This window comes from Nostoc sp., from assembly GCF_036917635.1.
GTDB lineage: Bacteria > Cyanobacteriota > Cyanobacteriia > Cyanobacteriales > Nostocaceae > Nostoc.
The window spans coordinates 57672-112977 of record NZ_JBALCW010000040.1; the positions used below are offsets into that span (position 1 = coordinate 57672).

41 protein-coding genes and 3 pseudogenes are annotated in these 55306 nt (G+C 41.6%); 19 read left to right on the forward strand and 25 right to left on the reverse strand.

What is annotated here, in order from left to right; all coding sequences use genetic code 11:
* Positions 1–650: 650 nt before the first annotated feature.
* Positions 651–2372, forward strand: coding sequence for a fasciclin domain-containing protein (locus V7K32_RS11135; RefSeq protein WP_334993085.1), 1722 nt, complete (start codon positions 651–653; stop codon positions 2370–2372).
* Positions 2373–2474: 102 nt separating this feature from the next.
* Here the strand turns inward: V7K32_RS11135 and V7K32_RS11140 are convergent, their stop codons facing one another.
* From V7K32_RS11140 to V7K32_RS11155, 4 genes are all read right to left on the reverse strand, one after another.
* Positions 2475–3140 carry a class I SAM-dependent methyltransferase gene (locus V7K32_RS11140; RefSeq protein ID WP_334993087.1) on the reverse strand — a complete coding sequence of 222 codons (666 nt, stop codon included), beginning with the start codon at positions 3138–3140 and terminating at the stop codon, positions 2475–2477.
* A gap of 859 nt (positions 3141–3999) precedes the next feature.
* Positions 4000–4932: an alpha/beta fold hydrolase gene (locus V7K32_RS11145; RefSeq protein WP_334993089.1), complete on the reverse strand. Its 933-nt coding sequence runs from the start codon at positions 4930–4932 to the stop codon at positions 4000–4002.
* 19 nt (positions 4933–4951) lie between these two features.
* Positions 4952–5458: a DUF4112 domain-containing protein gene (locus V7K32_RS11150; protein WP_334993091.1), complete on the reverse strand. Its 507-nt coding sequence runs from the start codon at positions 5456–5458 to the stop codon at positions 4952–4954.
* Positions 5459–5557: 99 nt separating this feature from the next.
* On the reverse strand, positions 5558–6457 hold the full coding sequence (locus tag V7K32_RS11155; RefSeq protein WP_334993093.1) for a YihY/virulence factor BrkB family protein: 900 nt from the start codon (positions 6455–6457) through the stop codon (positions 5558–5560).
* Positions 6458–6638: 181 nt separating this feature from the next.
* Here V7K32_RS11155 and V7K32_RS11160 point away from each other — a divergent pair, with 181 nt between their 5' ends.
* A complete protein-coding gene (locus V7K32_RS11160; protein ID WP_334993159.1) occupies positions 6639–7103 on the forward strand; it encodes a hypothetical protein in 465 nt (154 codons plus the stop codon).
* 19 nt (positions 7104–7122) lie between these two features.
* Here V7K32_RS11160 and V7K32_RS11165 read toward each other — a convergent pair whose 3' ends face one another.
* The 4 genes from V7K32_RS11165 to V7K32_RS11180 form a co-directional block, all read right to left on the reverse strand.
* On the reverse strand, positions 7123–9597 hold the full coding sequence (locus V7K32_RS11165; protein ID WP_334993094.1) for a GGDEF domain-containing response regulator: 2475 nt from the start codon (positions 9595–9597) through the stop codon (positions 7123–7125).
* Positions 9598–9618: 21 nt separating this feature from the next.
* Complete coding sequence (locus V7K32_RS11170) at positions 9619–10842, reverse strand: sensor histidine kinase (RefSeq protein WP_334993095.1); 1224 nt, start codon at positions 10840–10842, stop codon at positions 9619–9621.
* A gap of 290 nt (positions 10843–11132) precedes the next feature.
* Entirely contained in the window at positions 11133–11561 is a 429-nt protein-coding gene (locus V7K32_RS11175; RefSeq protein WP_334878183.1) for a response regulator, read from the reverse strand.
* Between the two features lie 16 nt (positions 11562–11577).
* Positions 11578–13071: a sensor histidine kinase gene (locus V7K32_RS11180; protein WP_334993097.1), complete on the reverse strand. Its 1494-nt coding sequence runs from the start codon at positions 13069–13071 to the stop codon at positions 11578–11580.
* A 661-nt stretch (positions 13072–13732) separates the two neighbouring features.
* Here V7K32_RS11180 and V7K32_RS11185 point away from each other — a divergent pair.
* Both V7K32_RS11185 and V7K32_RS11190 read left to right on the forward strand, forming a co-directional pair.
* Positions 13733–14959: a tetratricopeptide repeat protein gene (locus V7K32_RS11185; protein WP_334993099.1), complete on the forward strand. Its 1227-nt coding sequence runs from the start codon at positions 13733–13735 to the stop codon at positions 14957–14959.
* Positions 14960–15329: 370 nt separating this feature from the next.
* Positions 15330–16109 carry a Uma2 family endonuclease gene (locus tag V7K32_RS11190; protein WP_334993101.1) on the forward strand — a complete coding sequence of 260 codons (780 nt, stop codon included), beginning with the start codon at positions 15330–15332 and terminating at the stop codon, positions 16107–16109.
* On the opposite strand, the pseudogene V7K32_RS11195 reads toward V7K32_RS11190, so the two are convergent.
* From V7K32_RS11195 to V7K32_RS11210, 4 genes and pseudogenes are all read right to left on the reverse strand, one after another.
* Positions 16106–16282, reverse strand: a pseudogene (locus V7K32_RS11195) (Uma2 family endonuclease); the annotation flags it as partial. The gene V7K32_RS11190 and the pseudogene V7K32_RS11195 overlap by 4 nt on opposite strands.
* Positions 16283–16341: 59 nt before the next feature.
* The gene (gene hpnI / locus V7K32_RS11200; protein ID WP_334993103.1) at positions 16342–17553 is read right to left on the reverse strand and encodes a bacteriohopanetetrol glucosamine biosynthesis glycosyltransferase HpnI; all 1212 of its coding nucleotides are present in this window, start codon (positions 17551–17553) and stop codon (positions 16342–16344) included.
* A 72-nt stretch (positions 17554–17625) separates the two neighbouring features.
* Positions 17626–18972, reverse strand: a complete 1347-nt coding sequence (locus tag V7K32_RS11205; RefSeq protein WP_334993105.1) for a hypothetical protein — start codon at positions 18970–18972, stop codon at positions 17626–17628.
* An 89-nt stretch (positions 18973–19061) separates the two neighbouring features.
* Positions 19062–19499, reverse strand: a complete 438-nt coding sequence (locus V7K32_RS11210; protein ID WP_334993107.1) for a hypothetical protein — start codon at positions 19497–19499, stop codon at positions 19062–19064.
* Between the two features lie 375 nt (positions 19500–19874).
* Here V7K32_RS11210 and V7K32_RS11215 point away from each other — a divergent pair, with 375 nt between their 5' ends.
* Positions 19875–20879, forward strand: coding sequence for a phospholipase D-like domain-containing protein (locus V7K32_RS11215; RefSeq protein ID WP_334993161.1), 1005 nt, complete (start codon positions 19875–19877; stop codon positions 20877–20879).
* A 174-nt stretch (positions 20880–21053) separates the two neighbouring features.
* The gene (locus V7K32_RS11220) at positions 21054–22544 is read left to right on the forward strand and encodes an inorganic phosphate transporter (RefSeq protein ID WP_334993109.1); all 1491 of its coding nucleotides are present in this window, start codon (positions 21054–21056) and stop codon (positions 22542–22544) included.
* A gap of 95 nt (positions 22545–22639) precedes the next feature.
* Here the strand turns inward: V7K32_RS11220 and hpnK are convergent, their stop codons facing one another.
* A complete protein-coding gene (gene hpnK / locus V7K32_RS11225) occupies positions 22640–23557 on the reverse strand; it encodes a hopanoid biosynthesis-associated protein HpnK (protein WP_334993111.1) in 918 nt (305 codons plus the stop codon).
* Between the two features lie 395 nt (positions 23558–23952).
* Positions 23953–25410 (reverse strand): hopanoid biosynthesis associated radical SAM protein HpnJ, encoded by a 1458-nt coding sequence (hpnJ, locus tag V7K32_RS11230; RefSeq protein ID WP_334993113.1) that lies wholly within the window; start codon positions 25408–25410, stop codon positions 23953–23955.
* 310 nt (positions 25411–25720) lie between these two features.
* On the opposite strand from hpnJ, the gene V7K32_RS11235 reads away from it, so the two are divergent.
* Together V7K32_RS11235 and modA are read left to right on the forward strand one after the other, a co-directional pair.
* The gene (locus V7K32_RS11235) at positions 25721–27340 is read left to right on the forward strand and encodes a cyclic peptide export ABC transporter (protein ID WP_334993115.1); all 1620 of its coding nucleotides are present in this window, start codon (positions 25721–25723) and stop codon (positions 27338–27340) included.
* Positions 27341–27763: 423 nt separating this feature from the next.
* Complete coding sequence (gene modA / locus V7K32_RS11240) at positions 27764–28558, forward strand: molybdate ABC transporter substrate-binding protein (protein ID WP_334993117.1); 795 nt, start codon at positions 27764–27766, stop codon at positions 28556–28558.
* 129 nt (positions 28559–28687) lie between these two features.
* On the opposite strand, the gene V7K32_RS11245 is transcribed toward modA, so the two are convergent.
* From V7K32_RS11245 to V7K32_RS11255, 3 genes are all read right to left on the reverse strand, one after another.
* Positions 28688–29245: a peroxiredoxin gene (locus V7K32_RS11245; RefSeq protein WP_334993119.1), complete on the reverse strand. Its 558-nt coding sequence runs from the start codon at positions 29243–29245 to the stop codon at positions 28688–28690.
* A 62-nt stretch (positions 29246–29307) separates the two neighbouring features.
* Complete coding sequence (gene sipA, locus V7K32_RS11250) at positions 29308–29544, reverse strand: regulatory protein SipA (RefSeq protein ID WP_334993121.1); 237 nt, start codon at positions 29542–29544, stop codon at positions 29308–29310.
* Between the two features lie 568 nt (positions 29545–30112).
* On the reverse strand, positions 30113–30637 hold the full coding sequence (locus V7K32_RS11255; protein ID WP_334993123.1) for a Spy/CpxP family protein refolding chaperone: 525 nt from the start codon (positions 30635–30637) through the stop codon (positions 30113–30115).
* A 537-nt stretch (positions 30638–31174) separates the two neighbouring features.
* Here V7K32_RS11255 and V7K32_RS11260 point away from each other — a divergent pair.
* The 6 genes from V7K32_RS11260 to V7K32_RS11285 all read left to right on the forward strand — a co-directional run bounded on the left by V7K32_RS11260 (position 31175) and on the right by V7K32_RS11285 (position 36371).
* Positions 31175–32440 (forward strand): sensor histidine kinase, encoded by a 1266-nt coding sequence (locus V7K32_RS11260; protein ID WP_334993125.1) that lies wholly within the window; start codon positions 31175–31177, stop codon positions 32438–32440.
* Entirely contained in the window at positions 32440–33102 is a 663-nt protein-coding gene (locus tag V7K32_RS11265) for a response regulator transcription factor (RefSeq protein ID WP_334993127.1), read from the forward strand. Before V7K32_RS11260 ends, V7K32_RS11265 begins: the two co-directional genes overlap by 1 nt.
* Before the next feature lie 484 nt (positions 33103–33586).
* Positions 33587–34051, forward strand: coding sequence for a hydrocarbon-binding protein (locus V7K32_RS11270; protein WP_334993129.1), 465 nt, complete (start codon positions 33587–33589; stop codon positions 34049–34051).
* Between the two features lie 101 nt (positions 34052–34152).
* A complete protein-coding gene (locus tag V7K32_RS11275; protein ID WP_334993131.1) occupies positions 34153–34524 on the forward strand; it encodes a roadblock/LC7 domain-containing protein in 372 nt (123 codons plus the stop codon).
* 173 nt (positions 34525–34697) lie between these two features.
* The gene (locus V7K32_RS11280; RefSeq protein ID WP_334993133.1) at positions 34698–35237 is read left to right on the forward strand and encodes a GTP-binding protein; all 540 of its coding nucleotides are present in this window, start codon (positions 34698–34700) and stop codon (positions 35235–35237) included.
* A 261-nt stretch (positions 35238–35498) separates the two neighbouring features.
* The gene (locus V7K32_RS11285; RefSeq protein ID WP_334993134.1) at positions 35499–36371 is read left to right on the forward strand and encodes a DUF4388 domain-containing protein; all 873 of its coding nucleotides are present in this window, start codon (positions 35499–35501) and stop codon (positions 36369–36371) included.
* 148 nt (positions 36372–36519) lie between these two features.
* Here V7K32_RS11285 and V7K32_RS11290 read toward each other — a convergent pair whose 3' ends face one another.
* Complete coding sequence (locus V7K32_RS11290; protein ID WP_334993163.1) at positions 36520–36951, reverse strand: nucleoside deaminase; 432 nt, start codon at positions 36949–36951, stop codon at positions 36520–36522.
* 88 nt (positions 36952–37039) lie between these two features.
* Between V7K32_RS11290 and V7K32_RS11295 the strand changes: the two genes are divergently transcribed.
* The 4 genes from V7K32_RS11295 to V7K32_RS11310 all read left to right on the forward strand — a co-directional run bounded on the left by V7K32_RS11295 (position 37040) and on the right by V7K32_RS11310 (position 42565).
* A complete protein-coding gene (locus V7K32_RS11295) occupies positions 37040–37837 on the forward strand; it encodes an ion transporter (RefSeq protein WP_334993135.1) in 798 nt (265 codons plus the stop codon).
* 109 nt (positions 37838–37946) lie between these two features.
* Entirely contained in the window at positions 37947–38783 is an 837-nt protein-coding gene (fghA, locus tag V7K32_RS11300) for an S-formylglutathione hydrolase (RefSeq protein WP_334993137.1), read from the forward strand.
* A gap of 331 nt (positions 38784–39114) precedes the next feature.
* Positions 39115–41565 carry a hypothetical protein gene (locus V7K32_RS11305; RefSeq protein ID WP_334993139.1) on the forward strand — a complete coding sequence of 817 codons (2451 nt, stop codon included), beginning with the start codon at positions 39115–39117 and terminating at the stop codon, positions 41563–41565.
* A 223-nt stretch (positions 41566–41788) separates the two neighbouring features.
* Positions 41789–42565, forward strand: coding sequence for a Uma2 family endonuclease (locus V7K32_RS11310; protein ID WP_334993141.1), 777 nt, complete (start codon positions 41789–41791; stop codon positions 42563–42565).
* Between the two features lie 130 nt (positions 42566–42695).
* Here V7K32_RS11310 and V7K32_RS11315 read toward each other — a convergent pair whose 3' ends face one another.
* From V7K32_RS11315 to V7K32_RS11345, 7 genes and pseudogenes are all read right to left on the reverse strand, one after another.
* Positions 42696–44303, reverse strand: a complete 1608-nt coding sequence (locus V7K32_RS11315) for a DUF1565 domain-containing protein (protein WP_334993143.1) — start codon at positions 44301–44303, stop codon at positions 42696–42698.
* A 291-nt stretch (positions 44304–44594) separates the two neighbouring features.
* Positions 44595–46976, reverse strand: coding sequence for a phosphoketolase family protein (locus tag V7K32_RS11320; protein WP_334993145.1), 2382 nt, complete (start codon positions 46974–46976; stop codon positions 44595–44597).
* Positions 46977–47259: 283 nt separating this feature from the next.
* Positions 47260–47700 carry a hypothetical protein gene (locus tag V7K32_RS11325; RefSeq protein ID WP_334993147.1) on the reverse strand — a complete coding sequence of 147 codons (441 nt, stop codon included), beginning with the start codon at positions 47698–47700 and terminating at the stop codon, positions 47260–47262.
* A 139-nt stretch (positions 47701–47839) separates the two neighbouring features.
* Entirely contained in the window at positions 47840–48406 is a 567-nt protein-coding gene (rimM, locus tag V7K32_RS11330; RefSeq protein WP_334993149.1) for a ribosome maturation factor RimM, read from the reverse strand.
* Between the two features lie 99 nt (positions 48407–48505).
* Positions 48506–49789, reverse strand: a complete 1284-nt coding sequence (locus tag V7K32_RS11335; protein WP_334993151.1) for a valine--pyruvate transaminase — start codon at positions 49787–49789, stop codon at positions 48506–48508.
* A gap of 147 nt (positions 49790–49936) precedes the next feature.
* Positions 49937–50317, reverse strand: a pseudogene (locus V7K32_RS11340) (IS1 family transposase); the annotation flags it as partial.
* A 203-nt stretch (positions 50318–50520) separates the two neighbouring features.
* A pseudogene (locus tag V7K32_RS11345) lies at positions 50521–51416 on the reverse strand (IS630 family transposase).
* 576 nt (positions 51417–51992) lie between these two features.
* Here V7K32_RS11345 and V7K32_RS11350 point away from each other — a divergent pair.
* A partial coding sequence (locus V7K32_RS11350) for an FG-GAP-like repeat-containing protein (protein WP_334993153.1) occupies positions 51993–55306 on the forward strand: 3314 nt, incomplete at its 3' end.

Sequence of the window (55306 nt, forward strand, 5' to 3'; positions counted from 1 at the left end):
CAAAGGTATAACTAAAACTTTTGGCATTGCAGAGAAAGCGGGACGATTTAGCGACTTCCAAAATTCCTCCCCAGCCTCCCCAGCCTCCAGAGGAGTTATCAGCAAGATTGTTACATATTAGACACCTTTCAAAAATCCCAGTTTATCCGTGGGTTCATTTTTATAAAATTAGATTTTGCAAAAAAATAATTACTAGCCAAAAATTTTGATTGCGATCGCTAATTTTCAATCTAATATTTAAAAATTTACCGTCACAGACAACTATCTAAAGAGTGAAAGTTCTTCCTCGAAATCCAGCCATTAGTTAGTTGTATAATTTTACTTAAAGATTAATAATCTAATACAGTATATCGCAAGGACAAATTTTATTTCTTAAATGTTGCGAAAGATCATGAGGCATGTTGCTTGACTGCATTAACCCTCTTCTGCAATTATAAAGAGACGGCTATTAAAAGCTAATTATACTAGTGCTTGGCTGCGATTTTATGATTTATAAAATCGCCTACTTGCATTTAAGCATCTTTATTTTTGCAAGATACCATATAGCACAATATCGTTGCTTATGTTTATTAGTGTTATATGGGGTTCTTCAAGAACCAAATAGGAATTTTGTACTATGTGTGGTGAACATTTAGATAGAGGATATTTCCATGTTTAGTTTCTTTCGTTGGCCATCAGCAAGGGTTTCTTTAGTAGTTTTGGGAATGACAGCTGCAACAATAACTCCTATCGTAATTTCTACCCCAGCTTTATCTCAAAATACTGTTCCATCTACGACACCATCGCCTGCAACACAATCACCTGACACACAATCACCTACAACACCATCGCCTACTTCAACAGTAAACTTGACTGATGTTTCGTCAGATTATTGGGCGCGTCCCTTCATTCAAGCCCTAGCTGACAATAACGTGATTGCTGGCTTTCCTGATGGCAGCTTTAGGCCAAATCAAGGCGTGACTCGTGCTGAGTTTGCCGCTTTAATTCAAAAAGCTTTCCCTAACCAAAATCGAGTTCGGCAATTAAGCGCAGGTGGATTTAAGGATGTTCCTGCTGGCTATTGGGGGGCTTCTGCAATTCAGAACGCCTACGAAACTGGATTTTTGGCAGGCTATCCTGGGAACGTGTTTAGACCAAATGAACAAATACCGAAGGTACAGGCGCTCGTTGCTGTAAGCAATGGTTTGGGTTTAACTGCTAGCAGCACTGGAACCAGTAGCGATCTTAGCACTTACTACACCGATGCCTCAGCTATCCCGAACTATGCTGTTGCTAGTGTGACGGCAGCAACACAATCTAATATTGTTGTTAATTATCCAGATTTAAAACAACTCAATCCGCAACAGCCCCTGACTCGTGCTGAAGCTGCGGCACTATTATATCAAGCTTTGGCTAAACAGGGAAGAGTGCAAGCCATTGCGAGCAATCTTCCAGCTAGTCAATATATTGTCGGTGGAACTAAAATCGGTACAGATATTGTTTCTCTTACTGCATCGAGTAGTTCTTTTACCACTCTGACTTCTTTATTAAGGACATCAGGTTTAGCAGATATTCTTCAACAGGCTGGCCCTTATACAGTATTCGCTCCCACCGATCAAGCATTTGCTGCTTTACCTGCTGCAACCTTACAGCAGTTACAGCAACCAGAAAACAGAGATGCCTTGATTAAGATTTTGTCATACCATGTCGTTCCAGGTGCAGTCACTTCTAGTCAGCTCTCGGCTGGAGACCTGAAAACCTCTGAACAAAGCCCTGTAAAAATTAAAATCGATCGCTCAAATAATCAACTCACGGTGAATAATGCCAGAGTTATCCAGGCGGACGTGAAAGCTAGCAATGGTGTTATCTATGCAATTAATCAAGTCCTCGTCCCGCCTGATATTAACATTAGTCAGTTAAATCAACCAGGAACAGGAACCACAAATGCTACAACACCTCAGGTAAAGCCAGGTAGAACTACTCTTGGTGGCCCTAGCTATATTGGAGTTGCTGGTAACATTGGTTTGAGTGGCAACGATACAGCTCTGAGCGACGGTAACTTTGCAGCGATCAGCAAAATTGGTCTGACACGCAATATATCAGTGCGACCATCGGTGATATTTGGAAATGATACACTATTTATGGTTCCGTTGACTTTGGATTTTTCTCCCCGCACAGCAGGTTCGGTGGGGGCAAGAACCTTTGCTATATCTCCTTATCTGGGTGCTGGTGTAGCAATTGAAGCTAATGCTAATACTGATATTGGATTACTGCTAACTGGTGGTGTAGACCTTCCTGTTGGTTCTCGATTTACGGTGACAGGTGCTGTAAATGCTGCTTTTCTGGATGACACTGATGTAGGGCTACTATTTGGAGTTGGCTACAACTTCTAAGTAAATAGAAGTAAAACATGCATTAAGGTAGCACATCTGTGCTACCTTAGTGGATTAAAAAAAATTGAAACAGCTATAATATTAGGCTTGCATCAAACTGTATTAAGGTCGCTTGATGGCTAAAGTAAGCCCATCAGCAATGGGGACAAGGGAGAGCGTTACCCGTTCGTCATGATATAACTTCTCGTTGAGCGCCCGGATAGCTTGGGTGCTTTCATCTTGATATTCCTGGTTAGCAACTTGTCCTGACCACAAAACATTATCAATAGCAATCAATCCACCTGAACGCAGTAATTGCAGCGATCGCTCATAATATGCATCATAATTTTGTTTATCAGCATCAATAAAGGCAAAATCAAATGTCTCGGCTTGCCCAGTTGCCAACAACTGATCTAAAGTTTCCAAGCCTGGTGCCAATCGGAGATCGATTTTATCGGCAACCCCGGCTTCTTGCCAATACCTGCGCGCGATCGCAGTAAATTCTTCACTCACATCAGCAGCAATAATCTTGCCATCAGCCGGTAGTGCTAAAGCTACAGAAAGTGAGCTATAACCCGTAAATACACCAACTTCCAGGGTTTTTTTTGCTCCAATTAGCTGCACCAAAAGTCTCATAAACTGCCCTTGTTCTGGTGAAATCTGCATTACACTTCGAGGATGGTTGGCGGTTTCTTGGCGTAACTTCAAAAGAATCTCCGGCTCCCGCAGCGAAACGGATAAAAGGTAATTATAGAGTTGAGGCTCGAGACCTATAGACTGTTTTGGCATAGTAGATGAGAGAATTGAAAGAATCTACAGTTATACTATCGCCCAAAAATCGTTTATCAGGAATACCCAGTGAGCAAAGAATTTACTAGTATCATTTTTGCTACTTATAAACGCCAATAAAAACAGATAACTGAAGACTTCAAATTATATCGAGTCCCAGAAGAATTAACTGAATTAATTAATATTTTGGTTGGTATACTAAGCAATTAAAGCTGGGTATAAAAATTCTAAAACTACTAAATCTCATAAAACCCTGATTGGATAGTGCTACCTGTTCCGTAATTTGGCTGCGAATGCCTTATTATGCCTTTTCCCGATTAGTCAAGCACCTGCTGCGAAAATATGGTTATCCAGCAGAAAAGCAAGAGAAGGCGATGTGCTGCAACAGGTGAGCAATTTGGAAATTTAAATACCTGCCAAAATGGCAACCTGATTCTAATTAACCAAGTTAAATTGTACAAAGATAAACGACTTCAAGGGTTTTGTTATCAGGGACTACCACGTAAAAATTATTTTCGTAAAACACTATCTACTAACTGATTTGCAAAAACAAAAAACTATCTCTACCAATTATTTGCAGAGTATTTTTATCAGCAAATAAATATTAATAATCAGGTTTGGCATTTGCTGCAACAGGAATATTAAATGCGTATGGGCGTTGTTGTTGAAGTACGCATTAACCCCCAAATAACGGGCAACGTCTGTATACATTCCTGTTCACTTCAGTGGCAAATGGCAGAGTGGGAGTTTGAAAGCTGACTGATATGCTTCCTCCCACTTTCTTTTTATTTCTCTATTGATAAATAAAGTTGCTCTCTCCGTAATTACGAATTATGAATTATGAATTATGAACTATGAATTATTGGTCAGTATCCCGTAAAAACTCAATAATCGCTGCATTCAACACTTCAAAAGCACCAGTTGAGGCATCATGATAGCAGTTAGACAAAATTTTTAATTTAGAATTGGGAATATGCTGATGCAATTTTTCACCATGACTAACAGGAAACCAACTATCTTTTTCACCCCACAAAACTAGTGTAGGACACTTAATTGCACTCAGGTTATTTTGAATTTTGGTAAGCATATTCGGCTTATTTTCTTGCCAATTCTCAATTTCTCGCGCTGCTATTTGTAACTCTTCGGCGACTTTTGCGACCGTACCAGGTAGCTCAATAAACGGGTAAGTTATCCAATAGACATCTTCCTGTGTCAAAATTGATGGATCAAATAATACTCTACGTCTTTCTATCGCCATAATTTCTCTAAATAGAGGTGCAAACAAATATGCCAGTCGTAAAGAATCAATTGTTTGTATTATTTCCAGGGGCGTTTGGGCAAGTAACCACATAGCCCAATGGGGTAGACGTTCGGCAAAAATAGGTACGTTTACGACTACAAGCCGCCCGATTAACTGCGGATTTTCTTGAGCAAGGGCAAGGGCAACCAATCCCCCCAGAGATTCAGCTACAATCACTGCGGGTTGATCGCATAATGCCTCAATAACTCTTTTAAACTCAATAACTTGATGACCGTTATCTTCTCTACGAGACAAGGGTTTTTCGGAAAAACCAAAACATTTGGCATCAAAACAAATTACCCGAAAATGTTTAGATAATGGTGCTATACTATGGCGCCAATTATAGCTCCAACTACCCATACCATGTAATAAAATTAGCGGTTTACCTCTACCTATTTCGCCATAAGCAATTTGTACAGGATACCCTTTAGCATCAGTAATAATTAGACTTTGCCGCCCTTTAGGAAAAGTAGCTTGCCACCAATCTTTCATTCGATTATCAATAAATAATTTAACCGCCAGTTAAGGCATTCCACAGCATTCTAACTAGTATCACTGGTAATGCTACTAAAACAATGGCAATCAGCAACAATCCTACCAAAACGCCAAAGATAAACCACCCGTCTGCACTCTTTTGCTGGCTAGGAAACTTTAAGTAATCTTCCAAGAGCTTGATATTATTAGTGTTAGCTCTCCAGGCAAAATCAAAAAAGTCTCCCAATACTGGGACAGCGCCTACTAAGCCATCAATGATCACATTCAGAACCATTTTGCCTAAAGTGGCTCTAGAGACACCCAACCGCGCTGCTTCTAGGATGATGTAGCTAGAAAACATGACTCCCAAAAAATCACCGCCAATAGGTATAAGTCCTAAAATTGGATCTAGACCAAAACCAATCTTCGTACCAGGAATGGTAATAACATTATCTAGCAGCCGACTTAACTGACGCAGGCGCTTCAAGGTGGGTGCTTTGGCATCAGGTTCAATCATCGAAAATCGAAAAGGAGAATCAGGCATGAAGGCGATCGCTAAGTTTGTCTTGAATCGTTAGACATTTTACTCCCCTACTGAACTTTTGCAAAAAAATTTTCAGGGATTTATAACGATATTTACAATTTAATATTTTTCACGAGATTCTGAACTGTGCTTTTGGCGCATATCTTCGCCGACAGTCACGTTCAACTGATCGCCGATTAACAGAACCGCAGCACTCATCGACAGCCAAAGCATTAAAACTATCACAGCCCCTACTGCGCCATAGACTTTATTATAATTGCCAAAATTCGCCACATAAAGCCGAAATAGAGCAGATAATATCGCCCAGAAAACAGCTGCTAATATTGCTCCAGGCATCATTGGCGTGCCTGAATTCCACTGGCTTGGGCCATAGCGATAGACAAAGCTAAAGGCGACAGCAACAATACTTAAAGCTAAAGGCCAGCGTAAAAGCTGCCAAAGATGCAATAAGAAAATCAAAGAACCATTTCCGTGCACTACCATTGCTAACAGTAGATCGCTAGTAAACACTAAGAAAGAAGCCAACACTAAAAGCAACATTGTCCCGACCGTTAACCCCAGAGAGATCAGCTTGGCTTTCCAAAAGGGACGGATGTTTTCTGAAGGAATTTGATGGATTTGGTCGAAGGCAGTCATCGCGGTACTCACCGCCCCAGAAGCAGTCCAAATGGCTAATACAAAGCTCAGAGAAAATAAACTACTGTTTTTGGAGTTAGTAATTTCTGTGGTGGCAAAATCACGAATCAAGTCGAGAGCTTGTTCTGGTAGGACTTGACTTAGTTGTGTCGCCAGTTGTTTAAAGGTAGCTTGTAAAGATTCTGCTAATAAGCCAATGGCTGTAACGATCGCAAGAATTGCTGGAAACAGCGATAACATAGCATTGAAAGCAATTTCGGAGGCGAGTCCAAAAAGTCGTCTTTCGATTGTCCTAGCAAAAGTTTTTTTGAGCGTGCGCCAATTGAGGTGGCGAAAAAAGCGTAAAAAACGAGGCTTTGGCATAATTTAGAGTTAAAACTGGTTAGCTTTATTAACTACTGTGCCAAATTTTCCGTAGCGATCGCATTTATCTTTTTACCGTAATAATACCAAGTGGGGAGTAGGGAGTAGGGGAGGCAGGGGACGCAGGGGAAGAAAACAAATGACAAATGACAAATGACAAATGACAAATGACAAATTATTTATGAATCAAGATTTAACACAACAGTGGTTGACAGAAATCCAGATGCTCAAAGAGCAGATGGCGGGACTTGAGAGCGATCGCGATGCTGCTTGGGAAAGCGCCCAAAAATGGCGTCAGCTTTACAACACAGAAGCAGAACAACGGCGCACGGATGCCCAATTGGCCCAACAGGCGATCGCATCTCTCAAGGCAGATTTGCATAAACTCTCTTGTCTTGAGATGGAGACACTGGCTGCTGAAACACCAGTAAGAGCGATCCAACAAGAAATAGAACAACTAATATCTGTAGAGGAATTGCAAGCTAAACTCATCGTCCTAATCAAAGAACGCGATCGCCTTTTGCAAGCTTTGAAAACTGAGCAGGATAACCACGCTCAAACCCGTAATAGCCTCACTACTGCCTTGGGTGACGCTATTGATAGCTTGACACGCGAACGAGCCGGAGCAGAAAAAGAGAGCCGCTAAATGCTTAGGTTTGGTAACTCTATTCTTGTCTGGGCCGAATGCCAGATGCAATTAATGTCTCTATCGACTTGTTATCCAGGGGTTGGGAGAACAAATATCCCTGTGCGTACTTGCATTTCATGGCTCTAAGTAGTGCCAGTTGCTCTACAGTTTCTACGCCCTCTGCGATTACATCTATATTTAGACTCTGGGCTAGGGTGATGATCGCTTGGACAATTTCCAAGTTTTCTCCGTTAGCACCAATCTTAGTAACAAAAGAACGATCAATCTTCAAGGCATTACTTGGAAAGCGGTGCAAGTAACTCAACGATGAATAGCCTATGCCAAAATCATCTAAGTGTAATTGGATATTCATCTGTTGCAGTTGCAAGAGCATAAAAGCTGCTGATTGAATATTTTCCATCAGTACGCTTTCGGTTATTTCCAGCTTTAAATTATTACCTTCCAGACCAGTCTCTTGCATAATTTGGGTAATTTTCTCAATTAGCCCCGGTTGTGAGAACTGTTTAGTAGAAAGATTTACACTGATTGTCAAAGGTGGGTCATTAGGAAATTGTATTTGCCAAGCCCGCATCTGGCGACAAGCTTCGCCCAGTACCCAATAACCAATAGGGATAATCAACCCAGTTTCTTCTGCTAGTGGAATAAAGTTGTTTGGCGGAACTAATCCCTGTTGTGGGTGCTGCCAGCGAACAAGAGCCTCAAAACCAATAATTTTGGAAGTTTCTAACAACACAATTGGCTGGTAGTAAACCTGAAACTCCTGGCGTTCAACTGCCCGCCGTAAATCCATCTCTAACTCTAATAGCTTCGTTACTTGCCTGTACATGCTTGAGTCAAATATCTCATGGCGTGCCTTACCTAACGTTTTAGCGCGATACATTGCAATGTCAGCATCGCGCAGGAGTTCCTCTGGTAGGTTGTAACTACCCCTATTTAGGGCGATGCCAATGCTGACGGTGGTAAATACCTCATATCCACTGAGGTGGAACGCAGATGTCAGAGCTTCGTGTATCCGCTCCACTACGCGAGTTACGTCATTGATGTTGTTGAGATCCTCAAGCAAAATTGTAAACTCATCTCCCCCTAGACGGGCAACTGTGTCTCCAGCACGCAGGCACTTCTCCAGTCTGCGAGCAAGGGCAGTTAGTAGTTGATCGCCAATTGTATGGCCGAGACTGTCGTTGACAACTTTGAAGCGATCTAGGTCTAGAAACAGAACAGCAAATGTATATTCCGCACGTCGTTTTGTCAGCATTAGCGACCGTTCTAGCCGTTCCATAAATAAAGCGCGGTTTGGCAGACCGGTCAGGACATCGTGAAAAGCTTCATAAATTAATTGCGCCTCTGCAAGTTTTAGAGCAGTTATGTTGCGAGAAATACTCAAAACAAAACATACTGAGCCGTCGCTAGCCAATTCAGGAACAAGACGGGTATGGTAATGTTTTGTTTCTTGAGCGATCGCTAAACTGCATTCAAACTCGGTTTCTTGCTTAGTTTGAAAAACTTGCACAAGCTTGCGATCGCATATCCGGCAAAATTCTTCTGGCAGATTTAACTCTACGTTTGTTTGGCCAATAAATGTTTTGGCTGATATTCCTGTAACCTTTTCAATAACTGGATTAACATAAACGTAGCGCAATTGAGTGTTAAATCTGGAAATAATATCAGGTGCATTTTCAACTAGTGCTTTGAATTCTTGCTGGCGACGTGCTAGTGCCTCCAATATCTGCTTACGCTCAGTGATATCCTGAAAAACGCAAACTGCACCCGTGATGTTACCGTTGTCATCTTTAATCGCTGCGACGCTATCATCAATTGGGATTTCTCTACCGTTTTTAGTAATAAGTATTGTCTGCTCTGGTAGACCGACAGGAACGCCAGACTGAAGAACTTGCCTGATCGGACTTTCAACCATTATCCGAATTTCTTCATGAGCTATATTAAATATTTCTGTTGCTTTTTTACCAAGCGCATCAGAATAATTCCAACCCGTCAGTTCCTCTGCCATCGGGTTCATAAAAGTTACAGTTCCAGATTCGTCACTAGTAATTACAGCATCTCCAATACTTTTAAGTACAGCAGTCAGCCATTGTTCGTTCTGTTTTAATTTTTTTTCCGTTCGATGTTTGGAAAGCGTAATTTCAATAGTGAACTTTAATTCCTTTTCTTTGAAAGGCTTGAGAATGTAGCCAAACGGTTCTGTATTTTTTGCTCGGTTCAATGTTGATTCATCTGCATTAGCAGTAAGATATATTACTGGAATTTTAAAATTATTATAAATTATCTGAGCAGCCTCCACACCGTCCATCTTTCCTTTGAGGTGAATATCCATTAGAACTAAATCTATAGAATTATCTGCTGCTTTTTTGATTGCTTCTTCTCCCGAATCGGCAAGCCCCAGAACAGTGTAACCAAATTTTCGTAGCCGACTTTGTATATCCATTGCTACGATCATTTCATCTTCAACAATTAATATATTTGCTGGATGCATGATTTCGTTAAACTTATAATTTTAGAGTTCTTTATTCGGGAATATAATTTTATACTCTACTCCGTTATAACTGATAAAATTGATATTGCCTTGTAGCTGATGTGTTAGACCTTTGACTAATCGCAAACCTAATGATTCTGTAGCTTTAAAGTCAAAATTTTCGGCAAAACCGATACCATTATCACTGATAGTAAGTCTCAAAAAATTTGCTTCTAGGGAGCAAATCTCAATACAAATTTGTCCCGGTTTTCTTTGGGGAAAGGCATGTTTTAAGGAATTTGAAATAAGTTCATTGATAATCAAGCCGCAAGGAATAGCTGCATCAATAGCTAGAAAAACCTCCTCAACGTTCATTTTTAAGGTAATATCGCTGGAATTAACGTTGTATGAATAAAATAAATTAGTTACTAAATCTTGGATATAGTCAGCAAAATTAATTTTTGCCAAGTCTTGAGATTGATATAGTTTTTCGTGGATCAAAGCCATTGATTCAATGCGGTTCTGGCAATCTTTAAATACCTCAAGGGCTTGATTGTCCTTGAGATACTCTGCTTGCAAGTTGAGCAGACTAGAAACAATCTGCAAATTATTTTTTACTCGGTGATGAATTTCTTTTAATAGCACCTCTTTTTCTTGAAGCGATGCTTTAATGTGCTCCTCTGCTTGTTTACGTTCCCGTCTCACCTGTGCCTCACGCAACTCGCGGGCAATAGCAGGGATAAGTCGTGCTAAATTGCCTTTAATGATGTAGTCATGGGCACCACCTTTCATAGCAGCTACTGCGGTATCTTCACCAATAGTGCCTGATACAATAATAAATGGCAAGTCAAGTCCACTTTCCTTAACTTGCTTCAATGCAGCAGGGGCGCTAAAGGCGGGCATGGAATAATCGCAGATGATGATATCCCATGTTTGCCGTGCGATCGCAGTTTTCATGGCTGTGGGTGTATCAATCCGTTCAAAGGTTACTTGATAGCCACCAAGTTGCAGTTCACGCAGCATCAACAAAGCGTCATCTTCTGAATCCTCAACAAGTAATACGCGCAGTGGTATACCCATGTAATTCGTAATTCGTAATTCGTAATTCGTAATTCGTAAATTTTGAAAGTCAGCTTTGTATCTAAGTAGGTAGGTAAGATAAAACCAAACTATGTAACGAAAAGTAAAATCTCTGTATTTGGCTCTTAGTTGTGCTGTCTTGCGCTTTAGCGCAACTACGAGCCAGTGATGATTATTTGCGCCCACTTACTTATAACCTGATTTTGGAGGATTGCTAAGGAGGCAGGAGGCTCAGTTGGAAACCACTTTTAAAAAGGTGGGATTGATCTTCGAGCCCCACTTGACGGTAGTTGCTTCAAGTGGGGAAACCGCAGGGGCGCACTGCCTCCTTTATGCCGGAAAACCCTTCCACCGCAATGGCTTCGCTTTGTATCTCGTAGTACTTGACCCTCGATACAATTCTTCTATTAAATTGGGCAATAACCCAGAACTAAAGTTTTCATTCATACTTCTTTCCCCCTGCCCCCTTTGGTAAGCTATACCCTTGGTGGTGATTCGTTTAAGACAAACCAGTACAACCCTAGTTGGCGCACTGCTTCGCTGAATTGGGAAAAGTTTACTGGTTTGCGAACATAGCTGTTAGCACCCAAGCTGTAACCATTGATTAAGTCTTGCTCCTCTTTGGACGAGGTGAGAATGACGACGGGAAGGATTCTTGTCCTGTCGTCGGTTCGCAGGTGTCGCAAAACTTCCAAACCATCCATTTTAGGCAACTTTAAATCTAGGAGGATGAGATTCGGCATAACGTTCATGTCGCGATCGGCGTACACACCTTTACCAAAGAGATAATCTAGGGCTTCTACCCCATCGCGTGCCACTACTACCTCGTTCATAATATTGTTTTTCTTGAGTGCGCGTAGGGTTAGCGCTTCATCGTCAGGATTATCTTCTACAAGTAAAATCATGTTGTATCTCCTATAGTTAAAGGGTGAAGTAAAATGTTGCGCCATGCTCTACTGCACTTTGGGCCCAGACACGGCCACCATGACGGTGAATAATTCGCTGCACAGTAGCTAGTCCGATGCCAGTACCTTCAAACTCAGTCATGGCGTGCAGGCGCTGAAAAGCACCGAAGAGTTTCTCAACATAAGCCATATCGAAGCCTGTGCCATCATCACGGACAAAATACATAAGGGTGTCATCTTGCTGCAAAAGCCCAAATTCTATGCGTGCTTTTGGATTTTTTCCTGTAAACTTCCACGCATTACCCAGCAGGTTTTCTAGCACGATCCCTAAAAGATGAGCATCACCATTAGCAAGCAATCCCGGTGTAATGACAAACTCTACTTGGCGTTCTGGTTGGGTTTTGTGCAACTCTGTAGCGATCGCCTCTACCAGTGCGCTCAAATCCACCTTTTCGTAACGCATCTCACTACGCGTCAGTCGTGACAGATTCAGTAAATCGTCGATCAATTGTGCCATTCGCTGGGTAGCTGCACGCACTCGCTGGAGGTAATTTTGACCTAGTGCGTCCAGGTTATCAGCATAATCTTCTAGTAGCGCTTGGCTAAAGCCGTCGATACTCCGCAAGGGGGCCCGCAGATCGTGAGACACTGAATAACTAAATGCTTCCATCTCTTTATTAGTGGCTTCGAGTTGTGCTGTGCGTTCTGCAACTCGCCCCTCAAGCTCGACGTTCAGGCGCAAAATCTCTGACTCTGCCCTTTTACGCTCATTAATTTCAGTTTGCAATTCTTCGTTAATGCTTCTGAGTTCGGCAGTGCGTTTGCTAACCTCTATTTCTAACTCATCACGAGCCTTTTGCAGAAAATTTTCCATCCGCTTGCGTTTTACAAGTTCCTGATTGGTAATTATCCCTGCTAAACCGACGATCAGAGAAGCTATAACGCTGCCAAAAAGAGTCAAGAAAGTTGTTTGATGAGCGCTGGCGTTCGCCTTTATTGACCGCTGTTTCAACAACTCATTCTCTTCGTTCTCCATACCTGTAGTCAGCATTCGGATATCCTGCATGATCTGCTTACCCTTATCTGTCTGAACTATTTGCAGCGCGGAGTCTAAATTTTTGCTTCTGGCGTTAATTGCCTGTTCCATCAAAACTAGTTTTTTGCCAACCAGGGGTTCAAGGCGATCGAGCCGCCGTTGTTGATTGGGGTTATCCGCAGTCAATTGGCGCAGAGCCTTAATTTTTTGACTAATCTCACCAGTTGCAGTGCGATAGGGTTCTAAATACTCTTCTTTGCCCGTGAGAAGATAGCCCCGTTGTCCAGTCTCTGCATCTTTGATCTGTGACATTACTTCTTTAGTCTTTTCCAGCACCTCGCGTGTATGTGTAACCCATTGAGCGTTTTCTTTATACTGAAGCAAACTAAGATACGAGACTACGCCAACACCAGTCATAATTGCGACTGCTATTACAAAACTGCCACTATTCTTTTTATAAATAGCCCATTTCATTTTTTACCTTCCTAGTTGAAAAAGTAGCTGCTGACTAAATTGGTAAAAACGGTGAGCCAGCTCTGTAGACGGGTAACAATTAGTGCAGGGTTAGCGACCTTAGAAAGCCCGTACCCCTGTTAGTGTCTTGTACCGCACAGAAGCAGAAAGGTTACTAGCAGCCCCAGTTCAAACGGCTATATCTTCGTTCCACCAAAGAAGACTCATGAAAAAATTCTAAATCAGTAATGCTAAAAGTTTTTCACGTTACTACTTATAGTATTAGTGCTAAATAATACTAATTTTCTTGACTTTTAGAGCTAATTTGATCTAATAGCTCTAATAAAGGATACCGATATTAATTAATTATTGGGAGCGTATATTTCCTGACTCATCGGAAGACAAATAATAAGTTTTATTGAATTATTCAGTATATCCCGCAGCCATTTTCAAGAGATTCTTGCTTGCATAAATTATCTAAATATGCTATTTAAATTCAGAAATTACACTTAAAAAACTTTGCTAATATTAGCTTTGTATAGCTTGATTTCCTAAATACATAGACTAAATAGAGACATGAAACAATGCCAGTGATGCTTCGGAATTGCTGGAATAAGGTAAAAATAATAGGGCATGGGGATAATTAACTCATGCAACTAACTCAAGGCAAGGTAAAGTACCCATGTTCAGGCGTTTAATTGTGATTGTTACTGCCGCTATCCTCTTTAGCAGTTCTTTGACGCTGGCACAGACTAAAAAGCCTAAACCACTGGATAAATTTCCTCCTAATCCCTTAGAAATTACCACACCCGATCCACTGCTACCACGTTTGCCCAAAGATAAACAGCCGTTAATCCAAGAACAGCAAAAGTTAGAACCAGCGCTGGATGCGTTAAATCAAGAAGCAGCAGCTAAACTGCAAGCAGGAGATCAGGTGGCGGCGTTTGAAGTTTGGAACCGGGAACTTCGTTTGCGGCGTTTTTTAGGTTCATTAGCAGAGGTGCAAGCACTATCACGAGTCGGGGCGATCGCTTGGAAGCAAAATAATGGGCAGGAAGTACAATATATTACGCTGCGATTGCAAGCAATTCAAAAGCAAGCACAATCTCAGAAAACAACTGCCCCAATTGATCTAGAATTGTGGCGATCGCTAGGTCAAGCTTATCAAAATGTGCGATCGCCTAAACTAGCTACCGAAGCTTACGACCAAGTTTTGCTAGTCGTGAGACAGCAAAAAGATACAACGGCACTCATAGAAACCCTCAAGACAATTGGAGAGGTGCATTTGAGTTGGTTTGATTATCCCAAAGCTGCGCCAATCTACGAAGAATTGTTGAGTTTAGCGACATCCCTTGGCGAACATCTAAACGAGGTAACATATCTGCGACAACTCGCTGAAATTTACGACCAAACAAACCAACCGCAGCAATCATTGAATGTGCTTAATAAACTAGTAGAAATATACGTTAGTGAAAATAATCTTACTGAAATACCAGAATTAAAGCTAGCGATCGCTTCAAATTACGAATCTCTAGCAAAGAAAGATCCTAACTTACTGCTAGAAGCTTTTAAAAATTATCAAGAAGCTTATACCACTGCTTGGCAATTAAAGGAATACGTTCGGGCTGGTGAAGCTTTGCAGAAGTTAATTGCGCTGTACCATTCTCAAGGACAAACAGACGAGGCTTTGCAGGCTAGCCAAATTCTTGTGGAGACACAAACCCAAGCCGCCAACTTTTACGGGCTGATGCAAGCTTATGACCAAATTGGGCAATTGTATCTAGAACGCAAAGAATTTCCTCAAGCACTAACAGCTTTTCAAAAAGGGTTAGAATTAGCCCAACAACTCAAATATCAGGAAGCATACTTTGCTGGGCAAATTGAAAAAGTCTCGAAAGCAAATTTGTAACCAATATTAATGCTATTCAATCCCAAAATTTTGGATTTTAAATTTTAAATTTTGGATTGAAAGATTCAAAATTTAAATCTGAGAGGAAAAATTATGATCAAATAAATTCCTCATACCGACGATCGCAGACTCGCTACCGATGCGCTATCATGCCTTCTACCTTTCTTGATACAATAGAAATTAGGACTTAGGCATCAAGTACCAAATGTAGGGGCAATTGATAAATTGCCCCTACAGTAAATCAGGGCTTTCACTGCCTTTAAAGCGTAAGTCCTAGAAATATAATCTTGTTTTCCCTCCTTGACTTGCCCCTAAATTTATGGGGATTATTAATTTTGAATTTTGACTTTTGAATTCGGAGCGAAGCGACGTGACTTCCCTATCGACATTAACTTTACCCGATCACACCGAGTTACCAGACTCAGATGGTACATTTGTGAAAAATCTTCAGGAGCATCCACAAAGCATCTTAATTACAGATTCAATTAAACCAGTTCTAGAACAACGCCATCCTGACGGTCAATATTGTATTGGACAAGATTCTGGTATCTACTGGCGATTGACAGAACCTCCTGAAAAAGGCGCGGAAGCACCCGATTGGTTTTATGTACCGAATGTACCACCAACTCTGAATGGTAAAATGCGGCGTTCTTATGTGCTGTGGAAAGAGTATGTTGCACCCTTAATTGTGATTGAATTTGTTTCTGGAGATGGTTCCCAAGAACGAGATAATACGCCACCATCTCAAGGTGAAAGTGGAAATGTTGGTAAATTTTGGGTTTATGAGCAGGCGATTCGAGTCCCTTATTATGGGATTTATGAAGTAGCAAAAGCTCAGATTGAGGTGTATCACCTAATCGATTTTACCTATCAACTGATGCAACCCAATGAACGGGGACATTACCCAATTGCTCCTTTAGGGGTAGAATTGGGAATCTGGCAGGGATTTTATCAGAATGCAGAGTTACCTTGGTTACGCTGGTGGGATGCACAAGGAAATTTATTGCTAACTGGTGAGGAACGGGCGGAAGTTGAACGACAAAGGGCTGAAAGTGAACGACAGAAGCGACTTTTAATTACAGATAAGTTGCGTACTCTTTCTGTTGAACAACTCAAAGATTTAGGAATTGACCCAGAAATGTTGGATTAAGAAATATTCTCGTCTAGTAATATTACATCTTCGTATATTTCTGCGATCGCACACCGAAAATCAACGCTAGCTAAATGCACTTCTTCTTTTTCATAAGGGTAAAGTACCCAATGTCCTACATCATTGCGACGGAAGCATTCGACACTCATTCCGTCTGGTAAAATTAGTACAAAAGTATTACTTTGCTGGTAAATTTGTACTATTTTTTCTCGTAAGTCTGATGCACGCATTTTTAGTGTACCTCATTTACCTGCAATCTGCTGTAACTTCTGTCTTGTGGTACTAGTAGCTTTCCATCTTTAGTTAGCTTCAGTTGTTGCCCCCGCCACTCTATATTGTTACCAATAAAGCCAAAACACCAAATAGCAAAGCTTAACAAGTCGCACCCAGGAACGAGCCAGAGAAATTTTTTGACTATTGGATCTTTCAAACTAATAGTACCAACGACCCAAGCCATCACCAATCTTGTTACCCAACAGATACATAATGCTACCCATCCCAGTATTGAACCATCGGTGGCAATCAGCAGCAGCAAGCTGTTGACGACACCATAGGTAAAAATTAGTCCTAGATAACCCCAAGGACGAGAAACTCTTTTACAACGCGCCCAACGAATCTGGCGTTTGATGGCCTGAGCTAAATTGTTGCTTATCTGTACGTGTTCAACTATGTAGTCGGAAAGCACAACCTTGTAACCTGCTTGCACAGGGAGATAGCCAAGTTGGAAATCATCTGCTAGATAATCAGCGATCGCTTCAAATCCACCGATCGCTTCTAGTACTTTTTTGGGGATGACAATGGTGGAACCAAAAGCATATTTTATCCCATTTTCCGGGATGTTGCTGACTAAAACCCCAGCATGAAACTCAGTAGTAGTACTAATAGCCTCTAATGTCGATATCCATCCTTGAGTTAAGGATCGATACATACAGGTAACTACACCCACACTTTTGTCTTGCAATGGCTGGATAACTTTTTGCAAATAGTCTGTTCCAACTCGGATGTCACTATCAGCAAGGACTAGAATTTCGTATTTAGCTTTGTCTGCGGCATTTGCCAAGTTGCTAACTTTCAGGTTTGTACCGATGACGCGATCGCTTACAATCAACAAAATATCCAAATCTGAAAAATTGTGGATAATTTTCTCTACAACCTCTATGCAAGGGTCTTGAGAATTTCGTACAGCAAAGATGATTTGATACTCTGGATAATCCTGCTGACAAAATGAGGCTAGGTTTTCATAACTATCACTATCAAGCCCACAAATAGGTTTCAGGATACTAACAGGTGGATGAAATTCTCGATCAATTGGCTGGGGAACACCAAAAAAAGTGATTGCTGCATAAATAGCACAGCAATAAAACAAAACAGATGCTATGCACAAAATTATAAAAAAATCAATAATAATTATGTGGAGATTTGTTAAAAAAGTAGATGCAAGCATGGTCGATGAATTACCAAATTAGATGAGCTTATCCTGATTGCTCTATGCCAGAACTGCCAAATTTTAGTCGAGCTAGATAATCTTTTTCTGACTGAGCTTCCTGATTTCTGTAATCACACCATCAACTCCATGATTGCCATAAATAATTAGCAACCGTTCGGCAGACAAGTAACTTAGCACAGGATTGCGAAATTGTAATATGTATTTTGTATCCATAGGATTGTACCCGAACTGGGGAGCGATCGCTCTCAATTGTTCTTGAACAATAGCAACAGCCGGAATTGATAAAACAAAATCTGCATCTGACAGGTTATGGAAGGCATACTCAGCCAGTAAGTTAGTTTGTGATGAATTTGCTTGTGGTGAGAAGTTGCCAAGTTGACGTACACTCGGTAGACGCAGATTGTTTTGCTTTGATATAAATAAATATCCTTGGGCTACTGGGTCAATTCCAGCCATAATCGCAGCAGTACGTAACCAGTTAACTACCTTGTACTCGTTACCGAGAGTCGGAGCTGAGTGGGCGCAAGCTTGAGTAATCACAAACTCAGGGGATAACTTTCGCTTCATCGCTTCAGCTATACTGATGATGTGATGACTACCAGTTTTAGAATCGCCCGACGCACCGTAATTGTCTGTTTTACCATTTCCACCGAAGTTTAATTCCTCGAACTCAGTGCCTGAAGCGTTCCACTGAAAGACGATTGACTTAGCCCAGTCATGCCAAATCGGTGCTGCAATTAATAGATCGTTACTGATATAAATATCTGAATCTACTTTACTTTTACTATCTGGATTGACAATTGGTAAACCATTACTGTTTGTTTGACCATATATTAGCCGATAGTTACTCGCAAAGCTCAAATTACTAATATTATTAAATGCTTCATGTATTGGTAGTCCTCCGGGATAAGCATGGTGACTGTTATTTCCACTTCCAGGTGCAGAGAAAAAAGACTGGGGAAGTTGGGGGCAGACACTACCATCATTGCTAACTGGTGGGAAAATTCCAGCTATTAGTCCACCTGGAAAGGTCATATAGTCCGCAGCATCTACCAAGCCGACTTTCAGCAATTGCTGTACAATCTCTTGCTTTTTGCGATCGCTTAACCCATATCTATGCATGATACAGGTTTTGGGATTATCAATTGCATCAAGTGTGGCTTTTCTCAGTTTGACATCTTTTATTTTCTCTGTCTGGTTTACCAAAAAATTTTTCGCTGATTGCACTAACGGGGATTTTTCAGCAAGCCTAATCGCTTCAGTATTACCCGCTCCCAATACCTGTTGGTTGGTGTTATTGCTCATGAGAGCATATCCTTTGGCTTTGCCTTGTCCCTCCTCTGCTCGTAAAGGTGTGATTAACAATAATAAGCTCAAGCATAAACTTACTAATAATAGAAGATGAGATGATTTCATGCAGATTATCAGCCTTTAGTTACAAAAGATTAATCCTCTATTGCAGTTGCCTCTAGAAAATTTACTTCCTAGACGCAACTGCAACTTATTTAGGTGTAAATTGGCCCGTGTGAATCTTGACTACGAATGGGAAATTCTACAAAACCCACTGGATGATGAGTAAAATGCAGTACAGACAAACCGGGATTATCCTCTGTCGCATAAGCTTGAGCAGCATCTATATATTCACCCTGCATCCGTGCTAGTTCTCCTGCGATAAATGGTACCGGATCTACTAACCCTTCATTATCTCCAAAGCGAATAGCCACAAAAATTTCATTGCTCACTTCTAGTCCTTCTGGAAAACCCTCAGTATGCTCTACCTGAATATTGCTTAAAATTAAATGCTGATGATTCGCACCATGATGATTTTCTGGAGCCGGAAACAATTTTTCAATCTCCCCAACTACTCGAATTAGCGGTGCGCCCAAAGAATGCTTGAAACGATGATGATTTAGAGATTTTGTTGCTTTGGTAAATTTGCTCATAATAGACTACTTTTCAGAGTTGAAAAATTTTACTAGACACTTTTCAGTCAATCATAAAGCAAGGCTTTCAAAAGTATACATAATATCAAATTTACAAATCTACTAATTTTTGCTTAAGGTTAGCTTAAACTGAGAATAAACAAATATTAATCTCTCGGCTTTTTATATAAAATTCAGATTTATTTAATATCTTTAATTAACTTATTTGTCAAACTATTTCGTCAATTTGGAGTACAGTAAAAGCAAATAACTCAAAATAACTGGCTTATGTCGAAAAAAGTGAGTTCAGCAATTAATCCGACTTTCTTAACAGATGTAAATCATGGTGGAAAGAAAGGGCAACCACTTCTGATTGCAGAATAATTAGCTGAGTTTATTGATGGAGCCAAGTCAAGTCTGCACATTGCAATCTATGATTTTCGTTTAACGGAATCAACCCTTGCAGATCCTGTAATTACAGCACTTAAGAACAAAGCCCAAGCGGGTGTCAAAGTAAGAATTGCTTTTGATCATGGAAAACCTGAAACTAAAACAGTCGATGCCTTTATCGCTAGTGGTAGCGATCCAGCACCAAAAGGAACCAAAGCATTCCTAGAAAGTGTATTTGAGGGAACCCAAGTTGAAATAAAGAGCATTGCTGGCTCAAAACTGATGCATAATAAATATGTCATCCGAGATGTGAATACCCCTCAAGCAACTCTTTGGACTGGTTCAGCCAATTTCACCGACGATGCTTGGACTTACCAAGATAACAATATATTGCAAATTTTTTCGCCGCAGCTTTGCTCATACTATGAAACTGATTTTCAGGAATTGTGGGTGAGTGGCAATATCAAGACTACTGGTGTTGCGGATACTGGTAAAGTTGATATTGGTTCAATTGAAGTTGATTTCGCCTTCTCGCCAGGGGAGGGTCAGACTATTGACCACATCATTTCTAGTTTGATTGGTTCAGCAAAAAAGCGAATCAAGATTGCTTCCATGATCATCACTTCTCATGCAATTCTAGCTGCCCTTGATGATGCCCTTAGACACGAACAGGTGAAAGATATAAGTGGAGTGTATGATGCAATACAAATGTCTCATGTGGTAAAACTTTGGCTCAAAGCTGAAGCAAGTGTGGGTATTGCTGAAACTTTTAAAGAGGTGTCATCCCATCTGGTTGGTAAGCACTCCCAGCCTTATAAACCAGACAGCAAGCACAATTTCATGCACAATAAAGTTGTGGTCTGTGACAACATTGTGGTGAGTGGCAGTTTTAACTTTTCTCGCAGTGCCACACAGAATGCTGAAAATATCGTTGTGTTACATGATGAGAGCTTGGCACAGCAGTATAGCGATTACATTGACCAACTGCGGGCGCACTATAGCAAAGCATAGTCGGTTGGAAAGGTTTCAGTAGCACTTATAACCAGATTGGGCAGCATCTTTGGTGCAAGCGATTGTACCTGGCTTGAACAAAGTTTAACCTCATTTTAAAGTTGACTTAAATTATAAAACTATGTTGTTTAGTATTAATGAATATTACATATTGCCCAACGTGGATAATATTATATGGAGTTGTTTGGAGAGTCCATAACAGTAAGTACTGTTTTCTTTCTAGTGTTGGCGGTGGGACTGGCGCTGTTTTTTGAAGCGATCAACGGTTTTCACGATACCGCTAACGCAGTTGCTACAGTCATCTACACTCACTCGTTAAAACCATCCTACGCTGTCGTCTGGTCGGGGGTTTGGAACCTGATTGGTGTAATGCTGTCAGCAGGGACAGTTGCTTTTGGCATCGTGGCGTTGTTGCCAGTTGAGTTGGTAATTAATGTTGGTTCGGGGCCTAGCTACGCGATGGTGTTTTCTCTTCTGATCTCAGCCATCATTTGGAACTTCGGAACCTGGTTTTTGGGATTACCAAATTCGAGTACGCACGCCTTGGTCGGAGCGATTATGGGAGTTGGTTTAGCGCATTCAGTAATCTCGTCAGGCCATAGTTTAAGCCAGGGCATCAACTGGGAGCAAGTCAAGCAAGTTTTCATCTCTCTGCTGATTTCGCCAATTATCGGATTCTGCGCCGCAGGATTGCTACTATTACTAGCCAAGGCGCTACTCAAAAAGCCACAGTTGTACCAGCCAGCAGATCAAAAGAAAGCACCGCCACCTTGGATCAGAGGTTTATTAATCCTAACCTGTACTAGCGTCAGCTTTGCTCATGGTTCAAATGACGGGCAAAAAGGAATGGGTCTTCTCGTGCTGATCTTGGTCGGCATCCTACCAGGTATATTTTCCCTAAACTTGAATACCGATGCCGCGACCATCGCTCAGTTAGCTGCTACATCAAGCTCTGTGATGCCAGTCATCGAACACCACGCGCCCAGAATTTCTTTAAGTAATCAAGATGCAACCAATGAACTGACAAACTTCCTTGGGGAGCAAGGCAAAGCTAGCGACAAAACCTTTGCAGCACTATCTAACAAGAGTCAGGAAATGGCAAATAGCCTGTCTGGAAAGACGAGTTTCAAAGCTTTTGCTAGTAACGATCGCCGCGTACTACGCAGCAATATGTATTTTATCTCATCAGCAATTGGAAAGCTGAATAAGCAGAACCAGTTGACTGATCCTCAAGAAAAGCAGGCGCTTGTGAACTACCAGAAACTGTTAGATGGACAGACCAAGTTCATTCCGAATTTTGTGAAAACAGCCGTCGCCCTGGCACTAGGTATTGGCACAATGGTTGGTTGGAAACGTGTCGTTGTAACAGTAGGTGAAAAGATTGGTAAACAGCACCTTTCCTATGGTCAGGGCGCTGCTGCTGAGATAGTGGCAGCCGTAACAATTGGTACTCTTGATCGCTTTGGGCTACCAGTTAGTACCACACACGTATTGTCGTCTGGTGTGGCAGGCACAATGGCGGCGAATGGTTCTGGTCTACAAGCGAATACGATCCGCAACATCATACTCGCGTGGGTGCTGACGCTGCCAGCTTGCACGCTGCTTGGTGCTGCGATTTTCTCTGCGGCTTTTTATCTCGTCCTGCATTCGGGCTTCGGCGTGTGATAGGTTAAGCGAATCTGCTCCCGAATCCCCATCACGCCCGTAAGCGCATCTCAAACCCTATTGACATAATGATTTGAGCAAAAAGCGATCGCACTTCAAAGGCGGGTACGTTGGGATAGAAAATGGTGATTGGTAATTTCAAAGCCGTTACTAAGGAGCGCTTCGCGTACCTTACCACTTAACAAGGCAGCAAGTTCTGCTTCACCTGTCCCTAGTTCTCCTTTTAAAGGATCGTCATGAATTGCGTTGACGTTCGCGTAGGGTCTCCAAGAGTTGCCCGCCTTCGGCATCGCTGGATGAGAGTAAATCTCCACTAAGTTTGCCTGGATTTGGGGTATCAACCCAAGTAAATATTCCTCTGTCATGCCTCCAGTTTGCAATAAGCCGTAAACTCTTTGGGTAAAGTTAATGCCTTGGGACTCTAGCAACTTTTCACCATAGCTGCGTAGTCTACCAAATACTCCTGACCAAACTAGCTTTGTCAGTAGATGACTGCGATTAACTCTTAAAGTCATTCGTAGTTCTTCACTGGGAAGACGAATTACTTTAATATCAAATTCTGGTGCCAAGTCAACTAAAATACGCAAGACTACCGGATGTATATGCAAATGTAAATGTCCATCAACGTGAGAAAGAGACAAACCAGTTGAACGATATTTTTCCAACTGGGCGCGAATTTCTTGACGCAGTTCTTGATGGGTTTCCTTAACAAATTGATAGCGCAACCCAGCAATAAATGGACTATTGGAAAAGTTACCTTGTTTGTCAACTAAATGAGGAATTTGCTCTGGCGGTAAGACAGAACGACCACATATCAACACAAGATGTAGACCAACAGCCAAATTTGGGTGGGCCTTTGCCAAAGTGACAGCCTCTTTTGCAGCATCAGCGCTCACCATCAGACTGGTACTAGTTAGCACTCCTTGTTTGTGTGCTTTGATAATTGCTTGATTAACTCCTTCAGAGAAACCAAAGTCATCACCATTGATGATGGCGAATCGCTTTGCTTGCATATATTTTATTTTTAAGGTTCCGATAATTGAGCTATTGAGTGAGATTGACGCTATCCCAATCCAAAATCTAAAATTCTAAGCTAATTGGCGGTAAAATTGCATAATCAGGGCGCTCATGTTGCCCACCCCACAAGATATTGAAAAATTTTTATATGCAAATTAGATGTGTTTGAGCTTATTAAACCAAATCTTAGTTGAGATCCGTAGTTTTCACCCTCTCCCTAAATCCCTCTCCCTCTCTCTGAGAGAGGGAGTTTGAAATTCTGGCTCCCCGAATCCCTCTCTCTGGGATTCGGGGTTGGGGGATGAGGGCAAATCCTTTTCATCATTGAAGAACTATAGGTTTCAAGATAGACGTGGTTGATGTCAATTGCTCCAAAATGAACAACCAAATACTAATTAACACCTACTGATTGGGCTTTAGCAGTTGCTTGGGTGCGACGATCTTTCAAATAAGAGAAAAATTCCCGCCCTTCACGCAGACGGCGTACTAACATGTGGGGATCGGTGAGCATTTCACCAACAATTGGGATAATCGCTCTCGGACGGAAGTAAAACTTACGATACATCTTCTCAACTGCATCCTCAATCTCAGCACTGGAGAGATTTGGATATTGCAGTGTGGACATTTGAATTCCTGAACTAGCAACTAAAGAATTGTTGCTAAACCAATTATTTTCTTGTGCTTGACGATAAAGTTCTGTTCCGGGATAGGGAGCTGCGATGGAAACCTGAATTGTATGGGGACTAATATCGCAAGCAAAGCGGACTGTTTCTTCGATTGTTTTTTGGGTTTCGTCGGGTAAACCAATGATAAATGTGCCGTGTACGGTAATGCCAAGTTTATGGCAATTTTCCATAAACTTCCGCGCTACTTCCAGCTTGATTCCTTTTTTTATCCCATCTAGAATTTGCTGATTGCCAGATTCAAATCCTACCAATAGTAGGCGTAAGCCATTATCGCGTAGTTGTTTGAGGGTGTCATAGTCTAGATTGGCCCGGGCGTTGCAACTCCAAGTTAGTTTGAGTCGTTGCATGTGTTCGCTAATTGCGATCGCTCGATGTTTGTCAATAGTGAAGGTGTCGTCATCAAACATATATTCTCGCACCTTGTCACCGAAAATCGCTTTAGCTTCTTCCATCTCGCGCCCAACTGCTTCTGGGCTTTTTGTGCGGTATAAGTGTCCACCAATTGTTTGCGGCCAAAGGCAGAAGGTACATTTTGCTGGACAGCCCCGCCCAGTGTAAAAGGAAATGTATGGATGCAGCAAGTAGCCAATAAAGTATTTGGTGATATCCAAATCACGGTGATAAATCGGCAATACACTGGGCATAGAATCCCAATCGTGAATCAAGGGGCGGTCTTGATTATGATGGATATTACCGTGGCGATCGCGGTAGCTTAAACCTGTGATTTCTTCCCAAGATTTGTTGCCTTCTGCTAGCTCTTTGCAGGTATAGTCGAATTCGTGACGACACACAAAGTCAATGATTGGGTTTTCAGCTAACGTCTGCTCTGGTAAGATTGCTACGTGCGCTCCAATTAAACCAATCTGGACATTCGGGTTTTGAGCTTTGATTGTTTCGGCACACTTCACATCATTAGGCAGCGAAGGCGTGCTGGTGTGCATGATAATTAATTCGTAATCTTGAGCAATTTCGATGACATCTTCTACTGTTTGCTCGTGTGGGGGTGCATCCACAAGCTTGCTACCAGGCACAAGGGCTGCGGGTTGCGCTAGCCATGTAGGATACCAGAAGGAAGTAATTTCGCGCTTGGCTTGGTATCTCGAACCTGCACCGCCATCAAACCCATCGAAGGAAGGAGGGCTGAGAAACAAAGTTTTTTTCACAGGTAGATTTTTTTTGGAGGTTTTAGCTAATACTTTTTTAGGATAAGACCTAAAGGGCAACAGATGCGATCGCAGTTCTAAATCATTGATTAAATTTTTTATTTCTCTTTTTTTACCGAAAAATATTTTTTAATCGAACCGCAGAGGCGCAGAGAACACGGAGAGAGTGCAAATAGATATTTTCACGAATAAGCTAGTGGTCTGTCAAGAACTGTAAGATAGAAAATTTACCCTAAAAGCGCCACCTCAATTGGTTTGCAAACAACTATCTTGAAAATAGGGCATAGGGCATGGGGCATAGGCATTTATCATGAATTTGATTTATTTTCTTTTGCGTTCTTCGTGGGCGATGGTAGCGATGGCGATCGCTACCGGATTCTTGAGTGGCGGTTGTAGTGCTGGCTTGATTGCCTTAATTAGCCATGCTGCAAGTAGCGGTAGTGCTTCGGGTCTGACATCAATAATTTGGGGTTTTGCGGGGCTGGCTATAGTTGCACTCATTACCAGCATCATTTCTCAAGTGATGCTGATTCGTCTTTCTCAAAATGCAGTCTTGCAATTACGGATGCGTTTAAGTCGCCAGATTCTCGCTTCGGAGTTAAGCCATTTGGAACGCTTAGGGAATCCTCGATTATTGGCAACTTTAACAGAAGATATTCAGGCGGTTGCTAATGCTGTTTATCAGATGCCCTTCATTTTTATTAATTTAGCGATCGTCCTAGGTTGCATAGCGTATATAACTTGGCTTTCTTGGTTAGTACTGCTGATGGTTTGTGGAATTTCAGTAGTAGCGATCGCTAGTTGTCAGTGGTTATTAAATAAAGGTGGGCAATTACTAGCCCTAGCTCGTGAAGATGAAGATCATCTATTTAAACATTTTCGCACCATTAGCGAAGGAGTCAAGGAACTCAAACTCAATTACAGGCGGCGTGAAGATTTTTTAGAAGAAAAACTGCAATCCACTGCTAACGAGTTTCGTCATCACAATGTTAATGGTTTAATCCTTTTTGCCATAACTTCAAGTTGGGGTCAACTTGTATTCTTTTTTGCCCTTGGTTTTGTACTATTCGCCCTACCTAATATACTTACCATCAATCCCGAAACTCTCTCTGGCTATATTTTGACCTTCACTTACTTGGTGTTACCAATGGATAACATCATCAGCAAACTTCCCTTATTAAGTAAAGCCAGTATTGCGCTGCAAAAAATAGAATCACTGGGTTTATCTCTAGCTAGTAAAACTGAAATATCTACCGTTCCACCTGCTATTAAATCTGACTGGCACACCTTAAAATTGGAAAATATTACCCATACTTACTATACAGAACAAGAAGACAATAGCTTTATCTTTGGCCCCATCGACCTAACATTGTATTCTCAAGAATTAGTCTTCATTGTCGGCGGTAATGGTAGCGGTAAATCTACATTAGCTAAACTAATTACTGGACTTTACATTCCTGATAACGGCAAAATTTGGTTTGATGACGAGTTAATTAGCGAACATAACCGAGAATGGTATCGCCAGCATTTTTCTGTCGTATTCTCAGACTTTTATTTATTTGAAGAACTTTTAGGATTAAAAAATTATGACTTGGATAGTCAAGCTACAAAATATTTAAAACAACTGCAATTAGACCATAAAGTTAAAGTTGAAAATGGGCAACTTTCCACCACAGCACTTTCGCAAGGACAACGTAAACGATTAGCTTTACTCACAGCTTACTTAGAAGATCGACCAATTTATCTATTTGATGAGTGGGCAGCCGATCAAGATCCAGTATTCAAAGAAATATTTTACACTCAGTTACTACCAGAATTGCGATCGCGGGGCAAAACAGTGCTGGTGATTAGCCACGACGATCGCTATTTTCATTTAGCAAACCGAATTATCAAACTTGACTATGGACAAATAGAGTACGACAAAAATTAAGCCTTGATTCTCCCTAACCCTCCTTAAAAAGGCTACGGTGTACACACAAGTCTTTGGTGACGCAATTTAATTTCTGGTTAAGTCTCATAGCCCCTGAGATACCTCAAGAAAGCTTTTGCTATACAAAACTTGTCCCTCTCCAAAGCATCGGAGAGGGATGTCCCATAGGACAGGGTGAGGTTTCGACTTGTGTGTACACTGTAGCCTTAAAAAAGAGAGAATTAGACCAATTTTGATAGTTTTTCCAGAATGAATAATGAATAGTGTGCGATCGCCAAATTTAAGGGACTTCCAAAAAACTGATGCAACAACCCTTATTCTTTTTTAGGCATTTTACCGATAAAGTTGGTTAAATATTGGTATTGCTGGTACGATTTTACCTAGCATCGATTTTCGGAAAAAAACCTATATTACACCTTTTCTATGAAAAGAAGACAAATTCTTGGCTTTCTGGGTATAGCAGTTGCAGGCTTGCTCCTGGCAATTGGTTTACCATTGGTTACTCCTTCTCCTGTAATAGCACAATCAAGCACCAACATAACCGTGTCCGCAGCCTCCAGCTTAAAGGATGCGTTGGAAGAAATTAAACCTTTGTACCAACAAAGTAAACCAAATATCAACATTAATTATAACTTTGGGGCTTCTGGTGCCTTGCAGCAACAAATTGAGCAAGGTGCGCCTGCGGATATCTTTATTTCTGCTGGCAAAAAGCAAGTGGATGCCTTAGAACAAAAAGGACTGTTGCTAACAGGTAGCCGTACTAATCTAGCAAATAACAGTCTAGTCTTGATTGTCGCCCAGGATGTTGTAGGTATCACGAGTTTCGCCAATTTAACAGATAGCAAGATTAAGAAAATTGCGATCGGTGAACCCAGGAGTGTACCCGCAGGGCAATATGGAGAGGAAGTTTTAAAGAATTTGAAACTTTACGATCAGCTTAAATCAAAATTTGTCTTTGGTAACAATGTGCGTCAAGTTTTGGCAGCAGTAGAAAGTGGTAATGCCCAAGCGGGCATAGTTTATGCCACTGATGCCAAAACTTCCAACAAGGTAAAAGTTGTAGTCACTGCTGAGGAAAAGCTTCACTCACCAATTGTCTATCCAGTAACAATAATTAAAGCCAGCAAAAATATTTCTGCTGCCAAACAATTTGTCCAGTTTTTATCTGGCAGTCAAGCTAAGACTGTACTCAGAAAATATGGCTTTATTGTTGCGTAAAGATGAATGCAAATAACAATGGCTTGAAAAACTTGTAGGCAAAGGGGCAGGGGAGACAAGGTGACAAGTTAACAATGTGAGAACTTGTCACCTTGTGTTTACCCCTGCCCGCTGCCTCTTGATTGAGGTTTAAGAAGCTGTAGACTGTAACCTTTCTAATCGTGCCAGCACTTCTGAACTATGAATGTTTGGATTGACTTTGACAAAAGTCTCGCGCAAAACGCCCTGAGGATCGATGATAAAACTGTGACGCATCGATAATAAGCCAAGCCACGAACCGTAAGCTTTACTCACTGAACCATCAGTGTCCGCCAACAGAGGAAATTTTAGTCCCTCTGAATCACAAAATTCGGCGTGAGAATCAATATCATCAGCACTTACGCCAATAATCTGGGCGTTTTTTTCGAGGTATTGGGGTAAATCTTGCTGAAAACGGCGAGCCTCTATAGTACAACCAGAAGTAAAGTCTTTGGGATAAAAGTAGAGGACTAGCCACTTACCGCGCAAGTCAGAGAGGGAAATCTTGCCATTACCTGTATTGGTTGGCAAAGTAAACTCTGGTGCGGGTTGATTAATTGCAGGAAGTTTACCACCAAGAGCATTAGCAGCAGGGGTAAAATTCAGCCAGCTGATGAGAGAAATACAGCTGGCCAATAATATGCTTAAAAAAGTGCGCCGGGAAATCATGGTGAAAACCAGAATTACAACTTTACACAAGTTTACAATTCTTGGTTGCTGCAAATCTCACTCTAAATGAGATTCGGTGGGGTATCTGTGCTTTCGATGTATTGGCTATCTAAGAGAAAGGCTCCCCTAGTAAAGCGAATACCCCAATATCCACCAGGTCTGCGGTCAATGACTATACCCTCTTCGCCAATGTGAATTACATCGGGCGGGCGCAGCATGGGCATGGGTTCAGCAGTTTTGACGTAGGGCGGTAGTGCCACAACCCGGACTTTACTACCAATTGCAAATTCTTTAGACATCTTAATCAAGCTAGCAGTTTTGAATTAACTCATAACTCATAACTAGCTTGAAAGTCTACTAATATAGCGTTTCCTGATCGGATGAGGTACATCATAGTCCCCTCCCCGCAAGCGGGGAGGGGGTTGGGGGTGGGGTTATTGTACCTCACTCAACTGAGAACCGCTATATCATGTCCGGCTAATTAGTTACAGTTAGGGACTTCCAAATAAAAAAATGTTCCAAAACTGACGCAAAAACTCTCTCTATTTCTTCTCTCTGCGTTCTCTGTGTCTGGAGTGGTTCGTTTATTGGAATAATTTATTTCGTGGAAGTCCCTTACCACATCTGTGCAAAAAAAATTGCAAAACCCTTTTTCGCCCAGCAAGAACAGCAAGAACTGCCCCCTTGCAGTCTTAATGATAAGTCTTTAAGCGAACACGATATAAATGGGGCATGGGGATAAATAGGGAAAGGGAAAGGGGAAAAATTTCATCCCCTTTCCGCATCTTCTGCAAGAAGTCTATTAATTTTTGACTATGGAAAACAATGTTTAGACATTAGTCAAGTTAGCTATTTTTTGAAAAATTATTATTGGGGATTACCTTGTTGAGGGCGCGAAGGAGCATTTTGACGGAATTGCTCTAATTTTTGGCGCTGTTCAGGGGTCAAGACTGCTTGAATCTGTTGTTTTTCAGACTCCCGAATTTGTTTTATTTCGTTTTTCTGTATCTCACTCAGATTTAAGTCAGCAAAATCACCTTTCGCGCGACCATGATGCTGTCCTGGTTGTCGTTGATTTTGACCTGTTTGCCCTTGAGCCTTACGCGCTTGCCACTCAGCCCGATGTGCTTGTTTCGCCGCCTCTAACTTGGTCTTTTGTTCTGGGGTCAAAACAGCCTCCATTTTGGTGCGGCTATCGCGGTGAATTGTCTGAATTTGGGTTTGTTGGGCATTTGTTAGACCCAATTCTTTCCAAGGGCCTCTTTCTTTCTGTGGAGTTTGTGCAAGTAACACGGGTGAAGGAGAGGCTGTTTGGGCATTAACAGCAAAGGAAGTTGCACTTAAAGTTAGAGCGATCGCTCCAGCGACTAATGATAATGCTTTGAGTTTCATTACTTATCTGGTGGGTTTTTCCTGGTTGGATGCCACTATCATAAGAATTTCTCTTTAATAATCACATGAGGATAAAGTCATGGTTTTACCCATGACTTTAGTCATGATTGAATTTTGACAAATATGATTGACAATAAATAGTTAAGTAGGTAGGCGTAATTAAATATAAGATAAAACCTCACCCTCAATCCCTCTCCTTAATAAAAAGAGAGAAGCCGGAGGCAGGATAATGTTTTATATTTAATTTGACCGACTTACTTAAGAGTTAGATGTTAGATGTTAGATGTTAGGAATAATAAAAACTTTAATTTTTATGAATTTATAAATCTTTGTTTAAATTGTTAGACAACGTTTTTACAACCTAATTTTTCTCTTAAATTTTCACTTAGCGAAACTTTTAAAAGGCGGATAATATCGCTTAAATATCCGAAACTCCAAACTCCTAACTCCTAACTCCTAACTCCTAACTCCTAACTCCTAACTCCTAACTCCTAACTCCTAACTCCTAACTCATTCAAAACTGGAGCCAAGCTGCTAATGAGTCGTCCAATTGAAATTAAGAAACATCCTTTTCCGTCTCTACTTTATCTGGAGTGGACATTATTGGCGATCACCGCATTGACAGCCGTTATACCACCTCCGTTAGGGCATTTTCGTCCTAAGCCTCCAGAACTATCAATTTGTGGTGCATTTCCAGACTTGTCAGTTTGTAGCATATTGCCAGAACTATCAATTTATAGTCTAATTATTTTTGCGGCAATGGGCTTAAGATTACCCAGGAATAATCCGACAACTAAGGTAATCTACACAGGGATTGAAATTTTATTAATTTTAATAATTGGACTTTTTGGGGAAAGATTTGCTCGCCTGTTCCCCTTTCTCTACATAATTTTAGTGACTCGCAGTTGTTTGATTTTTCAGTTAAATGGGCGTTTATTTGTTACAAGTTTGTCATTTTCCTTATTTTTAGTTACTACACAACTAAAATATCAGTTATTCAATTTTCCAGCATCGCCACAGGCACAAGAGCGATATCGATTTTTGATTTTGAATTCGTCGCTGGTATTTGGCTTAAGCTTGGTTTTTGTGTTGTTGATGATGAATGCAGTATTGTCTGAACGGCAAAGTCGAGAAAAGCTAGCGATCGCTAATGAAAAACTGCGCCAATATGCCATGCAAATTGAAAATCAAGCTACTTTAGAAGAACGCAACCGCATTGCTCGGGAAATTCATGATTCTTTAGGACATTCTCTAACTGCTTTAAATCTACAATTAGAAACCGCTTTAAAACTATGGCACTCTAACCCAGGTAAGGCTGAAACATTTCTAGCAACAGCAAAGGAATTAGGTTCAAAAGCCCTAAAAGATGTCCGCCAATCTGTTTCTACTATGCGTTTGAATCCCTTACAAGAACAATCTTTAGAACGGGCGATCGCAAGTCTTTCAGAAAACTTTTATCGCTCCAATGGCATTTTACCAATTTATCAAATCAACCTGCAATATCCTCTACCAGCTGAAATAAACACTGCTATTTACCGGATTACTCAAGAATCATTGACAAATATATCTAAATATGCTGTTGCCACAGAAGTTAAACTAGAACTGGCTACCACTAGAGGCAATTTGCGATTGATAATTCAAGATAATGGTAGAGGTTTTGATTTAGGGCAAAATACCACTGGTTTTGGGCTTCATAGTATGCGCGATCGCACTTTAGCACTTGGAGGTGAGTTTAATATTAATAGCGCTCCTGGTTCTGGTTGCAAAATTACAGTTAATATTCCCTTAACGAGGTTGACATAATGATTAAAGTACTGTTGGTAGATGACCAAGGTTTAATTCGTCAAGGATTAAGAGCGTTATTAGAATTAGAACCAGATTTAGAGATAGTGGGAGAAGCAGAAAACGGTGAACAGGCAATTAATTTAGTTGCTAAATTTCAGCCAGATGTAGTATTGCTAGATATCAGAATGCCCATTATGGATGGAGTTGCAGCCACGCGAGAAATTCAAAAACGCTTTGGCAAAACTAAAATTTTAGTACTGACGACTTTTGATGATGATGAATATGTATCAGCAGCCTTGCAAAATGGGGCAATGGGTTATTTATTGAAAGATACACCCTCAGAAGAATTAGCTGTTGCTATTCGTGCCGTTTATAAAGGATATACTCAATTAGGCCCAGGTATAGTTAAAAAGCTATTAACTCAGTTTTCTAATGGTACACCAACCCAGTCACCGCCTGTACCGTCTAGTTTAGCTGAACTCACTCCGAGAGAAAAAGAGGTTTTGCGGTTAATAGCTACAGGCGCTAGTAACCGAGAGATTGCTCAACAACTCTACATTTCTGAGGGGACGGTAAAAAATCATGTTACGAATATTTTAAACAGATTAAACTTGCGCGATCGCACTCAAGCTGCGATTTGGGCAAATACCTATTTATCCTATTTAAATGAGCCTAATTAAATAATCTTTATCGGAGTAAGAGAGATTAGAGCAAGTGAGAAGCTTGCTCTTAGGGGGTTAGATGAGGGGTTCAGTACCTACTCAAGCGAGAACCGCTAGAAGTAATTATCATGAAGTCAGCTATTTTGCCCTAAATCATAACTTTACTATTTTCCTCCCAAATATTGAGATTGCAACAATATAACTCCCGAAATATACTGAGTCACTATTTGTAAAAAGTAAAAATATCCGTAATCATGCGGTTTAGGATCAATATTTCTCTAAGCATAATCAAAGTAATAAAGAAACTGATTGATGAACAACCTATCTAACCAGTTGCACTAGTAGTCTGTCAAGTTAACTATGCAAACTAAATAAGTTTGTAGTAAGGACTTTAGTCCTTATGTTAATGACTCTTAGTGCTTACTAAGCAACAGGCTTACGTTAGTTGGATGTGCTACTAAAATTTAAGGATTGTTTCCCATACTCTACCTAACAAAAAGATATGCCAGAATTCCGAAAAGAACTAGGTGATTTTAATAGTGTTAAGTGTTTTAAAGCAGCGATTGTAGGGCTAGAAGAAGCATTAGGAGAAAAAGCTACAGCCATTGCCCTAACCTCCGCAGGTCGCGCACGGGGTAAAAAACTAGCCGAAGAATTGGGTTTGTCAGGAACGTCAATTCCTTTAGAGGATGCAGCACACAAATTGGGGCAAGCTTTGGGTAAAGAAGGTACGCGGTTGTGCATAATTGACAAAATTGTTACTCAAGACGATGTAATTAAAGTTTACACAACTGAAACCGTATGTTCTGCGGGTGAAGCGCCAAATTCAGAGCGTAAGTGTACATTTACTATGGGTGCGGTTTGGGGAGCTTTGGAGCAAGTAACCCACAAGCGCTTGAGAGGGGTACATACCGAATCAGTGCTTCGGGGTGGCACTCACGACGTATTTGAGTTTACTCCTTTGTAATAACAGATATATTAAGTCAATCAAACATGAGTTTTTGATTTGGGATTTGAGACAATCCCAAACTCAGATTTAGCTAAATTAAAACAACACAGAATACTTCAATGGCAATTAATACAGATAAACTTGGCAGTATCTTACAAAACTTTGTTACTGGTACGCTTGGTGTTCAGGGTGCAGCACTTGTTACTCCCGACGGTCTACCTTTGGCGGCTAGCTTACCTGGTGGAATGGACGACGAACGGGTATCAGCAATGTCGGCTTCCATGCTTTCTTTAGGCGAACGTATTGGTATTGAGCTATCTAGAGGTAGTGTTGACCGGATTTATGTTGAAGGTAACAAAGGCTTTGGTATTTTGACTAGCTGCGGCCAAGATGCAGTGTTACTCGTGTTAGCTAGTGAGACTGCTAAACAAGGATTACTGATGCTAGAAATCAAGCGTCTCCTCGCAGAACTAAAGCTGATTGTGATGTAATTGGTGGTTGGGTTAAATTCAACATCAAAGCTAACCAAATCAAAAGTTCCCTTGTAGACAAATACTTAGTCTTCCAGGGAGCTTTTAAATTAAGGCTTAAAAGCCATCAAAGTAATTTGGAATTTTGAGCTTGCTAGTCATTAATAATTATTTATTTACGGGCTAAATAAAACATGGAAAATATGTGCTTGATTGTCACAGGAACCGTAGGCGCTGGCAAGTCCACCTTTATTCGTTCTGTAAGTGAAATTGATGTGGTAGACACAGATACCCGTGCAACAGACGAAACAGCATTGCTTAAAGCAAGAACTACTGTCGCTCTTGACTTTGGTCGGCTGCAATTTAGCCCCGGCATGGCGGTGCAGCTATATGGGACACCTGGTCAATCTCGCTTCGATTTTATGTGGGATATTTTGATTCGCAAGGCTCACGCTTATATCTTGCTAGTAGCGGCACATCGCCCTGGAGAATTCCGCCAAGCACGTCAAATTCTCGCCTTTATGAACCAACGGGTACAGATTCCGATGATTATTGGTGTAACCCATACCGATTGCCCTGGAGCTTGGTCTGAGGAAGATGTATTACTCGCCCTTGGTTTCATGCCTGAGAGTAACCGACCCCCCATTGTCAAGGTAAACGCAACCCAAAGAGACTCTGTAGCTGAGGCAGTAATTGTTCTAGTACAGCATTTAATGCAAAGTTATGCAGCCTAATATATTTTTAAAATTCTGTATTTTATAGCAATCTTTTTCTTACTAAGTTTTAAGTGCTATAAATCCAATTATATTACGACTTAATAATCTTTAAAATCAATTGTAAAGTTGATCAAGTCAGTACTTTTCCCACTTTTCAAAAATAGAATCAAAAAAAATAGCAATGACACGGATTTAAACAGAATGGTAAAAATATTTAAATAGAGTTAGGTAACAATTAGTGTAGATTTACAAAAATCAACGAATTAAAGAAGGAATATTATGGCTATTACTGGTAATTTTGCCGATTTTTCTTTGCCAGAATTACTTCAATTTTTAGAGCAAGGACAAAAGACAGGACTACTTTATATTGGGTTTGTAGTTGGAGACACTAATAATAGTACAACGCAAGCCTACTACATCTGGCTGCAACAAGGTCGCGTGATTGCCGCAGCTGACCGCTTAGACCAAAAAGGTTTAATGTCAATGATTGCTCAACGTGGGTGGATAAGCGAGCGCGTTGTCTCTAGAGTAATTAAAGTTGATGCCTGCTCTATTAACACACCGATGGGGCTGTGTTTAAAGTCTCAAGGACTGCTGGAACCCGAACAACTGAAAATACTATTTAACACCCAGGTATTACGGCAAGTATGTGCTTTATTTCAAATTAAGGATGCTCTGTTTACATTTGATTCGACAGCAAATTTGCCTTTAGCAGAAATGACAGGTTTAAGTATGTCAGCGACTGAGGTTATACTCCTGGGATTGCGAGCCTTACGAGACTGGACAGCTTTGGCAGATAAGCTACCAGACTGCACTTCAGGTTTATCAAGTTTGGCGAAGAAACAGCCGCAGATACCTCTTAATGCTCAGGAATGGCAAGTATGGGAATTTGTTAACGGTCAGGTTTCTCTAGAAAACATTGCCAATCAGCTGAGAATATCCACAGAAACTGTGCAGCAAATTGCCTTCCGATTAATAGTGGTCGGTTTGGCAGAAGAACATTTTATGGTTGCTGCTCCCCCCGCGTGTACCTTGGAAGAGTACACTCACCCAATTGCCTCAGTAGAAACAGTACAGGAGCTTCCCCAAAAGCCAATTGTTAGTCAGTCTTTTCTCAAAAATTTAGTGGGTTTTCTGCGAGGTAAAAGCTAGTACCGCAAGGCAGAAGTCAGGCATTCACGCATTCAGGCATAAAACTGAAAAAGAATGTATAGACGTAGCACTGCTACGTCTATACGTTTATAGAATGGTTCTAATAACCTATATTTCATTTCGGTAGATGTCTACTAAATTAATATATTTAAGATAATTTAAATAACTCCAAACATTCATTTTTTAAAACATCCTTTGTTACTTTGATATTTCTAAATGATTTAGCGATGACTTCTTCGCAAGATATATTAATTTGTGATTGATTGACCAAAATTAAATCTTGAATTGAAGCACCATATACAATTTCTGCTACACCACTCCAAACACAAGCAGTTGCACACATCGGACAAGGTTCGCCAGTCGTATATATGCTATAACCTTCTAAAGAAGGATTTTTAAGTTTAGCTGTTAAACTACGAATAACGTTGATTTCCGCATGGGCTGATGGATCTTTGTCTCTACTCACAGTGTTATGAGCTACGGCAACGACTTCGTTATCTTTAACAATCACTGCACCATAAGGCGCATCTCCTTCTTTTGCTTCTGCCAAAGCTAAACGCATAAAATATTCTGGGTTCATATAAGCTGAGGTTAACATAAGGATAATGATTAATAATATCCTATTTCTAATGCTATAAGTGGGAATTAAGATGAGTTAATGGTCGAATATGTTACTGAGCAGACAAGAAACAGAATTCTACTTAAAAGACCTGGAAACACCATTAGGTAAAGCGATTAATTTAACACTTGCCGCTATGGTGCTAGTATCATCAGGAATTTTTGTGGCAGAAACTTATAATATTCCTGATTCTGTGCGGTTTCAATTACATTTAGTTGATAGTGCGATCGTCATCATCTTCGCGGTAGAATATTCACTCCGTCTGTGGAGTGCCGAAAACAAAATTAAGTATATTTTTAGCTTTTATTCGATTATTGACTTAATGGCGATTTTACCATTTTTTCTCGGAATGGTGGATATTAGCTTTATCCGCCTACTGCGATGGTTTCGGATTTTACGATTAATCAGATTTATCGATAGAAAATTTTTATTCGCCACTATCAGCACGGAAGATGGAATGATTTTTGCGCGAATATTATTTACATTATTTGCAATTGTTTTTATTTACTCTGGCTTAATTTATCAAGTCGAGCATCCGGTTAATCCTCAAAATTATGGTACTTTTTTAGATGCCTTTTATTTCTCTGTTGTCACAATGACAACTGTAGGTTTTGGCGATGTGATTCCAATTTCGGAATTAGGGCGCTTGCTAACAGTATTGATGATTTTTACAGGAATTGCGCTGATTCCTTGGCAAGTGGGAGATTTAATTAAGCGAGTTGTGAAAACTGCTAATCAGGTAGAAACAGTTTGTTCAGGTTGTGGTTTGGCTTTTCATGATGTAGATGCTGGGTTTTGTAAAAGGTGTGGGACTAAGTTACCTAGTCGTAGTACTCTGTCAAGCTAGTAATGAAAAGTTTGTAGTCAGCACAAAGCGCATAGCGTGTTAATTACCAGGTAGTTCAGGGTAAAATAATCTTTCTCTGGCGATCGCTCAAGGATTGAAAATACAACCAATGTCTAACCTCAACCTCCTTTTTGAATATAAAAGCTTTGGTGGCAAACTCGGCTTTTACAGCCATTTCTCCTCAAGCTGTAACGGTGAAATGCGCTTTGCTGTCTATCAACCACCACAAGCAACTCAAAAACCTGTACCGATTCTCTATTTTCTCTCTGGGTTAAGTTGCACAGCAGAGAATTTTATGGTAAAGGCGGGAGTGCAGCGCTTTGCATCTGAGTACGGTTTGATATTGGTTGCACCAGATACGAGTCCGCGTAATACTGGCATTGCAGGTGAGGATGATGACTGGGACTTTGGCACAGGTGCGGGTTTTTATGTTGATGCTACAGAAGAACCCTGGCGTAAAAACTACCAAATGTATAGTTATGTCGTCGAGGAATTACCTGCTTTAATTACCGCAAACTTCCCCACGCAACCTGAAAAACAAGGTATCTTCGGTCATTCGATGGGGGGACATGGGGCGCTTGTATGTGCGTTGAGAAATCCAGAACTTTACAAATCAGTATCAGCCTTTGCACCTATTACTGCACCTATGCGTTGTCCTTGGGGTCAAAAGGCTTTGGGTGGTTATCTTGGCAACAATCAAGAAAGTTGGCGTGATTATGATGCTAGTGAGTTAGTTAAAAAAGTAGGATATCACAGTTCGATTCTGATTGATCAAGGGACTGCTGATAAATTTTTAGCTGAACAATTAATGCCTGAAGTGTTTGAGCAAGCTTGTGCAGATGTTAACCAGCCGCTAAACTTGCGTTATCAAGAAGGCTATGATCACAGTTATTACTTCATTGCCAGTTTTATTGAAGATCATATCCGCCACCATGTGTTAGCGTAGCTTACCGTAGGTATCGCTTTATTAATTACAGCAGTTTTCATCTATTTAAACCCGACGTTTCTATTTTGATTTTTGAACAAGACTACGAGAAATATGATGCTGTAAAAGTCTAACAAAAATAATGTAATATCAAATTCGAGCGATCGCTTTTAATAAAATCTATCAATGTAACTTGGGTTTTAGCAAGATTCCCGTAAGGGTACGGCAGTAAAACTCAATATTTGCGGGACTACAATTTTTTACAAAGCCAAGTGGATTGGACGATAGTTAGTGAAACGGCGATACATGACAGATATATAATTGGTTAAACTTTGTTTTTGAGCAAATAAATATGAGTGATTTTGACCATTCTCAGCGTCGAAAAGATTACATGATTCTCTTCGTAATTTGGCTGATAGCATTAGCTATAGATAGAGCTTGGTTTTTCTTAGATGAATCGATTCCAGCTTACGATCAAAGCGCACATTTAACGACAGCATTACATCATTATAGAATTTTTCAAAACTTTAATATTTTCTCAGGAAATTGGTGGTTATCTCTGTGGGAATTAACTCCAAGTTATCGCGCTCCTTTTGTATATATTTGCACTGTCCCATTTTTAATGTTGTTTGGACGTGGATATGACCAAGCAAGTTTGGTCAACTTATTTTATACTGCAATGATTATAGTTTCAGTATATCATTTAGGTAATTTTTTATTTAACAACCGAAAAACTAGCATAACTGCCAGCATATTTTGTCTGTTATTTCCTATTTTGGCAGTTATTCGGACAGATTATTTATTAGATTATGGTTTGACAGCAATTGTTACAGTAACTTTTACAGTTTTGACTATTTGGAAAGATAATTATATTGGGTTTTTGTCATGGGGGTTAACTATTTTATTGGGCATTGGAATAGGTTTAATATTGTTGGCTAAACCTACAGGTTTTATTTTTATTTTAGTTCCTAGTATTTGGGGATTAATTAGTTTTATTAGAAAACGCAAATTTATCAAGTTAATTCAAGCTTGCTTATCTTTGATGATAGCTTGGTTAATTTGTAGTTTTTGGTATGGCTTAAATTGGTTAACAATTATTACATCGGCATTAAACGCTAATCAAGTCGGAAAAAGCGAGGGCGATCCTTCTGCTGCAACTATTGCTGGATGGTTATACTATCCACAACTGCTCCCAGAAACCGTTGGTTTACCAATATTATGTGTGAGTATTGGCATTTTATTGGTTTATCTGATTAAATATAAATTTACTACTAATTTAGTTTCAGTAAATCTCTATAAATCGGCTCGAATTTGGTTATTAGTTACATTAGTAAGTAGCTATATAATTTGTTCTTTGGCTACAAATAAAGACATTAGATTTATTTTGCCATGTTTTCCTGTAATTAGTTTAATATTGGCGGATTTATTCAACTTAATTGAAAATATACATTTTGAGAGACTGAGATTAGCCACTCTGGTATTAAGTATCATAGTTTTACTCAATAATTTGTTTCCATTACCCCTAATTCAAGCATGGGGTGGTAGACATTTACCTAATAATGATGCTAAAAAATATCCTCTGGAGAAACTGATAGACAGAATCAACGAAACAAATTTATATTTAAGGTCGAATTTAGGGGTAATTCCTGTTTCTACACCTCAGATAAATGAGTTTACTTTAAATTATTTTGGGGCATTAGCAGATTTTCGCGTATCCGGCAGAAAATTAACAACCAAATTATCTCAGGTAGAGCAAGATTTACAATATTTTTGTTGGTATATTACTAGAGATAATGAACCATATAAACCTGGAGAAAGTGGAGAGACTAAACGGAAATTAAAATCTTTAGTCGAATCTTCTAATAATTTGAAATTACAGGGCGATTGGATATTACCTTATGGAGAGAAAATGCGATTATATAACTGCAAAAATCCTCCTGTAGTTGTTGAAAAAATAAGTAATAGTAATTCTGCAATTAGTATAGAAGAAGTGGCAATTTCTCAGCAATTAATTGTAGGTAAAAATAACCCTGTGAGCTATGAAATAACAGGTTCATGGGATGATTTGCAAAATGGTATATTACTGTTAAGATGGCAAAAGAGCCAATCATCTTGGTATCACGATCATGCCATTGGCTTGGGTAATTTATCCTGTGGCATCAAATGTCATCCTGAAGGAACTTTCCGGGTGAAAGAAGATTTAGCTACATTTATTCCTAAAACACTACCACTAGGAAAATATCATCTATCAGCATTATATTTAGATAGAAGAAACAAGCAAATCACATCTTTAAATATTCCCGATATTACTGTAAGTGTGACAGATGTAGGAACAGTAGAAAAATCGCCAGCTTTAGATTTAGTTACCCGCACTTCACAGCTAGCCCAAGAGTTACAACAGGGTAAAATAAATAATATATTTGTGCAGATAGCTCATTTTAATCAATACGATCCTACTCAAGATTATTTAAAACAAATTGATTTCGCGGCTAATTATTATCTGCAAACAGAGCCAAATAACTTAAATTGGCGTTACACTTTAGTCTTATCACAACTTTTACAGCGCCAAGTCCCAGAATTAATCCAAAATTTAAAAGAATTAACTAAATATGATGCTCAAAATCCTTACACATGGGTTTATTTAGCTTTTGTTTATTTATATAATTTTCAACCTGCACAAGCTGAACAAAAATTAGCGATCGCAGAACAATTAAAACCAGATATACCCGAATTAAAAACTTTAAAAACTGTAACAAATATTATGAAAATTTTGTTATTACAATGGTTTGCTACCAAGGAATAGAAAAAATGGAGAGTTGCTGCTTGAGGGGATCGACAATCAAATCAGAGGCGACTTGAGTTAGGGCGCAATCATTGAGTAGAAACCAATGGATGTTGGGTTTTTTTATGTTAAGCCAACCTACGAGGAATTGCGATCGCGCCCAGTCCCTTTTTTTTTGCTCCTGTCATCGCCTCTATAGCCGTCCTAGAAGCGATAAGATTAAAAATAAATTCATACTGTGTTTATGGCAACCCAACTCAGTGAAGCCAAATCCCAAACTGAACTGGTAATCTCTTGGGAAGCCTTACCCAAGGATTTTAAACTAGAGGATGAACCAGTGGAGAATACAGGTCAGCCACTTTTGGCTGGTGCTTTGCGGGAAAGCTTAGAAATCAGTGGATTCATCCAACCCCAAATGTTGATAGCTTCCAACTTTGGTCTTTGTGCGACAGTCAACGGCCAATTTATTGCTAAAGCACCAGACTGGGTTTATGTACCATCGGTTAATCAAGTTGTGGGTAATCGTAAAAGTTATACACCCAATTTAGAAGGGGATATTCCAGCGATCGCTATCGAATTTCTATCTGATACTGAGGGTGGAGAATATTCGGTAAAGCGAGCTTATCCACCAGGAAAATGGTATTTCTACGAGCATATTTTGCAGATTCCCATCTACATAATTTTTGAACCAGAGGGCGGTTTATTAGAATATTATCAACTCGAAAATAAACGTTATGAGTTAAAGCAACCTGACGAAAATGGTCGTCATTGGATTGATGTAATGGGCTTATTTTTGGGAACTTGGCAAGGAACAAAAGAAGCTCGCACTGGCTATTGGTTGCGCTGGTGGGATCAAGCTGGTAATTTGTTACCGTGGGCTGTGGAACAGATTGAGCAAGAACGCCAACGCGCCGAACAAGAACGCCAACGCGCCGAACAAGAACGCCAGCAAAAAGAACGACTGATTGCTTATTTGCAATCTCAAGGTATTGACCCAAATAATTTGCCTCCGTTCGAGTAGTAATTAAAAACTGCGTTTTTCAAATTAAGTATGAATTTACTTTGCTTAATTTAGAACCCTTTTGTAGGGGCAATTCATGAATTGCCCCTACAAAAATCATGCAATTTTGCAAAACAAATTATTTTTCCAATTAAGCAACAATATAAGGCGAGTCAATCGCAACTACACGACCAGCGTCTACCAAGGCTTGATAGACCATCACCGCTACCTCAGCGCGTGTAGCATCGCGGGTAGGATTGAGTTGTTTGACGTTAGGATGATTGACGATAATCCCCTTGTCTATAGCTTTTACTACCTCATCCTTAGCATATTCAGGAATCTTTGCTTGATCGTCAAAAGTTTTGGTAGATGTACCATCAGCAGATAACCCCAATCCATTTACTAGGGAGACAATCACTTGCACGCGCTGGATATTTTTGTTAGGGGCAAAGGTATTGTCAGGAAAACCAGAGAGAAATGAACCTTGATATGCCTGCTGAATTACCTTGGATGCCCACAAGTCTGCTGATACATCTTTAAATTTGATCGCGGGGCGGTTTGACGGTGGGTTGAAAGCTTTTACCAGTAATGCAGCGTATTGCGCCCGTGTCATTGTAGCATCCGGTTTAAATGTGCGATCGGGAAAACCATTAACTATCCCCAATTTGACTAATTCCCGAATAAAGCCACCTGCCCAATGATTCGTAATATCGGTTAATTCTATAGTGGGCGTGGTAGTAGGTGTTGGGGTGGGAGTGGGCGTGGTAGTGGGTGTTGGGGTGGGAGTGGGCGTGGTAGTAGGTGTTGGGGTGGGAGTAGGTGTTGGAATGGGAGTAGGTGTTGGAGTGGGAGTGGGAGTGGCTGTTGGCGTGGGCGTGGGTGTCGGAACAGAACTATCTGTAAACTCTACATTTCCTGTGACTTTAGACGTATCTATTTTATTTCCCACAGAAACCAGCTTGTTAGAACTGGCATTTTGTAAATTAAATTTACCGTTATTGCGTAGAGTATTGCCTCCTAAGTTATTGGTACTGCCGATATCCGGTAGGGCAGTTCCGATTACTGTGATACCATCGTCAGTGTTATTTTCGCAGACATTGTTACGCAATATCGGACGAGCGCTGCCAGAGATGACAATTCCAGAACGGTTTTCGGAAATTCTGTTATCTCGAAGGGTGGGTGATGCAGTATCACTAATGGCAATGCCAAAACCTGTTTTTAAGCAGGTATTATCTATAATTTGACCTTTAGAATTTTTAGCGATCGCAATTCCATTGGCTGCATTCTCATTGAACACATTACCTAGAATAACTGGATTAGCCTCGCCTGTAGTAAATATCCCCTCGCGCTTACACTTGGTGAAGGTGCTATTAGCAACAGTAGGGGCAGTTGATTCAATCCAGACACCACTACCACGGCTAGCTAAATTTGTTACAGTCACTCCGCGCACTTCGGCTTTATCTAGTAGCACAAATGTGACATTCTGAGCAGCAAAAGTACGGCTCAAATAGCTACCACTCCCTTCAATTAAAATACCATTGCCTTTATTGGTTTCATTACCCACCACTGTCACCCCAGATGGAACCGTTAGCGGAAAAACTTCACCGCTAGCAGCATTGTAATTACCTTCTGCTAGTTGAATCTTGGTGTTATCTGTAGATACCTTGAGGGCTTGCGTAATAGTTTTGAAGGGGGCTTGTTGGCTACCTGGGTTGGTATCTTTACCTGATACGGAATTTACATAAAAAATTTGAGCCATATTTATACTTCCAAAAAATACATAGCTATCTTAGCGCTAACCATCAAAGTAAGTAGCGTTTGATGCATTAAGTAACTTAAAGTACTCCTCACTGCGACAGAAGCGTAATCACAATTAGCCCTTTGAGGGTGACTCGTAAAATAAGATTGTTTTTCTCAGCGTTCTCTGTGCCTCTGCGGTTAAGAGTAATTATTTTAACCGCAGAGGCGCAGAGAACACAGAGATAAGAAGTTAAAATAATTCGTAATTCGTAGTGAAAAATTTAATTACGAATTACGAATTAGTAATTACTTAATATGGCCATTTCCAATTACGAATTTCTGGCATATCGTCGCCGTATTTCTCAATGTAATGTTTGTGTTCGATTAGCTTATCTTCCAACTCCTGTTTGACATAAGCTGCCCTATATCCTAGTTTTGGTACGCGATCAATTACGTCCATCACGAGATGAAAGCGATCTAGATCGTTAAGCACAACCATATCAAAGGGAGTGGTGGTGGTTCCTTCTTCCTTATAGCCACGCACATGCAAGTTATCATGGTTGGCTTGGCGATAGGTTAGGCGATGAATCAGCCAAGGATAGCCATGAAATGCAAAGATAATCGGTTTGTTTGTGGTGAAAATCGTTTCAAAGTCTTTTCCGTTCAAACCGTGGGGATGTTCGCTTTTCGGCTGTAGTGTCATCAAATCGACTACGTTCACTACTCGCACCTTTAACTCAGGGAAGTGCTGGCGCAGAATGTCCACAGCCGCTAAGGTTTCTAGGGTGGGAATATCCCCAGCGCAAGCCATGACTACATCTGGTTCGCCGTCTTTGTCGTTACTTGCCCATTCCCAAATACCGATGCCTTTTGTGCAGTGCTTGATAGCAGCATCCATATTTAGGTATTGCAATGCTGGTTGCTTTCCGGCAACGATGACGTTAACATAGTTGCGGCTTCTTAAACAATGGTCAGTTACCGATAGCAGAGTGTTGGCATCGGGGGGCAAATACACGCGAACGATTTCTGCTTTTTTGTTGATTACATGGTCAATAAAACCGGGGTCTTGGTGCGAGAAACCGTTGTGGTCTTGCCGCCAAACGTGGGAGGTGAGTAGATAATTGAGGGAAGCAATTGGTTTACGCCAGGGAATATCTCTGGTCGTTTTCAGCCATTTGGCGTGCTGATTGAACATCGAATCAATGATGTGGATAAACGCCTCATAGCAAGAGAAAAACCCGTGGCGTCCGGTGAGAAGGTAGCCTTCTAACCATCCTTGACAATTAGTTTCGCTGAGAACTTCCATCACCCGACCGTCGGGGGAAAGGTGGTCATCTTCCGGGAGGATCTCGGCTGCCCAATCTCGGTCTGTAACTTCTAGCACAGCGCCTAAGCGATTTGATACCGTTTCGTCGGGGCCGAGGATACGGAAGTTGCGGCTTTCTTGGTTAAGTTGCATGATATCCCGCAAGAATCCTCCGGCAACTTGGGTAGCTTCTGCGATCGCTTGCCCTGGTTTTAGAACATCTACAGCATAGTCTTGAAAGTCCGGCATCTTCAGGTCGCGCAGTAAAATACCGCCGTTAGCGTGGGGATTGTCACCCATGCGTCGATGCCCTTTGGGAGCCAATTCTGCTAGTTCGGGAATTAGCTTACCGTTAGCGTCGAAGAGTTCTTCTGGGTTGTAACTCTTCATCCAATCTTCTAGGAGTTTCAAATGTTCTGGCTGTTTGGCTATGTTGCCAAAAGGAACTTGATGCGATCGCCAAGAACCTTCTGTTTTTTTGCCATCTACTTCTTTTGGCCCTGTCCAACCTTTGGGGGTTCTCATGACAATCATTGGCCACTGGGGACGTTCGGTGAAACCGTGGACGCGGGCTTCTCTTTGAATACTTTGAATTTCGGCGATCGCTATATCTAGAGTCGCCGCCATCTGCTGGTGGACATCTGCGGGGTCGTCACCTTCGACAAAGTAGGGCTTGTAGCCGTAGCCTACAAATAAGCTTTCTAATTCCTCATGGCTGATGCGTGCCAGTACTGTTGGGTTAGCAATTTTATACCCATTCAGGTGCAGAATCGGCAGTACAGCCCCATCATGCACGGGGTTAAGAAACTTATTGGAATGCCAGCTAGTTGCTAAAGCACCCGTTTCAGCTTCGCCGTCACCCACAACAGCAGCAACAATCAAGTCAGGGTTATCAAAAGCAGCACCGTAAGCGTGGACGAGGGCATAACCTAGTTCCCCGCCTTCGTGGATCGAACCGGGGGTTTCCGGTGCAACGTGGCTGGGAATACCACCAGGGAAAGAGAACTGTTTGAAGAGTTTCTGGATTCCTTCAGCATCCTGGGAGATGTTGTGATAATACTCGGTGTAAGTGCCTTCTAGATAGGTATTGGCTACCAGTCCTGGGCCTCCATGACCAGGGCCAGCAATATAGATCGTGTTTAGGTCATATTTTTTGATGACCCGATTTAGGTGAGCATAAATAAAGTTCAGCCCTGGTGTTGTTCCCCAGTGACCCAAAAGCCTGGGTTTGACGTGTTCTAGCTTTAGCGGTTCTCTCAGTAGCGGATTGTCGAGTAGATATATCTGCCCAACGGAAAGATAGTTAGCTGCACGCCAGTAGGCGTTTATCTTACGTAATTCTTCATCTGTTAAAGGCTTTGTTTGTGGAGTTGTAGCTAATGTCATTTCGACACTCCATTCCAAAAGGATTTTGATGGGTTAATCAGTAACGAATTATACTTGTTTTCCAGATGATGGCCATCTACCCATGAGAAGTTTTTCTAGCCTAAGAGGTTGAATGAACAAGTGTTTTGCTGTGATTTTAGGCACTTTTAAATCCCCCCTAACCCCCCTTAAAAAGGGGGGAACCGGAATCAAAGTCTCCCAATTTATCGGGAGATTTAGAGGGATCTAAAACTTTTGATACCGAAAACAGGACTTTTCAAACATCCTCTAAAAGTAGATGTTCTCAAAGTTTCTTTTCAATCAATAGTTCCATTTCATAATATGAAGTATTTTCTTTTACCCATGTTTCCATAAGTTCACCAGCTAATTGTGAAGATTCCTCTGAAAGTTCGCACGTAATAACTAACTCTTCAATAAAATTTTCATCATCATCAATAGATCCAAATTTATCCATCCATGCAACAATAGACATTGTTGCTTTACTCGGTTCATCTTGATAAATACAAATACCTTTTCTGTTATCTGGCGATATTAAACTATAAATTGGGCTGCCATCTAAAAACGGGGTTCCATCAATAAAATGAATGTTCAACCAAATTTCCCATCCATGTTCCTGTCCTTGATTTTTTATAAGAATACTCTCACACAAGTTACGCCAAAAATATTCAGAAGCTTTGTACTCCTGAATATTTGATAAAAAGGTTTTAAATAGATGTTTTACCATTTTTTTATTCAACTAGACCAAATCAACATCTCCTCGCATCAAATCGCATCTTCTTGCTAATTTTCTCATGTGTTAAGCTCTGCTTCCTCTTGAAGTATCCAGTAGAGTGTAACTAGCTAAAGGCAGATTAAGGAATGACCTAATTATTAATTTCCAATAACCCCGGCGGCGGCGTGATTTCAATGCGATTAGATTTCAAGTCTACTACTGGTGCGATCGCTTCTACAAATGGAATCAAAACAGTCTTTTGCTTTTTGTCAGTAGCAAATGATTCATGCAATTTTACTTCTAATAAATCATTGCCAGCCGGGATGATATCTACCACCGTACCAACCAGTTCGCCAGAGACTTGCATGAAGACTTCCAAGCCAATTAAATCGAGGACATGATATTCATCTTCGCCTAATTGGGGGCGATCGCTTGCTGGCACCATTAACTTACAACCGCGCAACGCCTCCGCCTGATCGCAATTTTCTACGCCAGCTAATTTGATTACATACAAGTTTTTGTTACTGATATAACGTCCCGTCAATAATTCGATTGGTTGCGGTTCTGTATCACCTGAACGCAACAACCAACGTTTTCCCGGTACCTCAAATCTTTCGGGGAAGTCAGATACAGGATAAACCCGTAATTCCCCAGACAACCCTTGAGGCGCAACAATCTTACCAATTTCTAGCCAATTATCTGATTTGTCATTTGTCATTTGTCATTTATCATTGGGGAAAAAATTCTTATAACTCCAAACTCCAAACTCCAAACTCCAAACTCCTAACTCCTAACTCCTAACTCCTAACTTCCCCTACTAGGCACTCACCGCCGCACCTTTATAAGCTTCTTCAGCCACTTTTGCTAAACGTTGCATAGCAGAAGTAATCTCCTCATCGCTGCCTGTAAGGCTGATGCGGAAGCATTGGTGTTTGTGCGCCCATTCTTCCTCTAAACCGGGGAAGAAGTTACTTCCTGGGACAATAATCACACCTACTTGCTTGAGCTGCTGGTAAAATTCCCAGTCAGTAATGGGTAAATCCTGTAACCACAACCAAGCAAAAATTGCTCCTTCACCGCGATGGAGGAACCAAGGTAAATCCTTGGGCATCGCTTGTTCTAAGCTGGTTTCTAAAACGGTAAACTTATTTTGGTAAAAGGGACGGATGACAGTGTGAGAAATTTCTACTAAAGCACCAGAATTGATTGCATAAGCTGCGATCGCTTGGCCGTAACGTGAAGAATGGAGACTCATATTTGCCTGAAAACACTCCAGCACTTCAATCCACTTTTCATCCCCAATGGCAATACCAACCCTTTCTCCTGGTAATCCTGCTTTCGATAAACTCATGCAGTGGAGAATATTATCACCAAACACTGGTGTCATTTCGGTAAAGTTCAATGCTGGGAAGGGAGGCGCATAAGCTGAGTCAATTAACACTGGCAGATTGTAAGGCGCAGCGAGGGCAGTAATTTTTTTCACCTCATCCTCAGTCAGGACATTACCAGTGGGATTACAAGGGCGAGAGAAGAGGACACAACCCGTATTTTCTGTAATCGACAGCTGGCTGAAGTTGGGGCGATATTTAAATCGGTGGGAGGCTTCATCAATATCGAGAGTTGGTTTGTAGGCGATTAAGGCTTTTGGAACTAAGCAAATACCGCCGTAACCTGTGTAGTCAGGGCTGAGGGGCAAAACGATTTGTTTTAACTCGCCGCTAGGGGTGTAGCCACCGAAGCTATTAACAGCGTAGAAGTAGAGGCTTTGACTACCGGGGGTGATGAGGATATTGCGATCGCTTAAGTTTAACCCGTAGCGTTTGTTAAAATCATTGGCGATCGCTTCAACTAACGGTGCATAGCCCTGACTTGAGCCGTAGCGACAAACTACCTCACCATATTCTGGACTTGCAAGAAGCTGTGCAGTACAATCGCGCCATAATTGCTCTACTTCTGGCAAAATCAACGGATTACCAGCACTCAAATTAATAAACTGCTGCCCTGCACCCGCTCGTAATGTTTCGATAATATCCTTCATGATTGCTCTGACGCCAGTCAGGTTGGACATTTGAGCGCCAATTTGAGTTAGGGCAGGGTTCATAAGCTGTGACAAAATGTATTAATCGAGGGGTGGACAAATTATTTGGGGATTGCTGCTGACATCCAGTTTACATCGTTGTCAAAACAGCTGTTGCCGCCTTTAACCGGCGTTGCATAAATGCGGGATAAATCAGTTAAAGACGGGTATTTATCTATACTTTAAATAGTAAAGTAACAACCGAATTGAGTATTTAAGCATATCTACTGCTTTGGAATAGCATAATGTTTTTTTATGTAAGCGTGCCAAGTAATGACCTAAACGGGTATTTTATCCTTCAACTCTGGTCATGGTTTTACTGACGATATGTCCTGGCTCAATAAAACTAGGGTAGACTTTCCATCCATCAGTAACATAAAAATAGCACTGTCAGCAGCAAACTTTCCTCCCACAAAGGTTTAAATGTTTCAGCACTATGGTTTCCTAAAACCCAAGCTAAAATTCCTTGACGAAAGTGATTTACTGCTGTCTACAACCAACTTTTGTTTTTTTGAACCTACAAAAGTCCTCCAGTTCATCTAACTTTCCAACTTATAATATTTCTTTAATTGGTGGTGCATCTAGAAGTTTTTCTCCAATAAGTTTTTCGCCAATAAATTACAGAAAGAGCAGCTTTAGCAGAAGATTGTAGGAGCTTTAGCAAAGTATAAATTTTTACTATTTGCACTAGCGAACAACATCGCTAGAATTTTTGGCGTTTAGTGATTAACCATATATAGCAACCGCCAAGGTGGTTAGGACGCAAAATGTAAGACGTGCTCAATGGCATTTCGTAAACAATCAAACTGCGCTAGTTTTTTGCGGATTCGACTTTTTAAGTAAAACCAGCATTGCTCAATTTTATTGAAGTCTGGTGAATAGGGGGGTAAGTATAACACTTTACAACCCGCCTCCTGAATCAATTGCTCAATCCGCCCGCCTTTGTGAAACGTAGCATTATCCATTACTAGAACCTGTCCTGCTTTAAGTATTGGAAGCAAACAAGTTACAAGCCTTGTCTCAAATACTGTTCGATTACATGCCCCTTCAACAGTGAAGGGAGCTATCAGGTTTTGGTTACACAGCGCTGCAATCATATTGACTCGCCCCTCACGTCGTCCTGACTTCAGTGCATGGAAGCGCTGCCCTTTTTCATTCCAACCATAATCATACCCATCTCGACTATCCATGCCAGACTCATCGAGGTACACGATGTTCTCTCTTGGTACTGTGGACAACTCCGCTATGAACGCCTGTCGTTTTGCTTCATCCCGCTCGCGGTAGCCATAAGTCTTTTTTTTCGAGTAAAGCCTATTTTCTTCAGGGACCGTGAGATAGTGCGTTAGCGTAGCTCGCCGAAGGCATCGCTAATTTCTCCTTCCCAAAGTGAGGCCATCTCAACTTGAGTTTTATCCCCATGAGATAAAGCAAACTCATGAAATTTCTCCCAGTCAGTGATCTTGTGACCATTACCAGGAGGTTGATTAGGCAAAGCTTGAAAATCTCCAGTAATGGCTTGCCGCTTCAGCCACAAGTCGATGGTATTGCGACTGATATTAAACAATTGACTGGCTTCACTTTTTTTCAAGCCATCGAGCTTAATGGCTTGGATGACCTTTTGACGAAGGTCGTAACTGTAGGGTTTGGGCATATAGCGATGCCTTCGGCGAGCTACGCTAACGCACTAACCGGGGCAAAGGAAAGGCTAATACATCCAGTCTATACCCAAACCGCCTTGGCGGTTGCTATACATAAGTAAGTGGGCGCAAATAATCATCACTAGCTCGTAGTTGCGCTAAAGCGCAAGAGGGCGCAACTACGAGCCAAATACAAAGATTTTACTTTTCGTTACATAGTTTGATTTTATCTTGCCTACCTACTTACAGCAGATATAAAGTCAACAATTACTTTAAGTTTGTTTAAACATTTATTGTCTGTAACATTCACCGCCAGCCAACAGTATGTAGTGTTGGGTTTCGTTCTTCAACTCAACCGACTAGTACAGTGTGGCGTAAATAAACCACCCATTCCAAATCAACGAAACCCTTATGCTGTATACATTTTTAATTTTTAATTCCGCTCTGCGTACTACGTGACATCTCAAGCAAATGGAGTGATTTTACTGAGGATAAAATGCTGATTTTAGGTTATTCCAATATAAGTATTTTTTAAATTAGAGATACCACTTATCAGAATTAATACGTAAATTCCAGAATACTGAAACATCATGACAACTACTAACGCCACAGTCACAAAGCAGACTCTAGTCATCATCGATGCCGGAATTGATGACCATCAAATACTCGTCCAAGGCATTATACCCACAGCCAAAGTAACTGTCCTCAACAAACACCTTGACGGCATCGCCCAAATCAGCGCCGTCTGCCATAACTATCCAAAGGCCAGTATCCAGATAATTGCCCACGGTAGCCCCGGCAGCTTACAACTAGGTAATAGCCAACTAAATTTAGACAACCTCCACACCTATCGCCAGCAACTACAACAATGGCTTGCTGCCGAAATCCTCATCTATGGGTGTGAAGTCGCCAGAGGAGAAACGGGAAAAACCTTTATAGAAAGCTTACACCAACTTACTGGGGCAAACATTGCCGCCTCAGCCCAGAAAATCGGCAACGCGCAACATGGGGGAAGTTGGGAACTAGAGGTGAAGATCGGGCAAATCGCCTCCACACTAGCGTTGCAACCAAAAATTAGGGAAGCCTACCCTGGAGTGTTTGCCACCTTTGCCACCGCTACCAATTTCAGCGCCGGGACTAATTCCTATTCAGTAACAGTGGGAGATTTCAACGGCGACGGCAAGCTCGACTTGGCTGCTGCTAATATCAACAGCAGCAACGTCTCAGTGCTACTAAGCAACGGCACAGGGGGCTTTGCCACTGCCACCAACTTCAGCGTTGCTCCCAATCCCCGATCAATCACAGTGGGAGATTTTAACGGCGACGGCAAGCTCGACTTGGCTACCGCTAACTTCAACAGCAGCAACGTCTCAGTGCTACTAAACGGCACAGGGGGCTTTGGCACCGCCACCAACTTCACCGTCGGGACTAGTCCTTTTTCAGTCACAGTGGGAGATTTTAACGGCGACGGCAAGCTCGACTTGGCTACCGCTAACTACAACAGCAACAACGTCTCTGTGCTGCTAGGGAACGGCACAGGGGGCTTTGGCTCCGCCGCCAACTTCAGCATTGCTCCCAATCCCCGATCAATTACAGTGGGAGATTTTAACGGCGACAGCAAGCTCGACTTGGCTGCTGCTAACTTCAGCAACAATACCGTCTCAGTGCTACTAGGCAACGGCACAGGGGGCTTTGCCACCGCCACCAACTTCACCGTCGGCAGTCTTCCCATTTCAGTCACAGTGGGAGACTTCAACGGCGACGGCAAGCTCGATTTGGCTACCGCTAACTACAGCAGCAAAACCGTCTCAGTGCTGCTAGGCAACGGCACAGGCGGCTTTGCCACTGCCACCAACTTCAGTATCGGGACTAGTCCTTTTTTAGTAAGAGTGGGAGATTTCAACGGCGACGGCAAGCTCGACTTGGCTACCGCTAATAACAGCAGCAACACCGTCTCAGTACTACTAGGCAACGGCACAGGGGGCTTTGCCACCGCCACCAACTTCAGCGTCGGGGCTAGTCCCACCTCAGTAACAGTGGGAGACTTCAACGCCGACGGCAAGCTCGATTTGGCTGCTGCTAACTTCAGTGGCAATAATGTCTCAGTGCTGCTGAATACCACCCCTAAAATTACGATCGCCCCAGGCACTAACCCCACAGAAGGCGGTACAGTCGGCAACTTCACCATCACCCTCGACACTGCCGCCCCAGTTGGTGGCTTAGTGGTTAACTTTAACACCACAGGTAGCACCGCCACCGCCACCACCGACTACACCTTGGCAGCAGCTACAAATATCACCGCTGTCACAGCCAACACATTTGCGATCGCCGCTGGGCAAACCACCGCTACTTTAACAGTCACAGCTGTCGCTGATGGAGTCTCTGACCCCAACGAAACCGTCACTGTCAACCTAGAAGCCAGCCCAGACTACATCCTTGGTGCCAACAGCACCGCCAATTTCCAACCAGCCACCAACTTCACCGTCGGCAGTAGTCCCTATTCAGTCACAGTGGGAGACTTCAACGGCGACGGCAAGCTGGATTTGGCTGCTGCTAACTTGGGTAGTAATAATGTCTCAGTGCTGCTTGGCACCGGCAGTGGCAGCTTTGGCACTGCCACCAACTTCACCGTCGGCAATAGTCCCCGCTCAGTCACAGTGGGAGACTTCAACGGCGACGGCAAGCTGGATTTGGCTGCTGCTAACTTGGGCAGCAATAATGTCTCAGTGCTGCTTGGCACCGGCAGTGGCAGCTTTGGCACTGCCACCAACTTCACGGTCAGCAGTGGTTCCCGGTCAGTCACAGTGGCAGACTTCAACAACGACGGCAAGCTGGACTTGGCTACTGCTAACTTCTACAGCAATAGCGTCTCCGTGCTACTAGGCAACGGTACCGGTGGCTTTGACACCGCCACTAACTTCGCCGTCGGCAATGGTCCATTTTCAGTTACAGTGGGAGACTTCAACGGCGACGGCAAGCTGGACTTGGCTACTCCTAACTTCTACAATAACACCGTCTCCGTGCTGCTGGGCAACGGCACTGGCGGCTTTGCCACCGCCACCAACTTCACCGTCGGCACTTTTCCCCAGTCAGTCACAGTGGCAGACCTCAACGGCGACGGCAAGCTGGACTTGGCTGCTGCTAACTTCAGCAGCAACACCGTCTCCGTGCTGCTGGGCAATGGCACTGGCGGCTTCGCCTCTGCCACCAACTTCACCGTCGGTAATGGTCCCCGCTCAGTCACAGTGGGAGATTTCAACGGCGACGGCAAGCTGGACTTGGCTACTACTAACTTCTACAACAACAACACCATCTCAGTACTGCTAGGCAACGGTACGGGCGGCTTTGCCACCGCCACCAACTTCACCGTTGGCAGTAGTCCTAATTCAGTCACAGTGGCAGACTTCAACGGCGACGGCAAGCTGGACTTGGCTGCTGCTAACGCCAGCAGCAACACTGTCTCCGTGCTGTTGAATGTCACAAGTGCCAGTTTAACAATTGCCGAACCTGTCGCCCCAGTCATCACCCCCACCAACACCGCCCTCGCCTACACTGAAAACGACCCTGCTAAAGCCATCGACCCTGGTATTACCGTCACCGATGCCGACTCCACCAGCCTCAGCAGCGCTACTGTCAGCATTACCAATGGTTTTGTCGCCACAGAAGACACCCTCGCTTTCACCAACCAAAACGGCATTACTGGCACTTGTACTAACGGTGTCTTAACCTTAACTGGTAGTGCCACCGTCGCCCAATATCAAACTGCCCTGCAATCTGTTACCTATCAAAACAGTAGCGATAACCCCACCACAAAGCGCACTATCAGCTTTGTTGTCAATGATGGCAGCTTAAATAGTACTGCTGTAACCCGCGACATTAATTTCACTGCCGTTAATGATGCCCC

Bases quoted from the DNA above. Each gene is read 5' to 3' on its own strand.
- V7K32_RS11135 (WP_334993085.1), top strand. From the start codon at position 651: ATGTTTAGTTTCTTTCGTTGGCCATCAGCAAGGGTTTCTTTAGTAGTT.
- V7K32_RS11140 (WP_334993087.1), bottom strand. From the start codon at position 3,140: ATGCCAAAACAGTCTATAGGTCTCGAGCCTCAACTCTATAATTACCTT.
- V7K32_RS11145 (WP_334993089.1), bottom strand. From the start codon at position 4,932: ATGAAAGATTGGTGGCAAGCTACTTTTCCTAAAGGGCGGCAAAGTCTA.
- V7K32_RS11150 (WP_334993091.1), bottom strand. From the start codon at position 5,458: ATGCCTGATTCTCCTTTTCGATTTTCGATGATTGAACCTGATGCCAAA.
- V7K32_RS11155 (WP_334993093.1), bottom strand. From the start codon at position 6,457: ATGCCAAAGCCTCGTTTTTTACGCTTTTTTCGCCACCTCAATTGGCGC.
- V7K32_RS11160 (WP_334993159.1), top strand. From the start codon at position 6,639: ATGAATCAAGATTTAACACAACAGTGGTTGACAGAAATCCAGATGCTC.
- V7K32_RS11165 (WP_334993094.1), bottom strand. From the start codon at position 9,597: ATGCATCCAGCAAATATATTAATTGTTGAAGATGAAATGATCGTAGCA.
- V7K32_RS11175 (WP_334878183.1), bottom strand. From the start codon at position 11,561: ATGATTTTACTTGTAGAAGATAATCCTGACGATGAAGCGCTAACCCTA.
- V7K32_RS11180 (WP_334993097.1), bottom strand. From the start codon at position 13,071: ATGAAATGGGCTATTTATAAAAAGAATAGTGGCAGTTTTGTAATAGCA.
- V7K32_RS11185 (WP_334993099.1), top strand. From the start codon at position 13,733: ATGTTCAGGCGTTTAATTGTGATTGTTACTGCCGCTATCCTCTTTAGC.
- hpnI (WP_334993103.1), bottom strand. From the start codon at position 17,553: ATGCTTGCATCTACTTTTTTAACAAATCTCCACATAATTATTATTGAT.
- V7K32_RS11205 (WP_334993105.1), bottom strand. From the start codon at position 18,972: ATGAAATCATCTCATCTTCTATTATTAGTAAGTTTATGCTTGAGCTTA.
- V7K32_RS11210 (WP_334993107.1), bottom strand. From the start codon at position 19,499: ATGAGCAAATTTACCAAAGCAACAAAATCTCTAAATCATCATCGTTTC.
- V7K32_RS11220 (WP_334993109.1), top strand. From the start codon at position 21,054: ATGGAGTTGTTTGGAGAGTCCATAACAGTAAGTACTGTTTTCTTTCTA.
- hpnK (WP_334993111.1), bottom strand. From the start codon at position 23,557: ATGCAAGCAAAGCGATTCGCCATCATCAATGGTGATGACTTTGGTTTC.
- V7K32_RS11235 (WP_334993115.1), top strand. From the start codon at position 25,721: ATGAATTTGATTTATTTTCTTTTGCGTTCTTCGTGGGCGATGGTAGCG.
- modA (WP_334993117.1), top strand. From the start codon at position 27,764: ATGAAAAGAAGACAAATTCTTGGCTTTCTGGGTATAGCAGTTGCAGGC.
- V7K32_RS11245 (WP_334993119.1), bottom strand. From the start codon at position 29,245: ATGATTTCCCGGCGCACTTTTTTAAGCATATTATTGGCCAGCTGTATT.
- sipA (WP_334993121.1), bottom strand. From the start codon at position 29,544: ATGTCTAAAGAATTTGCAATTGGTAGTAAAGTCCGGGTTGTGGCACTA.
- V7K32_RS11255 (WP_334993123.1), bottom strand. From the start codon at position 30,637: ATGAAACTCAAAGCATTATCATTAGTCGCTGGAGCGATCGCTCTAACT.
- V7K32_RS11260 (WP_334993125.1), top strand. From the start codon at position 31,175: ATGAGTCGTCCAATTGAAATTAAGAAACATCCTTTTCCGTCTCTACTT.
- V7K32_RS11265 (WP_334993127.1), top strand. From the start codon at position 32,440: ATGATTAAAGTACTGTTGGTAGATGACCAAGGTTTAATTCGTCAAGGA.
- V7K32_RS11270 (WP_334993129.1), top strand. From the start codon at position 33,587: ATGCCAGAATTCCGAAAAGAACTAGGTGATTTTAATAGTGTTAAGTGT.
- V7K32_RS11275 (WP_334993131.1), top strand. From the start codon at position 34,153: ATGGCAATTAATACAGATAAACTTGGCAGTATCTTACAAAACTTTGTT.
- V7K32_RS11280 (WP_334993133.1), top strand. From the start codon at position 34,698: ATGGAAAATATGTGCTTGATTGTCACAGGAACCGTAGGCGCTGGCAAG.
- V7K32_RS11285 (WP_334993134.1), top strand. From the start codon at position 35,499: ATGGCTATTACTGGTAATTTTGCCGATTTTTCTTTGCCAGAATTACTT.
- V7K32_RS11290 (WP_334993163.1), bottom strand. From the start codon at position 36,951: ATGAACCCAGAATATTTTATGCGTTTAGCTTTGGCAGAAGCAAAAGAA.
- V7K32_RS11295 (WP_334993135.1), top strand. From the start codon at position 37,040: ATGTTACTGAGCAGACAAGAAACAGAATTCTACTTAAAAGACCTGGAA.
- fghA (WP_334993137.1), top strand. From the start codon at position 37,947: ATGTCTAACCTCAACCTCCTTTTTGAATATAAAAGCTTTGGTGGCAAA.
- V7K32_RS11305 (WP_334993139.1), top strand. From the start codon at position 39,115: ATGAGTGATTTTGACCATTCTCAGCGTCGAAAAGATTACATGATTCTC.
- V7K32_RS11310 (WP_334993141.1), top strand. From the start codon at position 41,789: ATGGCAACCCAACTCAGTGAAGCCAAATCCCAAACTGAACTGGTAATC.
- V7K32_RS11315 (WP_334993143.1), bottom strand. From the start codon at position 44,303: ATGGCTCAAATTTTTTATGTAAATTCCGTATCAGGTAAAGATACCAAC.
- V7K32_RS11320 (WP_334993145.1), bottom strand. From the start codon at position 46,976: ATGACATTAGCTACAACTCCACAAACAAAGCCTTTAACAGATGAAGAA.
- V7K32_RS11325 (WP_334993147.1), bottom strand. From the start codon at position 47,700: ATGGTAAAACATCTATTTAAAACCTTTTTATCAAATATTCAGGAGTAC.
- rimM (WP_334993149.1), bottom strand. From the start codon at position 48,406: ATGACAAATGACAAATCAGATAATTGGCTAGAAATTGGTAAGATTGTT.
- V7K32_RS11335 (WP_334993151.1), bottom strand. From the start codon at position 49,789: ATGAACCCTGCCCTAACTCAAATTGGCGCTCAAATGTCCAACCTGACT.